At 35.2% G+C, this 56,563-nt stretch carries 67 protein-coding genes, 1 pseudogene and 2 riboswitches (2 of these 70 only partly in view); of the genes and pseudogenes, 48 read left to right on the forward strand and 20 right to left on the reverse strand.

Annotated features, from left to right (window positions below; genetic code table 11):
• The 12 genes from sigF to LMD38_RS06760 all read left to right on the forward strand — a co-directional run.
• A protein-coding gene (gene sigF, locus LMD38_RS06705) for an RNA polymerase sporulation sigma factor SigF (RefSeq protein WP_000350729.1) crosses the window boundary here: on the forward strand, window positions 1-404 show its 3' portion. It extends 355 nt beyond the left edge of the window; the window shows 404 of its 759 coding nt (coding positions 356-759); its start codon lies beyond the left edge, outside the window; the stop codon is at window positions 402-404.
• Between the two features lie 136 nt (window positions 405-540).
• Entirely contained in the window at window positions 541-2,067 is a 1,527-nt protein-coding gene (locus LMD38_RS06710; RefSeq protein ID WP_000450064.1) for a sodium-dependent transporter, read from the forward strand.
• Complete coding sequence (locus LMD38_RS06715; protein WP_000016826.1) at window positions 2,067-2,165, forward strand: methionine/alanine import family NSS transporter small subunit; 99 nt, start codon at window positions 2,067-2,069, stop codon at window positions 2,163-2,165. Before LMD38_RS06710 ends, LMD38_RS06715 begins: the two co-directional genes overlap by 1 nt.
• Before the next feature lie 140 nt (window positions 2,166-2,305).
• Window positions 2,306-2,902 (forward strand): stage V sporulation protein SpoVAA, encoded by a 597-nt coding sequence (gene spoVAA, locus LMD38_RS06720; RefSeq protein ID WP_011040640.1) that lies wholly within the window; start codon window positions 2,306-2,308, stop codon window positions 2,900-2,902.
• Window positions 2,895-3,311, forward strand: a complete 417-nt coding sequence (gene spoVAB, locus LMD38_RS06725) for a stage V sporulation protein SpoVAB (protein ID WP_000572932.1) — start codon at window positions 2,895-2,897, stop codon at window positions 3,309-3,311. Before spoVAA ends, spoVAB begins: the two co-directional genes overlap by 8 nt.
• Before the next feature lie 14 nt (window positions 3,312-3,325).
• Window positions 3,326-3,784, forward strand: a complete 459-nt coding sequence (spoVAC, locus tag LMD38_RS06730) for a stage V sporulation protein AC (RefSeq protein WP_000147736.1) — start codon at window positions 3,326-3,328, stop codon at window positions 3,782-3,784.
• A gap of 13 nt (window positions 3,785-3,797) precedes the next feature.
• On the forward strand, window positions 3,798-4,814 hold the full coding sequence (gene spoVAD / locus LMD38_RS06735; protein ID WP_001241152.1) for a stage V sporulation protein AD: 1,017 nt from the start codon (window positions 3,798-3,800) through the stop codon (window positions 4,812-4,814).
• Window positions 4,815-4,817: 3 nt separating this feature from the next.
• Window positions 4,818-5,168: a stage V sporulation protein AE gene (gene spoVAE / locus LMD38_RS06740; protein ID WP_000345905.1), complete on the forward strand. Its 351-nt coding sequence runs from the start codon at window positions 4,818-4,820 to the stop codon at window positions 5,166-5,168.
• A 5-nt stretch (window positions 5,169-5,173) separates the two neighbouring features.
• Window positions 5,174-5,743, forward strand: a complete 570-nt coding sequence (locus LMD38_RS06745; protein ID WP_001254414.1) for a stage V sporulation protein SpoVABEA — start codon at window positions 5,174-5,176, stop codon at window positions 5,741-5,743.
• Window positions 5,730-7,202, forward strand: a complete 1,473-nt coding sequence (gene spoVAF / locus LMD38_RS06750; protein ID WP_000165588.1) for a spore germination protein SpoVAF — start codon at window positions 5,730-5,732, stop codon at window positions 7,200-7,202. The genes LMD38_RS06745 and spoVAF overlap by 14 nt, the downstream gene beginning before the upstream one ends.
• A gap of 96 nt (window positions 7,203-7,298) precedes the next feature.
• Window positions 7,299-8,102, forward strand: coding sequence for a Cof-type HAD-IIB family hydrolase (locus LMD38_RS06755; protein WP_061183918.1), 804 nt, complete (start codon window positions 7,299-7,301; stop codon window positions 8,100-8,102).
• Window positions 8,103-8,217: 115 nt separating this feature from the next.
• A protein-coding gene (locus LMD38_RS06760) for an IS3 family transposase (RefSeq protein WP_228920043.1) occupies window positions 8,218-9,551 on the forward strand; the annotation gives its coding sequence in 2 pieces (ribosomal slippage) (window positions 8,218-8,605 and window positions 8,605-9,551; 1,335 coding nt in all).
• A 53-nt stretch (window positions 9,552-9,604) separates the two neighbouring features.
• Here the strand turns inward: LMD38_RS06760 and LMD38_RS06765 are convergent.
• Window positions 9,605-10,471, reverse strand: coding sequence for a DUF1002 domain-containing protein (locus LMD38_RS06765; RefSeq protein WP_000850502.1), 867 nt, complete (start codon window positions 10,469-10,471; stop codon window positions 9,605-9,607).
• A 187-nt stretch (window positions 10,472-10,658) separates the two neighbouring features.
• Between LMD38_RS06765 and LMD38_RS06770 the strand changes: the two genes are divergently transcribed.
• The 3 genes from LMD38_RS06770 (at window position 10,659) to ribT (ending at window position 11,933) form a co-directional block, all read left to right on the forward strand.
• Window positions 10,659-11,096: a peptidylprolyl isomerase gene (locus LMD38_RS06770; RefSeq protein WP_000853792.1), complete on the forward strand. Its 438-nt coding sequence runs from the start codon at window positions 10,659-10,661 to the stop codon at window positions 11,094-11,096.
• Window positions 11,097-11,313: 217 nt separating this feature from the next.
• Window positions 11,314-11,496, forward strand: coding sequence for a hypothetical protein (locus LMD38_RS06775; RefSeq protein ID WP_033677996.1), 183 nt, complete (start codon window positions 11,314-11,316; stop codon window positions 11,494-11,496).
• 68 nt (window positions 11,497-11,564) lie between these two features.
• Window positions 11,565-11,933 carry a GNAT family N-acetyltransferase RibT gene (gene ribT, locus LMD38_RS06780; protein ID WP_016718416.1) on the forward strand — a complete coding sequence of 123 codons (369 nt, stop codon included), beginning with the start codon at window positions 11,565-11,567 and terminating at the stop codon, window positions 11,931-11,933.
• 20 nt (window positions 11,934-11,953) lie between these two features.
• On the opposite strand, the gene LMD38_RS06785 is transcribed toward ribT, so the two are convergent.
• Window positions 11,954-12,472: a DUF309 domain-containing protein gene (locus LMD38_RS06785; RefSeq protein WP_000283585.1), complete on the reverse strand. Its 519-nt coding sequence runs from the start codon at window positions 12,470-12,472 to the stop codon at window positions 11,954-11,956.
• Window positions 12,473-12,571: 99 nt separating this feature from the next.
• Window positions 12,572-12,667: a YjcZ family sporulation protein gene (locus LMD38_RS06790; RefSeq protein WP_000510194.1), complete on the reverse strand. Its 96-nt coding sequence runs from the start codon at window positions 12,665-12,667 to the stop codon at window positions 12,572-12,574.
• Window positions 12,668-12,836: 169 nt separating this feature from the next.
• Between LMD38_RS06790 and scpA the strand changes: the two genes are divergently transcribed.
• The 6 genes from scpA (at window position 12,837) to phnF (ending at window position 18,096) form a co-directional block, all read left to right on the forward strand.
• A complete protein-coding gene (scpA, locus tag LMD38_RS06795; protein WP_001199762.1) occupies window positions 12,837-13,580 on the forward strand; it encodes a segregation/condensation protein A in 744 nt (247 codons plus the stop codon).
• Between the two features lie 158 nt (window positions 13,581-13,738).
• Entirely contained in the window at window positions 13,739-14,311 is a 573-nt protein-coding gene (scpB, locus tag LMD38_RS06800; RefSeq protein WP_000376222.1) for a segregation/condensation protein ScpB, read from the forward strand.
• A gap of 77 nt (window positions 14,312-14,388) precedes the next feature.
• The gene (locus LMD38_RS06805; protein WP_001214101.1) at window positions 14,389-15,291 is read left to right on the forward strand and encodes a ComEC/Rec2 family competence protein; all 903 of its coding nucleotides are present in this window, start codon (window positions 14,389-14,391) and stop codon (window positions 15,289-15,291) included.
• A 208-nt stretch (window positions 15,292-15,499) separates the two neighbouring features.
• Window positions 15,500-16,642 carry an N-acetylglucosamine-6-phosphate deacetylase gene (gene nagA, locus LMD38_RS06810; RefSeq protein WP_014893528.1) on the forward strand — a complete coding sequence of 381 codons (1,143 nt, stop codon included), beginning with the start codon at window positions 15,500-15,502 and terminating at the stop codon, window positions 16,640-16,642.
• Between the two features lie 4 nt (window positions 16,643-16,646).
• Complete coding sequence (gene nagB, locus LMD38_RS06815; protein ID WP_001024206.1) at window positions 16,647-17,435, forward strand: glucosamine-6-phosphate deaminase; 789 nt, start codon at window positions 16,647-16,649, stop codon at window positions 17,433-17,435.
• Complete coding sequence (gene phnF / locus LMD38_RS06820; protein WP_002194085.1) at window positions 17,365-18,096, forward strand: phosphonate metabolism transcriptional regulator PhnF; 732 nt, start codon at window positions 17,365-17,367, stop codon at window positions 18,094-18,096. The genes nagB and phnF overlap by 71 nt, the downstream gene beginning before the upstream one ends.
• Window positions 18,097-18,166: 70 nt before the next feature.
• Here the strand turns inward: phnF and LMD38_RS06825 are convergent, their stop codons facing one another.
• Window positions 18,167-18,973 carry a Cof-type HAD-IIB family hydrolase gene (locus LMD38_RS06825; RefSeq protein WP_062821075.1) on the reverse strand — a complete coding sequence of 269 codons (807 nt, stop codon included), beginning with the start codon at window positions 18,971-18,973 and terminating at the stop codon, window positions 18,167-18,169.
• Window positions 18,974-19,138: 165 nt separating this feature from the next.
• Between LMD38_RS06825 and glcT the strand changes: the two genes are divergently transcribed.
• The 4 genes from glcT to ptsP all read left to right on the forward strand — a co-directional run bounded on the left by glcT (window position 19,139) and on the right by ptsP (window position 24,501).
• Window positions 19,139-19,987: a glucose PTS transporter transcription antiterminator GlcT gene (glcT, locus tag LMD38_RS06830; RefSeq protein ID WP_000073863.1), complete on the forward strand. Its 849-nt coding sequence runs from the start codon at window positions 19,139-19,141 to the stop codon at window positions 19,985-19,987.
• Window positions 19,988-20,326: 339 nt separating this feature from the next.
• Entirely contained in the window at window positions 20,327-22,390 is a 2,064-nt protein-coding gene (gene ptsG / locus LMD38_RS06835) for a PTS glucose transporter subunit IIABC (RefSeq protein ID WP_000473182.1), read from the forward strand.
• A 135-nt stretch (window positions 22,391-22,525) separates the two neighbouring features.
• Window positions 22,526-22,789: a phosphocarrier protein HPr gene (ptsH, locus tag LMD38_RS06840; RefSeq protein ID WP_000411079.1), complete on the forward strand. Its 264-nt coding sequence runs from the start codon at window positions 22,526-22,528 to the stop codon at window positions 22,787-22,789.
• Window positions 22,789-24,501 carry a phosphoenolpyruvate--protein phosphotransferase gene (ptsP, locus tag LMD38_RS06845; RefSeq protein WP_000174221.1) on the forward strand — a complete coding sequence of 571 codons (1,713 nt, stop codon included), beginning with the start codon at window positions 22,789-22,791 and terminating at the stop codon, window positions 24,499-24,501. Before ptsH ends, ptsP begins: the two co-directional genes overlap by 1 nt.
• A gap of 97 nt (window positions 24,502-24,598) precedes the next feature.
• Here the strand turns inward: ptsP and LMD38_RS06850 are convergent, their stop codons facing one another.
• The 3 genes from LMD38_RS06850 to LMD38_RS06860 form a co-directional block, all read right to left on the reverse strand.
• Window positions 24,599-24,964, reverse strand: a complete 366-nt coding sequence (locus LMD38_RS06850) for a DUF3915 domain-containing protein (RefSeq protein WP_000468015.1) — start codon at window positions 24,962-24,964, stop codon at window positions 24,599-24,601.
• 196 nt (window positions 24,965-25,160) lie between these two features.
• Window positions 25,161-25,379: a hypothetical protein gene (locus LMD38_RS06855; protein ID WP_000100486.1), complete on the reverse strand. Its 219-nt coding sequence runs from the start codon at window positions 25,377-25,379 to the stop codon at window positions 25,161-25,163.
• Window positions 25,380-25,667: 288 nt separating this feature from the next.
• Window positions 25,668-26,285 carry a nitroreductase family protein gene (locus LMD38_RS06860; protein ID WP_000180605.1) on the reverse strand — a complete coding sequence of 206 codons (618 nt, stop codon included), beginning with the start codon at window positions 26,283-26,285 and terminating at the stop codon, window positions 25,668-25,670.
• A 331-nt stretch (window positions 26,286-26,616) separates the two neighbouring features.
• On the opposite strand from LMD38_RS06860, the gene LMD38_RS06865 reads away from it, so the two are divergent.
• From LMD38_RS06865 to LMD38_RS06880, 4 genes are all read left to right on the forward strand, one after another.
• Window positions 26,617-27,909 carry a GGDEF domain-containing protein gene (locus tag LMD38_RS06865; RefSeq protein ID WP_001023204.1) on the forward strand — a complete coding sequence of 431 codons (1,293 nt, stop codon included), beginning with the start codon at window positions 26,617-26,619 and terminating at the stop codon, window positions 27,907-27,909.
• Window positions 27,910-27,999: 90 nt separating this feature from the next.
• Window positions 28,000-29,139, forward strand: a complete 1,140-nt coding sequence (locus LMD38_RS06870) for a serine hydrolase domain-containing protein (protein ID WP_000976136.1) — start codon at window positions 28,000-28,002, stop codon at window positions 29,137-29,139.
• A 4-nt stretch (window positions 29,140-29,143) separates the two neighbouring features.
• Window positions 29,144-30,022: an NAD(P)-dependent oxidoreductase gene (locus LMD38_RS06875; protein WP_000681096.1), complete on the forward strand. Its 879-nt coding sequence runs from the start codon at window positions 29,144-29,146 to the stop codon at window positions 30,020-30,022.
• Window positions 30,023-30,027: 5 nt separating this feature from the next.
• Window positions 30,028-30,360 carry a DUF3909 family protein gene (locus tag LMD38_RS06880; protein WP_000365614.1) on the forward strand — a complete coding sequence of 111 codons (333 nt, stop codon included), beginning with the start codon at window positions 30,028-30,030 and terminating at the stop codon, window positions 30,358-30,360.
• A 38-nt stretch (window positions 30,361-30,398) separates the two neighbouring features.
• Here the strand turns inward: LMD38_RS06880 and LMD38_RS06885 are convergent, their stop codons facing one another.
• From LMD38_RS06885 to LMD38_RS06910, 6 genes are all read right to left on the reverse strand, one after another.
• Complete coding sequence (locus tag LMD38_RS06885; protein ID WP_000054670.1) at window positions 30,399-30,674, reverse strand: hypothetical protein; 276 nt, start codon at window positions 30,672-30,674, stop codon at window positions 30,399-30,401.
• A 304-nt stretch (window positions 30,675-30,978) separates the two neighbouring features.
• A complete protein-coding gene (locus tag LMD38_RS06890) occupies window positions 30,979-31,491 on the reverse strand; it encodes a 1,2-dihydroxy-3-keto-5-methylthiopentene dioxygenase (protein WP_000057307.1) in 513 nt (170 codons plus the stop codon).
• A complete protein-coding gene (locus tag LMD38_RS06895) occupies window positions 31,469-32,107 on the reverse strand; it encodes a methylthioribulose 1-phosphate dehydratase (RefSeq protein WP_000811331.1) in 639 nt (212 codons plus the stop codon). Before LMD38_RS06895 ends, LMD38_RS06890 begins: the two co-directional genes overlap by 23 nt.
• Entirely contained in the window at window positions 32,104-32,763 is a 660-nt protein-coding gene (gene mtnX, locus LMD38_RS06900; RefSeq protein ID WP_062821077.1) for a 2-hydroxy-3-keto-5-methylthiopentenyl-1-phosphate phosphatase, read from the reverse strand. Before mtnX ends, LMD38_RS06895 begins: the two co-directional genes overlap by 4 nt.
• A complete protein-coding gene (mtnW, locus tag LMD38_RS06905) occupies window positions 32,760-34,004 on the reverse strand; it encodes a 2,3-diketo-5-methylthiopentyl-1-phosphate enolase (protein ID WP_000014177.1) in 1,245 nt (414 codons plus the stop codon). The genes mtnX and mtnW overlap by 4 nt, the downstream gene beginning before the upstream one ends.
• Window positions 34,005-34,068: 64 nt before the next feature.
• A riboswitch (SAM riboswitch) is annotated at window positions 34,069-34,174 on the reverse strand.
• Between the two features lie 64 nt (window positions 34,175-34,238).
• Complete coding sequence (locus LMD38_RS06910) at window positions 34,239-35,417, reverse strand: pyridoxal phosphate-dependent aminotransferase (RefSeq protein WP_016718413.1); 1,179 nt, start codon at window positions 35,415-35,417, stop codon at window positions 34,239-34,241.
• Window positions 35,418-35,431: 14 nt separating this feature from the next.
• On the opposite strand from LMD38_RS06910, the gene LMD38_RS06915 reads away from it, so the two are divergent.
• The 5 genes from LMD38_RS06915 (at window position 35,432) to LMD38_RS06935 (ending at window position 40,517) form a co-directional block, all read left to right on the forward strand.
• Window positions 35,432-36,295 (forward strand): carbon-nitrogen family hydrolase, encoded by an 864-nt coding sequence (locus LMD38_RS06915; RefSeq protein ID WP_228920358.1) that lies wholly within the window; start codon window positions 35,432-35,434, stop codon window positions 36,293-36,295.
• A gap of 72 nt (window positions 36,296-36,367) precedes the next feature.
• Window positions 36,368-36,510: riboswitch (SAM riboswitch) on the forward strand.
• 91 nt (window positions 36,511-36,601) lie between these two features.
• Window positions 36,602-37,783, forward strand: a complete 1,182-nt coding sequence (gene mtnK, locus LMD38_RS06920; RefSeq protein ID WP_062821091.1) for an S-methyl-5-thioribose kinase — start codon at window positions 36,602-36,604, stop codon at window positions 37,781-37,783.
• Window positions 37,780-38,856 (forward strand): S-methyl-5-thioribose-1-phosphate isomerase, encoded by a 1,077-nt coding sequence (mtnA, locus tag LMD38_RS06925; RefSeq protein ID WP_228920233.1) that lies wholly within the window; start codon window positions 37,780-37,782, stop codon window positions 38,854-38,856. The genes mtnK and mtnA overlap by 4 nt, the downstream gene beginning before the upstream one ends.
• A gap of 80 nt (window positions 38,857-38,936) precedes the next feature.
• Window positions 38,937-40,270 (forward strand): IS3 family transposase gene (locus LMD38_RS06930; RefSeq protein ID WP_085966774.1). Its coding sequence is split into 2 segments (ribosomal slippage): window positions 38,937-39,324 and window positions 39,324-40,270, totalling 1,335 coding nucleotides; the frame shifts between segments, so codons are not numbered across the junction.
• A 109-nt stretch (window positions 40,271-40,379) separates the two neighbouring features.
• A complete protein-coding gene (locus LMD38_RS06935; protein WP_000393326.1) occupies window positions 40,380-40,517 on the forward strand; it encodes a YvrJ family protein in 138 nt (45 codons plus the stop codon).
• A 54-nt stretch (window positions 40,518-40,571) separates the two neighbouring features.
• Here LMD38_RS06935 and LMD38_RS06940 read toward each other — a convergent pair whose 3' ends face one another.
• Complete coding sequence (locus LMD38_RS06940) at window positions 40,572-41,348, reverse strand: 3-hydroxybutyrate dehydrogenase (RefSeq protein ID WP_061183914.1); 777 nt, start codon at window positions 41,346-41,348, stop codon at window positions 40,572-40,574.
• A gap of 195 nt (window positions 41,349-41,543) precedes the next feature.
• Between LMD38_RS06940 and LMD38_RS06945 the strand changes: the two genes are divergently transcribed.
• The 5 genes and pseudogenes from LMD38_RS06945 to LMD38_RS28690 form a co-directional block, all read left to right on the forward strand.
• Window positions 41,544-41,876, forward strand: coding sequence for a PadR family transcriptional regulator (locus LMD38_RS06945; protein ID WP_061183913.1), 333 nt, complete (start codon window positions 41,544-41,546; stop codon window positions 41,874-41,876).
• Window positions 41,876-42,640, forward strand: coding sequence for a DUF1129 domain-containing protein (locus tag LMD38_RS06950; RefSeq protein WP_016718409.1), 765 nt, complete (start codon window positions 41,876-41,878; stop codon window positions 42,638-42,640). Before LMD38_RS06945 ends, LMD38_RS06950 begins: the two co-directional genes overlap by 1 nt.
• 16 nt (window positions 42,641-42,656) lie before the next feature.
• Window positions 42,657-43,418 (forward strand): DUF1129 domain-containing protein, encoded by a 762-nt coding sequence (locus LMD38_RS06955; RefSeq protein ID WP_016718408.1) that lies wholly within the window; start codon window positions 42,657-42,659, stop codon window positions 43,416-43,418.
• Window positions 43,419-43,440: 22 nt separating this feature from the next.
• Window positions 43,441-44,106, forward strand: a complete 666-nt coding sequence (locus tag LMD38_RS06960) for a DUF1129 domain-containing protein (RefSeq protein ID WP_016718407.1) — start codon at window positions 43,441-43,443, stop codon at window positions 44,104-44,106.
• A gap of 74 nt (window positions 44,107-44,180) precedes the next feature.
• Window positions 44,181-44,351: pseudogene (locus LMD38_RS28690) on the forward strand (DNA-binding protein); the annotation flags it as partial.
• 15 nt (window positions 44,352-44,366) lie between these two features.
• On the opposite strand, the gene LMD38_RS06965 reads toward LMD38_RS28690, so the two are convergent.
• Window positions 44,367-44,984, reverse strand: coding sequence for an ImmA/IrrE family metallo-endopeptidase (locus tag LMD38_RS06965; RefSeq protein ID WP_000371624.1), 618 nt, complete (start codon window positions 44,982-44,984; stop codon window positions 44,367-44,369).
• Window positions 44,985-45,143: 159 nt separating this feature from the next.
• Here LMD38_RS06965 and LMD38_RS06970 point away from each other — a divergent pair, with 159 nt between their 5' ends.
• The 3 genes from LMD38_RS06970 (at window position 45,144) to LMD38_RS06980 (ending at window position 47,310) form a co-directional block, all read left to right on the forward strand.
• Window positions 45,144-45,437, forward strand: coding sequence for a DUF3928 family protein (locus LMD38_RS06970; protein ID WP_000288328.1), 294 nt, complete (start codon window positions 45,144-45,146; stop codon window positions 45,435-45,437).
• Between the two features lie 108 nt (window positions 45,438-45,545).
• A complete protein-coding gene (locus tag LMD38_RS06975; protein ID WP_000540524.1) occupies window positions 45,546-45,995 on the forward strand; it encodes an NUDIX hydrolase in 450 nt (149 codons plus the stop codon).
• 139 nt (window positions 45,996-46,134) lie between these two features.
• Complete coding sequence (locus LMD38_RS06980; protein ID WP_062821090.1) at window positions 46,135-47,310, forward strand: acetyl-CoA C-acetyltransferase; 1,176 nt, start codon at window positions 46,135-46,137, stop codon at window positions 47,308-47,310.
• 28 nt (window positions 47,311-47,338) lie between these two features.
• Here the strand turns inward: LMD38_RS06980 and LMD38_RS06985 are convergent, their stop codons facing one another.
• Complete coding sequence (locus LMD38_RS06985; RefSeq protein ID WP_062821089.1) at window positions 47,339-48,091, reverse strand: AAA family ATPase; 753 nt, start codon at window positions 48,089-48,091, stop codon at window positions 47,339-47,341.
• 10 nt (window positions 48,092-48,101) lie between these two features.
• Window positions 48,102-48,371 (reverse strand): hypothetical protein, encoded by a 270-nt coding sequence (locus LMD38_RS06990; RefSeq protein ID WP_016718404.1) that lies wholly within the window; start codon window positions 48,369-48,371, stop codon window positions 48,102-48,104.
• A 148-nt stretch (window positions 48,372-48,519) separates the two neighbouring features.
• Between LMD38_RS06990 and LMD38_RS06995 the strand changes: the two genes are divergently transcribed.
• Window positions 48,520-49,248, forward strand: coding sequence for a DUF4184 family protein (locus tag LMD38_RS06995; protein ID WP_016718403.1), 729 nt, complete (start codon window positions 48,520-48,522; stop codon window positions 49,246-49,248).
• A gap of 36 nt (window positions 49,249-49,284) precedes the next feature.
• Window positions 49,285-50,049, forward strand: a complete 765-nt coding sequence (locus tag LMD38_RS07000) for a hypothetical protein (RefSeq protein WP_000973891.1) — start codon at window positions 49,285-49,287, stop codon at window positions 50,047-50,049.
• A gap of 46 nt (window positions 50,050-50,095) precedes the next feature.
• Here the strand turns inward: LMD38_RS07000 and LMD38_RS07005 are convergent, their stop codons facing one another.
• Window positions 50,096-50,527, reverse strand: coding sequence for a DUF3997 domain-containing protein (locus tag LMD38_RS07005; RefSeq protein ID WP_014893531.1), 432 nt, complete (start codon window positions 50,525-50,527; stop codon window positions 50,096-50,098).
• A 132-nt stretch (window positions 50,528-50,659) separates the two neighbouring features.
• On the opposite strand from LMD38_RS07005, the gene LMD38_RS07010 reads away from it, so the two are divergent.
• The 3 genes from LMD38_RS07010 (at window position 50,660) to LMD38_RS07020 (ending at window position 51,962) form a co-directional block, all read left to right on the forward strand.
• Window positions 50,660-51,115: an RDD family protein gene (locus LMD38_RS07010; protein ID WP_000769088.1), complete on the forward strand. Its 456-nt coding sequence runs from the start codon at window positions 50,660-50,662 to the stop codon at window positions 51,113-51,115.
• Between the two features lie 174 nt (window positions 51,116-51,289).
• A complete protein-coding gene (locus tag LMD38_RS07015) occupies window positions 51,290-51,388 on the forward strand; it encodes a hypothetical protein (RefSeq protein WP_000145657.1) in 99 nt (32 codons plus the stop codon).
• Between the two features lie 64 nt (window positions 51,389-51,452).
• Window positions 51,453-51,962: an SDR family NAD(P)-dependent oxidoreductase gene (locus LMD38_RS07020; RefSeq protein WP_228920236.1), complete on the forward strand. Its 510-nt coding sequence runs from the start codon at window positions 51,453-51,455 to the stop codon at window positions 51,960-51,962.
• A 55-nt stretch (window positions 51,963-52,017) separates the two neighbouring features.
• Here the strand turns inward: LMD38_RS07020 and LMD38_RS07025 are convergent, their stop codons facing one another.
• Entirely contained in the window at window positions 52,018-53,118 is a 1,101-nt protein-coding gene (locus LMD38_RS07025; protein WP_000818924.1) for an ABC transporter ATP-binding protein, read from the reverse strand.
• Window positions 53,119-53,379: 261 nt separating this feature from the next.
• On the opposite strand from LMD38_RS07025, the gene malL reads away from it, so the two are divergent.
• Window positions 53,380-55,056: an oligo-1,6-glucosidase gene (gene malL, locus LMD38_RS07030; protein ID WP_000415190.1), complete on the forward strand. Its 1,677-nt coding sequence runs from the start codon at window positions 53,380-53,382 to the stop codon at window positions 55,054-55,056.
• A 40-nt stretch (window positions 55,057-55,096) separates the two neighbouring features.
• On the opposite strand, the gene LMD38_RS07035 is transcribed toward malL, so the two are convergent.
• Window positions 55,097-56,563: the 3' portion of an alpha-glycosidase gene (locus tag LMD38_RS07035; protein ID WP_062821087.1), read on the reverse strand. Its footprint extends 294 nt past the window's final position; 1,467 of the gene's 1,761 nt are visible here — the last part of the coding sequence; the start codon falls outside the window, past its right edge — the gene reads right to left on this strand; the stop codon is at window positions 55,097-55,099.

Here is a 56,563-nt window from a genome sequence, read left to right on the forward strand (position 1 = left end):
AAATTCGAAAGATGAGAGACGAGCTTTCGAAAGAATTCGGAAGGGCTCCAACGATTAATGAAGTAGCTGAAGCGTTAGAACTAACGCCAGAGGAAGTGGTTCTGGCGCAAGAAGCGAGTCGTGCCCCTTCATCCATACATGAAACGGTTTATGAAAACGACGGAGATCCAATTACTATTTTAGATCAAATTGCAGATCAATCTGAAACGAAATGGTTTGATAAAATTGCTTTAAAAGAAGCAATTAGAGAATTAGATGAGAGAGAGCGTTTAATTGTATATTTACGCTATTATAAAGACCAAACTCAATCAGAAGTAGCAGAGCGAATAGGTATTTCGCAAGTGCAAGTTTCAAGACTTGAAAAGAAAATATTAAAACAGATGAAAGATCGAATAGATGAATAGCTATCTATTCGATCTTTTTTATGACTTTAATAGGAGGAGATTGTAAACTTTCTTAAAAATTAACAGAATTTATTGATAATTTAGTAAATTTAAAATATAATCCAATTATGAACTTGTCACAAAGGGGGAAGGAAATATGGAAACGAGGCAACAATGGGGAACGAGGGCTGGATTCATTTTTGCAGCGGTCGGCTCTGCCGTTGGATTAGGAAACATATGGCGTTTTCCTTATACGGCGTATGAAAATGGAGGAGGCGCATTCTTTTTACCGTACTTATTCGCGTTATTAACGACTGGGATTTCATTATTGGCGTTTGAATTTGCTCTTGGGCATCGTCACCGTGGTTCAGCGCCACTTACGTTCTTTCGTATTCATCCGCGTGCTGAATTCATCGGATGGTGGCAAATGTGTGTAACGTTTATCGTTTCAACATATTATGCAGTAATTATTGCTTGGTCTATTTCTTATACGTATTTTGCAATTACTGGCGCATGGGGGAAAGACACGGAATCATTTTTATTTAAAGAGTATTTACATGTTGCAGATAAACCTGGACAGTTTGGAGGGCTCGTACCGGAAGTATTAATTCCACTAGCTCTCGTTTGGATTATTGTGCTTGGTGTTGCTTTTAAAGGAGTTAAAAAAGGAATCGAAGTTGTGAACCGTATTTTCATCCCTTTACTAGTTGTTATGTTCCTTATTATCGTAGTTCGTGCAGTGACGATGGAAGGTGCGATGCAAGGATTAGATGCATTCTTTAAACCAGATTGGAGTCGTATTTTTGACGGAAAAGTATGGCTTGCTGCTTACGGTCAAATCTTCTTTAGCTTATCTTTAGCATTTGGAATTATGATTACGTATTCTAGTTATTTACCGAAAAACTCAGATACAACAAATAATGCTTTTATTACTGGATTTGCAAACTCAGGATTTGAATTATTAGCAGGGATTGGGGTCTTTGCGGCTCTTGGATTTATGGCAAACAATATGGGAGTACCAGTTGATAAAGTAGCAAGTGCTGGTGTAGGGCTTGCTTTCGTAGTATTCCCGCAAATTATTAATGAATTACCGATGTCACCTTTATTTGGCGTATTATTTTTCTTATCATTAACGGTTGCTGGAATTACATCCCTCATCTCGCTTGCGGAAGTATGTTTTGCTGCCGTATCTGAAAAGTTTAGCTTAAGCCGCCAGAAAACAATTGGAATTATGGGGACGCTTCTCGTACTCGTTTCTCTCGTTTTTGCGACACGTGGCGGGCTTATGTTCCTAGATGTTGTGGATTACTTCGCTAATAACTTCGGATTAATTACAATTGCTCTAGCGGAAGTAGTTACGATAGGACTCATTTTACGTCGTTTACCGGTTTATCAAAACCACGCAAACTTCGTATCTGATATTAAGTTAGGGACGTTTTGGAGAGTGAGTTTACTCGTTATTACTCCGCTTATGTTAGGGTACATGTTAATTGATGGTACAATCCAAAATATTAAAAAGAACTATGGAGGGTACCCAACGGAGTTTGTCGTAACATATGGTTGGTCAATTGCAGCAGCGTTCCTTATCATTGCGCTAATCATTAGTTTAAAGAAATGGAATGCACAAATACATTCAGATTCTGCTAAGCTTGAAAAAGAATGGAAAGATCGAGGTGTTTCATAATGAGTGGATCGGCGATTATGATGATGGTTATTGGAATAGTAGTCATTTGGGGAGGGCTCGCATTAAGTATTGCAAATTTATTTAAGAAAAAAGCATAAACTAAAAAACATCTGTACCGAAATGGTACAGATGTTTTTTTATGAAAAAATTGTATTAGAAAAAAATTGAATAACCATACTACAACTACGAGGAAGAGTGAAGAGGTGAATGGAAATTGGAACAAACAATTTATATTAAAATGCGTAATCGATTAAAAGTTTCTCCTACGTATGAAGTAAAGCTGGGAGATGTTGCTCAACTTGCCGGAGATGCTGCAGTAGTTCAGTCGTTACAGGATGAGGTAATTTATAAAATTACAGCGCGTGATAAAACGCATGTTGTAATTGATGTTATGAAAATAATCGAGATTATTAGGCGAAAAGCTGCTCATATACAAATTAATTTACTCGGTTCTGGACAAACTCTTGTTGAAATTATATATGAAAAAAAGAAAGTACATCCGATTTTTTTCGGACTTGTATGGTTGTTACTTTTCATTGGAGCAGCTCTTGCCATCATATATTTTCATGAAGATGTAAGCATGCAACAAGTGCACCAACGGTTATATTACATGATTACGGGAGAATTTAAGGCGCAACCACTTTTATTTCAAATTCCTTATTCATTAGGTCTTGGGTTAGGTATGGTTTTATTTTTTAATCATGTATTTCAAAAGCGTATTAATGAAGAGCCGAGTCCGTTAGAAGTGGAGATGTTCCAATACCAGCAGTCACTTGACCAATATGTAATTGTTCATGAAAACAAGGATAATATGAAACAACTTACCGATGATTGAGTCTGGATTCGTTATTTTAATTGCTTTAGCAGGAGGAATTGCTGTAGGTAGCGGATATGTTGCATTTTTAGCTGTGCTTGGTATAATCCCTCGTCTAGCTCAATTAACGAGAAGTGGAAAGCACATTCAATATTTTGAGTGGGCAGTTATTGCAGGTACATTAACAGGAGCTTGGTGTAGTTTGAAAAACATTACATTTCAAACGTCGCAATATTGGCTTGTTATATTAGGAATATTTTGTGGCACATTCATTGGAATGCTCGCTGCCGCATTAACAGAAGTGTTAAATGTTTTACCTATTTTAGCGAAGCGAGTAGGGGTAGAGGGGAAGATTGTTGTTTTACTCGTTGCTCTTGTACTTGGAAAAGTAATAGGCTCGTTGTTTCACTGGATTTATTTCGTAAAGTAGGAGGCAATATATAAATGACAGGGCGAAAACTAAAGGACGATTACGTAAATAAAGTGAAGGAATACCATCCGAAGCCAAATTATTTTATAAATTGTGTTAAGGCATTTTTTGTAGGTGGACTCATTTGTACAATCGGAGAAGTATTGATGAAATTTTATATACATTATTTTCATTTTAGTGAACAAGAGGCAGGGAATCCAACCGTCGCAACTCTTGTACTATTATCGGCGATTTTAACAGGTTGTGGTGTATATGATAAAATCGGTCAATTTGCTGGAGCAGGGTCGGCCGTACCTGTTACGGGATTTGCGAATTCTATGGCAAGTGCTGCGCTAGAGCATAAGAGTGAAGGAATTGTGCTTGGGGTTGCTACAAACATGTTTAAGCTAGCGGGAAGTGTAATCGTTTTTGGTGTTGTCGGGGCATACATTATTGGGTTAATAAGATATACTTTTAAAATTTTTATGTCTTAAAGGAGGGGCTAGTATGAGGTTGACAGGAAAACAAACGTGGGTATTTCAAAATGATATTTATGTGAATGCAACCGGTACTGCCGTCGGTCCAAAAGAAGCTGAAGGCCCTCTTGGAAAGGAATTTGATATTTCATATGATGATTTACATTGCGGAGAGGAAAACTGGGAGCTTGCTGAACGAAGATTAATGTCAGATTCTATTCAACAAGTCATGCAAAAAGCAAATGTAGAAACATCACAAATTGATTTCTTTTTAGCGGGTGATTTATTAAATCAAACAGTAACAGCAAATTACGTTGCGCGTAAGTGGGGAATTCCCTTTTTAGGCATGTTTAGTGCTTGTGCGACCTCGATGGAGACTTTAGCGGTCGGATCAGCCTTTATAGACGGTGGATTCGCAAATCGTGTTTTAGCGACGGTAAGTAGTCATAATGCAACAGCTGAAAGACAGTTTCGTTATCCAACAGAGTATGGGGGACAAAAACCAGGAACAGCAAATTCCACTGTTACAGGTGCGGGATCCATATTAATTAGTAAAGAAAAAAGTGCCATTAAAATTACGTCGGCTACGATTGGAAAAGTGCAAGATTTAGGAATTGCGAACCCTTTAGATATGGGATCGGCGATGGCACCGGCTGCGGCTCATACAATTCAGCAGCATTTTGAAGATTTGAAGAGAAGTGCCAATGATTATGATGTGATTGTTACCGGTGATTTATCAGCTATTGGGACACCAATTGCGAAACAACTGTTACTGGAAGAAGGTTATGATATTGGGCATATATATAATGATTGCGGATTAATGATTTATGATTCGGGTCAAGAAGAAGTATTTGCAGGTGGTAGTGGTTGTGCTTGTTCAGCTGTTGTCACATATGGTCATTTATTAAGCGAGATGCAAAAAGGGAATTTACAACGAATTTTTGTCGTTGCTACTGGCGCGTTATTAAGCCCGATGATGATGCAGCAGAAAGAAACAATTCCAACAATTGCACATGGTGTCGTATTTGAGAGAGTGAAGGGAGAGTGAATTGTGGATTTTATATATGCATTTCTTGTAGGAGGCGCTATTTGTCTAGTTGGACAAGTATTGTTAGATTTTGCAAAGTTAACACCAGCTCATTTAATGGCTACCTTTGTAGTGATAGGAGCAGTTTTAGATGGATTTGGATTGTACGATAAGCTTATAAAGTTTGCTGGTGCTGGGGCAACAGTTCCTATTACAAGTTTTGGACATTCCTTATTACACGGGGCAATGCATGCTGCAGAGAAACACGGATATATAGGGATTGGTATGGGTATGTTTAGTTTAACGTCTGCAGGCATTTCTGCAGCGATATTATTTTCATTTTTTATAGCACTTATATGTAAACCGAAAGGATAAATCAAATGAGACGAAGGGTTGTTTTGGTCACAGATGGAGATGAATATGCAAAGCGAACAATTGAGCTTTTAACGAAGGAATTTGGGGGAAGGTGTATTTCAGCATCACAAAGCAATCCAACCAAATTGACAGGGAAGAAAGTTGTTGAGCTTATTATGCAAACGCCATATGACCCTGTATTTGTCATGTTTGATGACAGTGGATTTATTGGAGAAGGATCTGGTGAAAAAGCTTTAAAATATGTAGCCACGCATAAACAAATTGATGTACTTGGGATTTTGGCGGTAGCGTCTAATACACATCATTGGGAATGGGCACGTGTAGATGTAAGCGTGGATCGAAACGGGAATTTAACGGAATATGGCGTTGATAAGTTTGGACTCCCAGATGGTGAAATTGGCAGAATTAGCGGAGATACAATTTATTGTCTAGATGATCTGAATGTTCCTGTCATTGTTGGAATTGGTGATATTGGTAAGATGTGTGGAAATGATGAATGGGAGAGAGGCTCACCAATTACTAAAAAAGCAATTCAGTTAATTTTGGAAAGGAGTGGGTTTTATGACGAAGCCTAAAAAAATAGATATCCCTATTTCAACTTTCATAAGTGACAATGAAAATTATTTAAAACAAACGGTTGGATTAGGCGTTACATTTGATGTTGGTATTCGTAAATTTCAAATTTTGAATAAAGAAATTGCTGTGTTATTCGTAAATGGACTTTGTGATACGAATTATATTATTCCTATTTTAGAAGAAGCTGTGGATACGAATGAAATAAGGGATGTTGAAGAAGATACAGTAAAGCTTTTAGAGAATCGTTTAATTCATCAGCAAGTGAGTAAAGTGAAAACGATGGATGAAGTAATGGTTCAAGCGTTATCAGGGCTTATTATTATATTTGTGGAAGGCGAAACAGAAGCGTTCGCGATAGATGTTCGAAGCTATCCAGGAAGAACACCGACAGAGCCGGATACCGAAAAAGTAGTACGCGGTGCGAGAGATGGATTTGTTGAAAATATCGTTGTAAATACAGCGTTAATTCGTAGGAGAATTCGAGATCCGCGTCTTCGAAACGAAATTATTCGAGTAGGGGATAGATCGCAAACGGATATTTGTATTACATATGTACAAGATGTTGCAAATCAAGATTTAGTAAAGATTATAAAACAAGAATTAAATAACATTGATGTTGATGGCATTACGATGGCGGATAAAACAGTGGAAGAATTTGTTGTAAAGCAAAGCTATAACCCATTCCCGCTTATTCGATATACAGAAAGACCGGATGTAGCAGCCAATCATTTATTAGAAGGACATGTTCTAGTACTTGTTGATACATCACCGAGTGCTATGATTACGCCAACAACATATTTCCATCATTTACAGCATGCAGAAGAGTTTAGACAAAACCCAGCTGTCGGTACATTTTTACGTTGGGTACGTTTTTTAGGTGTTTTATTCTCCTTGTTTTTACTACCATTTTGGTTAGTGTTTGTATTTGATCCAACTCTTTTACCAGAAAATCTTGCTTTTATTGGACCGACTAAGATGACACATTTACCAATTTTATTACAAGTATTAATGGCAGAGGTCGGGCTTGAGTTTTTAAGGATGGCTGCCATTCATACTCCAACGCCGTTATCGTCTGCAGCAGGATTAATTTCCGCTATATTAATTGGTCAAATAGCAATCGATGTAGGTTTGTTTGTACCAGAAGTTATTTTGTATGTAGCAGTTTCTATGATCGGTGCTTATGCAACACCGAGTTATGAATTAGGGCTAGGGAATAAGGTTGGAAAATTATTTGTTATTATTTTAACAGGTCTCTTCCATGAGATGGGCTTTGTAATTGGTATGACGATATTGATTTTATTTTTAACGTCTATAAAAAGTTTGCAAACACCTTATTTATGGCCGTTTTTACCATTTGATTGGGGCGCATTAACAAAAATTCTACTCCGTCCGACGATGTCTAGTTTAAAAGTACGACCAAGTATTGTAAGACCTCAAAATGTAAAAAGACAAAAATAAACGGGATTATACACCCGTTTATTTTTTTAGCAAAAATTTATTGTTTTTTAACAAAAATCAAACATTTTTTGTGTACACTTAGAGTAGATATTGTGTATGGAAGGGGAAGAGGACATGATTAAATTATTTGTAAGTGATTTAGATGACACGCTCGTTTACAATGTGAATGATATGCAAAAAGAAGATGAACGTGCAATTTGTTGGTTAGCTGAAAAAGGGACAAATATTTGTTTTGCCTCAGGCCGCTTTACTCATCGAATTGATGAAGTTGTAAATAGGTTTGCATTCCCGTATTACACAACGAGTTTAAATGGAGCGACGATGTTACTACCGGATGGGAAAATATTTCATGAATCAAGTTTTGAAGATGGGATTGCCCAGGAAATATATCGATATATCCATAAAAAGGGACTAGCAGATATTGTTTGTGCAAATGAGCAACGGTATACAAAAAGAAAAAATGAACATCATCATAATTTTGAAACGTATATGGGCGTGCATATTGCTGAAATAGAAGCATTAGAAGAGGAGTTTGGTAAAACTGTACATCCTGCGAAATTGTTTGTTTTTGGGGAAGAAGAGACAATTGAAGCATTAGATCAAGAATTACGAGATACCTTTCAGAACGAAGCGGAAGTTTTTATGTCTGGTAAACGCTATGTTGACATTATGCCAAGGGGAGTAAGTAAAGGGAGTGCTTTAAGACGACTAATGGAACATTTGCAAATTGAAGCAAATGAAGTTGCATGCATTGGAGATTCTTTCAATGATATTTCTATGTTTGAAGTAACCCCGCATTCATTCACTCTGCATCATGCTCATCCATATGTGAAGGAGAAGGCAAATCATATAGTTCGTTCGGTTGAAGAAGCTATTATGAAATTGCCGTTACTTGTATAAAAAAAGAAGCTCGCTACTTAAACTGTACCCTATAGAATAGACACTTAAAAAAAGTCTATTCTATAGGGTATTTCTTGTATAATGAGAGAAAAATGAGAATCGGAGAAATTTCAAAATGACGAAAAAATTGCTTACAGAAAAGGAAATTCAAATATTATCAAAAAATCGATACGTAAAATCGGTAAGCCAAAAAGGAATTACCTATACCGATGAATTCAAGCGTATTTTTATTAAGGAAAATGAACAGGGTAAACCACCTCGTATTATTTTTGAAGAATGTGGTTTTGATATAGATATCATCGGTCTACAACGTATTGTGTCATCAGGAAATAGATGGCGTACGTCCTATAAGCAAAACGGTGTATGGGGCTTAAGAGACACACGTAAGGAAAACTCAGGAAGAAAGTCAGAAAGAGAACTTACATTAGAGGAGAAATATGCACGTTTGGAAGCGGAACGAAACTTATTAAAAGCTGAAAATGAACTGTTAAAAAAGATCAAATTTATGGAAGGGAGGATGGGAAAGAAATAACGTTACACGCTAGTCAAAAGTACCTATTAATTCGTTCTATCATTGAAAAATACCGCCTGAAAAATATGGTGAGATATTTGTGTCAGGTCGCAGGCGTTTCACGTTCTGGATACTATAATTATTTTTTAGCCATTTCTCAAAGTCGGCGAGAGAAAAGAATACATCAAGATGAAATAGGGAAAGAGATTATATTAAAGGCATTTCGATTTAAAAACCGAAAAAAGGGGGCTCGTCAGATCAAAATGACATTGGCGGGTCAATTTCAAGTTGTCTACAATTTGAAACGCATCCGTAGAATCATGAAAAAATATGGGATAATCTGTCCTATTCGTAGAGAAAATCCCTATAAAAAAATGTTGAAAGCGACGAAAGAACACTTCGTGGTACCCAATCGATTAAAACGCGAATTTAGGCAAGGTGTACCGGGAAAGGTACTTCTTACAGATATCACATACCTGTTTTATGGTAAGAATCAAAAAGGATATTTATCTACTATTCTAGACGGGTCTACGAATGAAGTTTTGGCGTATCATGTTTCAGAACGACTTACCTTAGATATCGCAACGACGACGCTGCACAAACTAAAGAAGAATAAGAAGGTACGATTAACGCAAGATGCCTATATTCATTCTGATCAAGGTGCTCATTACACAAGTCCTACCTATCAAAAATTAGTCAAAAAATTAAAGCTGGGACAATCTATGTCAAGGCGAGGAAACTGTTGGGATAATGCCCCACAAGAATCTTTTTTCGGGCACTTTAAAGATGAAGCACACATCAAAACTTGTACATCTTTCACACAGTTAAAACAAGAAATTAAAGACTATATGAAATACTATAATCAGCACAGATATCAGTGGAATTTAAAGAAGATGACTCCTGTCGAATACAGAAACCATCTTCTTGATGCCGCCTAACTTTTTTTAAAATGTCCTTTACAAAGGGTACAGATTAACTAGCGAGCTTCTTTTTACTTGAATAAAGATTTAACAAAATCAATGATACTTGAGAAGAAATCTTTCACTTTATCTAGGAAACTTTGCCCTTCTTCAGATCCTAAAAAGGCAGAAACATGTTCTTTTGCTTTATTTAACTGACTGCCAACTTGATTCCAATCGATGTTAAGATTTTTCATTTTATCAAATAGCGCAACTAAGTTATCTAACTGTTCATCCGTTAATGTAATACCAAGTTGATCCGCAATTTTTTTAATTAATGAACGTAAATCTTCAGTTGTTTTTGGCTGCTCTTTGGCAATTTCTTCTTTAATTTTCGCAACAAGTTGAACCGCTTTTTCTTCACCAATTTTATCGCCGAGCTGGGATGTTTGCACCATTTCTTCATTGGCTACTTTTTTTACTTCCTCAGGAATTGCTTTGTTTGATGTCGTTTCATAGGCTTTCATTAAGCCAGTTAAAGCAGCAGTTCCAGAAACTTTAAATGGTGCAGTAATTTGAATTTCAGCATCTTTCACACCTGCTGTAATAAGTGCGTTTGTGTACATTGCATCTGTTATTGAATTAATGTTTTTTGAACGTACAATGAGACCAGAACCTGGCTTTGTGTATGTGATCATAGAAGAGGAAATTGCTCTCGTACCAATTTGAGCTTTTGGAACAATCCCTTCTAGAAATTTATGTTCTTCCGCATTAGACACAGTAATAATTGTAGCATCTTTTGGTGCTTTCATTTCTTTTAACAGATCTTGTTTTTGTTGTTCAGACAAGTTTTCTCCTAGTGTAACAATTGATTCTCCTTCGATGATGTCTGCAAACGAAGCTGTTGGCATAATAAATACTGCTACAGCTAATAGCAGAGCTAGTAATTTCGTTTTCACGAAAAATCGCTCCCTTTCTCTTTCTAAAATTTTCGGGCAACACAGTTATTATAGTATATATTTCTTATTTGTCACCTAGCTTTTTCCACATTTCAAAAAAGAAGTATGTAGATTGTCGGATTCTTTTTGTTTCTAGTGATGAATGTGGTAATATAGTGCTGAGATAGTTGAAAGGAGACATATACGTATGAAAACTTTAGGATACATAGTAATGGAAAATGGTGAAAAAATCGATTTGGAATTTTTCCCAGAAGAGGCGCCAAAAACAGTAGAAAACTTTAAAAAACTAGCAGAGCAAGGATTTTATGATGGTGTGACATTCCACCGCGTTATTCCTGGCTTCGTAAGCCAAGGTGGAGATCCAACAGGAACAGGTGCGGGTGGCCCAGGTTACTCTATCCCATGTGAAACTGATGGAAATCCTCATAGACACCTTGTAGGATCACTTTCTATGGCTCATGCTGGCCGTAACACAGGCGGTAGCCAATTCTTTATCGTTCATGAGCCACAGCCACACTTAGATGGTGTACATACTGTATTCGGTAAAGTAACAAGCGGTATTGAAACAGTATTAAACATGCGTCAAGGTGATGTAATGAAAGAAGTTAAAGTTTGGGAAGAATAAGTGAATGAGAAAAGAGAGCTATTGCTCTCTTTTTTTTAATAGGAATGGGTATTTCGTTTACGGTACATGATACAAGTAGTAATGTGATTGTAGTGAGAATATGTCGCTTATGAGAACAAAATTTTAACAAATCACATAGAATACATTATTAGATTACACATTTCAATAAAAGTTGTTTATTACATTCATTTTGCTAGAATTCATCTGCTCTAAGGTGATGAATAGTGAAGTGATAATGAGCGGTGGATGTTTCTTTTCACTTTCATATAACAGCGTTTCTTCTTTTATCTACTTAGAAAAAATAGTAATGAAACGTATATTTGACTTTCTTCTTTTCGCTTTGTATGATTATCAAGTTGTTTTAAGCTCTTCTCACTCTGTTGAAAATATTGTAAAATGAATGTGATATGAAAAGAGTGATTGAGGGGATTTAATAGTTTGTAACTTTTGTAAGAAGGGATAAGGGTTATGTTAATTCGTTTTAAAAAAAGTTATGAAAAGATTGCAATGGGGCTTCTTTCATTTATGCCAACTGAAAAAGATGTGAAAACATTACAATTGACTATGAAAGATTATGAAGCAAAGGATGATTGGCAATTGTATTTGTGGAAACAAAACGAAGATTTTGTTGGGATAATGGGGATTGTAAAAAAAGAGAATCAAGTTTTGGAAATTCAGCATTTGAGTGTGAACCCATCTCACCGTCATATGGGTATTGGGACGAAGATGGTTCAAGAGTTAAAGAGTAAATTTCTTGAATTTACAATTTGCGGAAATGAGCAAACAGCAAGTTTTTGCGAAAAGTGTAAAGGGCTTGAACAAAATATACATTCGTGAAAGCAGAGATAAGTAGTTTATTATCTCTGCTTTCTTTTTTGTAATTGTTCGTTTCGTTCAGCGATGACTTCTGTTCGATCACGTAATGTGTGCTTATGTATTATAAATTCATTAGAAGTAGCATTCACGTCTTTCCAAGGAAGGTTTTGTTTCTGACATAATTCTATGCAGTACTTTTCTAATGTTGTATCCGACAATGGTAAAAATAACGGTGTAAAACTTTCTTCTTTCTGGATAGATTGCAATTTATCTTTGAGTAAGAACAGGAGTTGTGCCTCATTTATTCCTAAACGAAGTAAATGTGCACTGTTTTTTTCTAAAATCGTTATGGCGCTTTTCATCATCTTCTCTGCGCCATTCCAGTTAGAGCGTCTGTGATGGTATAAAGAAACTGCAATTTGAATGAGGCCGACTAAATAATGATCCCGATTTCCTCTCGGTTTTGTTTTCCAATACTCTTCCAGTATTTCGTGGCATTCAAAATAATCATAATCTCCGTGAAAATGAATTAAAAACTGTATGTATTCGGTAGGATACATTTTCTTCGCCCCTATCTAACGGTTATAAGTATAAGTTTATCATAGAAATATGAACAATAAACGACTAGGGAATTTCTCCCTAGTCGTTTATTGTTCATATTAGCAGAAGCAAGCTGCCCCTACAATAATTAGTAAAATAAACAATACAACAAGTAATGCGAACCCACCGCTAAAACCACAATCAACGTGACCCATAGTTTTTTGACCTCCTACATTGTTCTTACTACACTGTTATCATATGAAGTGGTGGGCATGATGCCATAGGCATAGGTCTATTTTTAATTAAATTTCTTAAAAAGGTTGGATAGAACATGAGTATGCTCTATACTTATGTTGTTATAGAAAAAATGTGGTGGGATGCTTTGTGCAGTATAATTTTAAAGTAGAGGCTTTTGAAGGGCCTTTAGATTTATTGTTACATTTAATACATCGTTATGAAATTGATATATATAATATTCCTGTAGCGGAAATTACAGAGCAATATTTATCTTATGTTCATACGATGAAAGAACTACAATTAGATGTTGCAAGTGAGTATTTAGTAATGGCTGCAACGTTATTACAAATTAAAAGTAAAATGTTGTTGCCGAAACATGAAGAAGATGTACTTGATAACGGTGATGACTTTATAGATGATCCTCGTCAAGAATTGATGGAGAGGTTAATTGAATATAAGAAATATAAGCAAGTTGCTACTGAACTAAAAGAAAGAGAACAAGAAAGAGCACAGCTATATACACGTCCGCCAATTGATTTTACATCATTGCAACAAGAAGAGGAGACAAGCTTGCCTCTTGATGTTACGTTATATGATATGCTAGCGGCATTTCAAAAATTAATGCGCCGTAAAAAAGCAAAGAAACCTGTGACAACACGTATTACTCGTCAAGAAATACCAATTGAACAGCGTATGACGGATATTTTAAAGCAGTTAGAAATACAAGGTGGCCGTCAAAGTTTTTATGATTTGTTTGTTGATGATGAACGGGAAATAATGGTTGTAACATTTTTAGCGGTTCTTGAGCTTATGAAAAATCAACAAATCGTAATTGAACAAGAACATAATTTTGATGAAATTTTCGTATCAAGCTATACTAAATCTGCATAGAGTTAGTATGGAAAATGGGATAGAAATAGTATATCTCATGCTAGGTTTGAATGTATCGTTTGGAACAAGAGAAAAAATATTGAACCGAACGCATTGATTGTGATTCGGTTTTTTGATGTGTATTTTTATGGAGAAAATAGGAGGAAGGAGCTCGTAAGATGGATAGAACAGAACAGAAATCAATCATTGAAGGGCTTTTATTTGTTTCTGGTGATGAAGGGATTTCTCCTGAACAAATAGCAAAAGTCCTTGAAATTGAAGGAAACGAAGTAATCGATATTTTAGAAGAAATGCAAAAAGAATGTGAAGGTGCACACCGAGGTTTGCAAATTGTACAGTATGCAAAAGTATATCGTTTTGCTACAAAGAAAGAACATGCGTCGTACTATCAAAAACTAATAGATATCCCAACAGCTGCTTCACTCTCTCAGGCTGCGCTAGAAACGTTAGCAATTGTTGCATATCGTCAACCCATTACAAGAACTGAAATGGAAGAGATTAGAGGGGTAAAAACCGATAAGGCGTTACAAACGTTAGTATCACACTTACTTATAAAAGAAATGGGAAGAGCAGAAGGACCTGGGCGTCCGATTTTATATGGAACGACGAAAGAATTTTTAGACACATTTGGATTAAAAACATTAGATGATTTACCTCCGCTTTCTGAAGAAAACGAACAAATGAATGAAGCGGATTTATTCTTCGGTTCTTTACAAGAGATATCGAAATAAAAGCTTAGCATTTTGCTAAGCTTTTTTGTATATCAATTATATACCGTGCCATACTAATTGAAAAAAGGAGACGAGTTATGAGAGGTATACGAAGTGTTTTATTATTAGTTTCTGTTTTGTTATGCTTTTCTTTAAATAGTGCATCTGCCAAAAGGTATATGATGTCTATTCATACCGCGTCTCCTTTACATATGCAGCGGCAACATTTTGGTAAAATGAAAGTGAGTTTCTTAAAAGTTGGACAAGGTGATGCAACACTTATTATATTGCCAAATGGACAAACGATGTTAATTGATGGAGGACCTTATGAAGCTGGTGAGGTTGTTATCCAAAAACTAATTGAAAAAGGAATTAACCATTTAGATGCTATCGTCAGTACTCATCCAGATATGGATCACATTGGAGGACTCATTCCGATTGTAGAGCAGATGCCGGTATCACTTATATTAGATAGTGGAAAAACATATAGTTCTCTTACTTATCATACGTATCGAAATCATATAAAGAAAAGGGGAATCCCTTTCATTTCAGTAAAAGAGGGACAATACATACCGTTAGATCCGCATGTTTCCATACAAGTATTAAACAACGGGAAGTCCAAAGATGAAAATAATGAATCTTCAATTGTATTAAAGATTCGGTATGGTAAGGCAGATTTTTTACTAATGGGTGATGCTGATGTGCGAACGGAAACTGAAATATTAAAGCAATTTGATGTACATGCAGATGTGTTAAAGGTGGGACATCATGGCTCATATACTTCAACAAGTGAAAGGTTTATAAAGAAGGTAGAACCACAGTTCGCGATTCTTTCTTATGGTAGCAGAAATCCGTATGGACATCCGCATCAAAGTGTAGTGAGACGATTAAAACAGCGTGGTATAATGATGTATGGAACAAATAAGCGTACAGTAGAAATGGAAACAGACGGCGAACATATTACAATTGGGTCTAGCGGATTAATGCCATTACTTAAGTGATTCATACGATAGATGATATTGTTCCTTTTTGGAAAAAATGAATAACATATATTATAATTGCGAGAGACGTACTAAGCTTCCTTTTTGTTAAACAAAGAGGAAATTTCATTAGAATGTATAGACAACTACTCGTGCATATATTAAGATGGAATTAGGCGAATAAGGTAATAATAACAAGTAGGTATTTCATGGGAAAGGATCGATGAAAATGAAAACGCAAGTTGTCATCAATGCCAAAATTTATACAGGTCAAGAAGTAGTGGAAAACGGATTTATTCGTTACACAGAAACAATTAAAGAAATTGGTTTGATGGCTCAATATGTATCACAAGAAAATGAAGCGGTTTTAGATGCGGCAGGGAAAATTGTGATTCCAGGTATGATTGATGTTCATATTCATGGTGGATACGATATTGATGCGATGGATGCAAATAGCGATGGGTTAGTAACTCTAGGTAAAGAAATGTTAAAAGAAGGAGTTACAACTTACTTTCCAACAACAATGACACAAGCTCCAGAAGCAATCGAAGCAGCACTACATGCTGCGAAGGAAGCGAAAGAAAAAGGAGCACATTTCGAATATATTCACTTAGAAGGACCGTATGTTTCAAAGAAACGTGCAGGTGCACAACCACTTGAACATATTGTTCCTGCGAATATTGAACAATTTAAACAATGGCAGGAAGCAAGCGGAAATTTAATTAAATTAGTAACATATGCACCTGAAGAAGAAGGTGCGTTAGAGTTCGAGCAATATCTTGCTGAAACTGGTGTTGTTGGCACAATGGGACATACCGATGCAATTGATGCGCAACTAAAAAATAGAAACATTACACATGCAACGCATTTATACAATCAAATGCGTGGATTACATCACCGTGAACCAGGAGTTGTTGGTCATGTGTTATTAAATCCAGATGTAATGGTTGAAGTAATTACAGATGGTATTCACATTCACCCGGATATGGTGAAATTAGCATATAAATTAAAAGGACCGAAAAAAGTAAGTGTTATTACTGATGCAATGCGTGCAAAAGGTCTTGAAGATGGATTATATGAGCTTGGCGGACAGCCAGTACATGTAAAAGATGGTAGTGCTCGATTAGAAGATGGAACGTTAGCTGGTAGTATTCTAAAAATGGATCAAGCTTTCCGAAATGTAATTGAATTTACAGGTTGTTCAATCGAAGATGCAGTACTAATGACATCAGTGAACCAAGCAGAAGAGTTTGGATTAAATAATAAAGGTGCATTAGCGGTAGGAAAAGATGCAGACTTTGTTGTGATGAATGAAGATTTACATGTATATGATACGGTTCGTTTAGGAATTCATATGAAGGAAGGGAAGTAATGAAATGAATATTCTTGTTGTAAAAACTCCAGAAGAACTAGCAGAAGCAGGTTATAAATTAATTGAAGAAGTTGTAAAAACAAAAGAAAATCCAACATTAGGAATGGCTACAGGAAGCTCTCCATTAGGTATTTATGCAGAAATGCGAAAAAATAAACTTGATACAAGCCGTGTAACCACTGTAAACTTAGATGAGTACGTAAATTTACCACATGAAGATAAAAACAGCTATCACTATTTCATGCAAGAACAGTTGTTTGATCATCTTCCATTTAAACAAACTTATGTACCAAACGGGATGGCAAGTGATTTAGAGGAAGAGTGCAAACGTTACGAGGGCATTCTAGCTGCTAACCCAGTTGACCTACAGATTCTTGGAATCGGTGAAAACGGTCACATCGGATTTAACGAACCAGGAACACCGTTTAATTCTCCAACAAATATTGTTGAATTAACAGAATCTACACGCCAAGCAAACCTTCGCTTCTTCGAAAAAGAAGAAGATGTGCCAACTCATGCAATTACAATGGGAATTGGAAGCATTATGAAAGCGAAACAAATTCTACTTGTTGCTATGGGTTCTAAAAAGGCAGAAGCTGTTAAAGAATTATTGCAAGGTGCATATAGTGAAGCGTGTCCTGCTACAGTTTTACAACGTCATCCGAATGTAACCGTAATCGCTGATCAAGAAGCTCTATCTTTATGCAGTGAGGCGATTGCTGATGAACATCGACAAGTATTCACCATTTCCGATCTATTATCAGATTCAAGAGTGGGTGAAACAGCTAATTGAGGACGGCGAATGGAAGCCGGGAGATAAAATCCCATCTGAGAATGAACTTTGCGATAAGTTCGAAGTGAGTCGTATGACAATCAGACAGGCGATTAATAATTTAGTGGAACAAGGTTATTTATATCGGAAACGTGGAATCGGTACGTTTGTCCAACTTCCGAAAGTGGAACAAAAATTGCAAGGAATGACAGGATTCACAGAAGATATGATTTCTCGTGGGATGAATCCAAGTAGTCAATTATTAAGTTTCCGCCTCGTTCCAGCTACTGCGAAAATAGCAGACCGGCTGAGAATACAGGAGGGAGAGTCGGTTTATGAAGTGAGGCGTATTCGCTTAGCTGACGATGAACCGATTGCTTTTGAGACGACATATTTGTCGCCAGCTCTTGTAAAAGATATTAACGAAGAAATATTGCAACAATCTTTATATGAACATTTAGAGAAAAAACTGGGCTTCAAACTTGTTAGCGCTACTCAATCAATTGAAGCTTCAATTGCAACGGATAATGAAGCGGAACATCTGCATATTCCTAAAAAGGCGCCAGTGCTTGTCATGCGTCAATGGTCATATTCAGAAGGTGAAGTACCGTTAGAGTATGTGAAATGTATTTATCGTGGAGATCGTTATAAGTTTATTACAAACATCGCACGTAACAAATAATATATTTCAGTTTGTGAAGTACAGTAAATGTCAAATTGTTTAACATGTAAAGAAAAAATACGACTCATCCTTACAAGGAGTGAGTCGTATTTTTATTATGAACAATTACGTGGTTAACAGCATCTTTAACTGTATTTACTACATAGTGAGCGTGTTCTTTTACTGCGTCATCTGCTTGAGCCATAGCAAAACTGTGAGGAGTTAAAGCAAACATTGGAATATCATTATAAGAATCTCCTATGCAAGCAACTTCCTCTGGTTGTAATTGAAACTCCTTTAATAAAACAGAAATAGCAGAACCTTTACTAATATTAGGTGGCATTACATCTAAGCATTGTTCTGCTGAAATGAACGTACTAACTTTTCCATGAAATTTTTCATCAATTTTTTTCTGAAGAAGTTGTAAGCTCTCCTTTGTTCCACCGACAGAAATTTTATTCGGGAAAATTGTATCATCTATTTTCTGTAATAAATTTGGTTCTTCGACAGAAGTCATCGTTACTTGTTGCTCAAGTTCATGAATAAACGGTGTTTTTTCTTCAATGTAGTAATTATGTTCATCACTAACATAACGGAAATAAGGATCTTCATTCGTCATGTGTAACAACTCAGGAAGAATGCTGGAATCAAAAGTTGCAGATAATAGCTGCTTATTTTCATTTGTATATACAAAAACACCATTAACACTAATGCGGTGGAAATTTGTATTTACAGCTTTCATTAAGTCTGCAATTTCATTATCAAGTCGGCCAGAAGCGAAACAAAGAATCACATTTTGTTCAGCAAGACTACGAAGTGCTACAATATCCTGTTCGTCAATTAAACCTCCGTGTTGCATCATTGTACCGTCGATATCACTTACAAACATTTTAATCATGTTGCTATCTCCTTTCTATGTACAGTTGCTCTTACATTATACGCATCATATATAAACATGTCTAAAAAATGAATTTTTATGAAATGGTAGATGTTTTACATTGACGACAAAGAAGAATGTTCTGTAACATAAAAGCAGGCTATTTAAGTACGAGGGTGGTGTTATATGAGTAATTATCTAGAAATTAAAAAAGTTTTAAATAATAATGTCATCATTGCTAGCCATCCTGAACATGAGGAAGTAGTAGTGATTGGTAAAGGAATTGGATTTGGGAAAAAAGCGAAAGATGTATTGGAGCAAGAACAAATTGAAAAAATGTTTGTTCTAAAAAATGAACGTGATCGTGAACAATACAAACTGCTAGTTCCACATGTGAGTGAAAAATTAATTGAATTAATGAATGATATTATGTTCTATATTCAAGAAAAAGCAAAATCGCCATTGAATGAACATATTCATATCGCTTTAACAGATCATATTTCTTTTGCGATTAAGCGTTTAAAACAAGGGTTTACAATTGATAATCCTTTTTTAGTTGAAACGAAAATGCTCTATCCAGAGGAATATAAAATTGCTGAAGGCGTTGTAAACCTTTTAAATTCTCGTTTGCAAATTACATTGCCAGAAGGAGAAATTGGGTTTATTGCACTCCATATTTACAGTTCACTTACAAATTCAGATTTATCTTCAGTTAATCAAAACTCCCGTCTCATTGCACAGCTTGTATCTTTAATTGAGACGAACTTACAAATTACATTAGACCAAGAAAGTATTCACTATTTACGCCTTATTCGTCATCTTCAATATGCTATTGAGAGGGTGAAAAAAGGAGAAAAAGTAGAGGAATCGCAAAGTTTTGCTGATTTATTAAAGGCGGAATATCCTGTTTGTTATAATTTAGCTTGGAAGCTAGTTAAGGTTATGCAAAAAGAATTGCAACTTCCTGTTTATGAAGCAGAGAGTATATATTTAACGATGCACTTGCAGCGCTTAGTGAAGGCAGAGCATGTGTAAAAAGACATATATTTTTGTCGAAAATGAAAACGTTAAAAAAAATCATTGAATCGCTTACAATAGTTATGTATAATAACTATTGCAAAGTTATACAAATTTCGACAAACACATTAAGGTATAAAACGAAAACGTTTGCCTTAATTATAGTGAACTTATACGTAAACCTATTTTTGACACGTGTTACTGATTCGATCAGGCATGAGTGGAGAAAAGTAAGGAATGTAAGCTAGAGAAAGGGATATACTACCCTTTGTATAGCTATCGTTCTATCTTTTTTTCCTCATGCCTTTTTGGCGTTTGTCGGAAGGTATCAATATAGATAAGAGAGGAAGGGTTTCCATGTTTAAGAAGATCTTTGGTGTTCTTCAAAAAGTCGGAAAAGCGCTTATGCTTCCAGTAGCGATTTTACCGGCAGCAGGTATTTTACTTGGATTTGGTAATGCATTTCAAAATCCACAGTTAACAAATGTTATTCCTGCTTTAAAAGCAGATTGGTTCGTAATGGTAGCAAAAATTATGGAACAATCTGGTGATATTATTTTCGCTAACCTTGCATTACTATTCGCAGTTGGGGTAGCAATTGGCTTAGCTGGTGGAGACGGAGTAGCTGGTTTAGCAGCATTCGTTGGCTACTTAATTATGAACAAAACGATGAGTGTGTTCTTAGAAGTAGATAAGCTAGTGAAAGTAACAAGTTCTGGAGCAGACCCAGTAAAAATTGGATTTGCAGATCCAGCGTATGCAAACGTATTAGGAATTCCAACGCTACAAACTGGAGTGTTTGGTGGTATTATCGTCGGGATAGTAGCGGCATATTGCTATAATAAATACTTCAACATTGAATTACCATCATACTTAGGTTTCTTTGCAGGTAAGCGTTTCGTACCGATCGCAACTGCAACATTCTCTTTAATAGTAGGTATTATCATGTGCTTCGTTTGGCCATACATTCAAGGTGGCTTAAACACGTTCTCACATCAAATGATTGATGCAAATAGAACGTTAGCAGCATTTATTTTCGGTTTAATTGAACGTTCATTAATTCCATTTGGATTACATCACATTTTCTATTCACCGTTCTGGTTCGAATTCGGTCAGTATACAAATGCGGCTGGCGAATTAATTCGTGGTGACCAAAAAATCTTTATGGCACAGTTAAAAGACGGTGTAGAATTAACAGCAGGTACATTTACAACTGGTAAGTATCCGTTCATGATGTTCGGTCTTCCAGCAGCAGCTTTAGCAATGTACCATGAAGCACGTCCAGAAAACAAAAAATTAGCAGCTGGTATTTTAGGTTCTGCTGCATTAACATCTTTCTTAACAGGTATTACAGAGCCACTTGAATTTTCATTCTTATTCGTAGCACCAGTATTATTTGGAATTCACGCAGTATTCGCTGGTCTATCATTTATGACAATGCAAATTTTAGGTGTTAAAATTGGTATGACATTCTCTGGTGGTTTAATCGACTTCCTATTATTCGGTGTACTACCAGGCCGTACGGCATGGTGGTGGGTAATTATTGTTGGTCTTGTACTAGCGGTTATTTACTACTTCGGATTCCGATTTGCAATCCGTAAATGGGATTTAAAAACACCTGGTCGTGAAGTTGCAAATGCGAATGAAGGTGCAGGAAAAGCAGAAGCTGGTGAACTTCCTCGTGAAGTATTAGTAGCACTTGGTGGTAAAGAAAACATTGCTTCTTTAGACGCTTGTATTACTCGTTTACGTGTACAGGTTAACGAACAAAAGAATGTAAATAAAGATCGCTTGAAAGAACTTGGAGCAGCTGGTGTACTTGAAGTTGGAAATAACATTCAAGCTATTTTTGGACCGAAATCTGACACATTAAAATCACAAATTCATGATATTATGTCAGGTCGTACACCTCATGTTGAAAAAGAAGAGCCTGTAAAAGTAGAAGAAGCTCCTCAAAAAGTTGATGAAAACGAAACAATCGTTTCACCAATTGAAGGGAAAATCCTACCAATTACAGAAGTGCCGGATCAAGTATTTTCAGGAAAAATGATGGGAGATGGATTTGCAATTGAGCCAACAGAAGGAACAGTAGTTTCTCCAGTTAACGGTGAAATTGTCAACGTATTCCCTACAAAGCATGCAATTGGTATTCAATCTGAAGGTGGAAAAGAAATTTTAATCCACTTCGGTATTGATACTGTAAAATTAAATGGTGAAGGTTTTGAAGCACTTGTAGCACAAGGTGACAAAGTGAAACAAGGACAACCATTATTAAAAGTAGATCTTGCATTTGTAAAAGAAAATGCACCATCTATCATTACACCAATTGTATTTACGAATTTACAACAAGGGCAACAAGTCGAATTGAAAAAAGATGGAAATGTTAAGAAGGGCGAAAACGCTATTATTGACATTCAGTAGGAATTTGACGCAAAATGTTTATAATTATAATAGGCGATGTGGTTGACCGAACATCGCCTATTATATACAATAGATGATGTAGTACTCACGTCTATACAACTAAAAAATACTGTAATTTAAAGGAGATAAATTATCATGGAAAAAATCTTTAAAGTAACTAGCGACTCAGGAATTCATGCTCGTCCAGCAACTCTACTTGTAAACACTGCAAGCAAATTTGGTTCTGACATTAACTTAGAGTATAACGGAAAGAACGTTAACTTAAAATCAATCATGGGCGTTATGTCTTTAGGTATTCAACAAGGCGCGGAAATTAAAATCACTGCAAATGGTGATGATGCAGCTCAAGCACTAGCAGCTATCGAAGAAACTATGAAAAACGAAGGATTAGGAGAATAATGACTCTTAACATTCAAGGGATCGCTGCATCAAGTGGGATTGCTATTGCAAAGGCTTTCAGACTTGAAAATCCTGAATTTAACATCGAAAAGAAATCAATTACAAACGAAGCTGCAGAAATTGCACGCTTAGAAGCTGCGCTTGAGAAAGCAAAAACTGAATTAGAAGCTATTAAGGACCACGCTTTTGCTGAGCTAGGTGCTGACAAAGCTGCGATCTTTGAAGCACATTTATTAGTGTTAAATGATCCAGAACTAGTAAACCCAGTAAAAGATAAAGTAAATAGTGAAAAAGTAAATGCTGAATTTGCAATGGATGAAGTTGCATCAATGTTTATTTCTATGTTTGAAAACATGGATAACGAATATATGAAAGAACGTGCTGCGGACATTCGTGACGTAACAAAACGTGTTCTTGCACATTTACTAGGCATTAACTTCTCAAATCCTGGTACAATTTCTGAAGAAGTAATCATTATTGCTGAAGATTTAACACCATCTGATACGGCTCAGTTAAACCGTAAGTATGCAAAAGGTTTTACAACTGATATCGGTGGACGTACATCTCACTCTGCGATTATGGCTCGCTCTATGGAAATTCCAGCTGTTGTTGGTACGAAAGTTGTTATGGAGAAAATCCAAAATGGCGATATCGTAATCATCGATGGTTTAGATGGAGAAGTAATTGTTAATCCATCAGAAGAAACTCTTCGCTCGTTTGAAGAAAAGAAAGCGAAATTTGAAGAGCAAAAAGCTGAATGGGCAAAATTAAAAGACCAAGCTACTGTAACAAGTGATGGACATCACGTTGAGCTTGTTGCAAATATCGGAACACCAAATGATGTACAAGGTATTATCGATAATGGCGGAGAAGGCGTTGGTTTATACCGTACAGAATTCTTATACATGGGCCGTGACAATCTTCCAACAGAAGAAGAGCAGTTCGAAGCATATAAAGCAGTTCTTGAAGGTGTAAAAGAAGGTCAACCTGTTGTTGTTCGTACACTTGACATCGGTGGAGATAAAGAGCTTCCATACTTACATTTACCAAAAGAAATGAACCCATTCTTAGGATACCGTGCAATTCGCTTATGTCTTGATGAGCAAGATGTGTTCCGTACACAACTTCGTGCATTACTTCGTGCTAGCGTATATGGTAACTTAAAAATTATGTTCCCAATGATTGCAACTCTTGATGAGTTCCGTCAAGCGAAAGCAATCTTATTAGAAGAAAAAGCAAAACTTGTAGAAGCGGGTACAACTGTTTCTGATTCTATTGAAGTTGGTATGATGGTTGAAATTCCAGCTTCAGCAGTATTAGCAGATCAATTCGCAAAAGAAGTTGATTTCTTCTCTATCGGAACAAACGACTTAATTCAATACACAATGGCTGCAGACCGTATGAACGAACAAGTATCTTACTTATACCAACCATATAACCCATCTATTTTACGTCTTGTAAAAATGGTTATCGATGCTGCTCATAAAGAAGGCAAATGGGCTGGTATGTGTGGTGAGATGGCGGGCGATTCACTTGCTATCCCATTATTATTAGGATTAGGTTTAGATGAGTTCAGTATGAGTGCAACATCTATTCTTCCTGCAAGAACACAACTAAGCAAGTTGTCAAAAGCAGAAATGGAAACATTAGCAGAAAAAGCATTAATGATGTCAACTGCTGAAGAAGTTGTTGAACTCGTTAAAAGCATATAATCAATAAAAAAACCTGAGTCGATTTGAAATCGGTCTCAGGTTTTTTCTATGAGAAAAGTAAATCTTATTTTTTTACTATAGAGGATAAGGAACAGAATTAGATAGCGATAGCAACGATATCAGTTGGGCATACACGTAAAATACCAGTAAAAGTATTACGGTTTTGATTGTTCTTATCGTCTTTATTGTTATCTTTGTTGTCTTTGTTATTACGAGCTAAAGCAGAGAAAAGAGCAACACCGTTAGCGAAACCTTCAAAAATTACATTGTTGAAAGTGCCATTACCTCTAATGCTTAAAAGAGAAAGCTCTGTTCCAACTGAAATATTAGCAAGTACGTTACATACAGCTGGTTGTTGTGGTCTAACTACTTCTCTCTCTTTCTCTTTCTCATGATGTCTGCACTCTCTTTCATGATGATGACAGTCTCTAAAGTTATCACAGCATCCAAATGATCCAAACATAATCCTCATCACCCCCTTCACACTTATAATCTATGTAAGTTCGGTAGTGAGTGACTGGACAGAGAGTGGAATTTTTTCTAGGGGAATTTCTCATTTTAAAAGACTAGCTGGGTGTTTATTACGGAATGATGTTTAAAATAGGATAGATATCACAAAAAAGTGCAAAGACCACCGAAATGAATGAAATAGGTAGCCTTTACACTTTTTTGCTTTTATATAAAACGATGATATATACAGGAAGAGCTAACAGTAGCGGTACAATGGATCGTGCAGTATGTTTTTCTGATTCTAAGTGGAATGCTTCTTCTTTTGGGAATTGTAAAACTGAAATGTTTGCAGCATCGCCAATAAAATATAGAAGCAGTACAGTTACTATGTAACATAAAAGTGCAATAAAGCTTCCGTATGAACTCAATGAAAATCCCTCTCTTGTTATCTATTTGTTATCATTGTATCATAATTGTAACAAAAACACACGGTTATATTTCGATACTTTAACAAAATTCGACACAAAACGTCATTTATGTGTATGCGAATAGCATGAAATTTACTGTTTTTATGTGCGGATGTCGAATCATACATTTTAGTATTACGGATGTGTGACAGAATAAAAAAGAAACGAAGGTAATGAAATTACCTTCGTTTCTTTTTTATTCGTATGAAAGGGCAGTAAGACCCTCACATTGATTCAAGTTTCACTTTATTATTTTGCCCATTCACTCACTTGTTCTACGCTCATTCGTGGTGCAGGGTGGCCTTTTAAAGTTGATTCACCAATTGTAATAAGCATAATTGGTACGTAGCGAGATGAAACATTGAATTCTTCTGTAAGTGCTTGTGGGTTGAAACCACCAATCGCACAAGTATCCCAGCCAGTTGCTTTAGCTGCAAGCATAAGTTGCATTGCTGCTAAAGATGCATTTGAAAAGGCTGCATCTCTTGGGAATTGCTCACGTGCATATGCAGACTCAATATTTTTAGCTAAGCGCTCTTTTGCTTCTTCTTTCATAAATCCTTGTTCTACAATTGGACCATAAACTTGTTCAACATTTTTATAAGCTTCTAAATCACCTAAAATAGCGACTACAGCAGAAGCATCAAGAATTTGTTGTTGGTTATAAGCAATTGGATGTAATCGTTTCTGTACATCTTCACCTTGGAATACGAGGAATTTCCAGTGCTGTAAGTTCCAAGCAGAAGGTGCTTGAGCAGCTCCCTTTAAAATCTCGTGTAACTCTGTAGATGAAATTTCTTTCTCTGGGTTGAATGCACGTGTAGATGTGCGTTCATATAGAACATTAAAAAAGTTTTCGTTTGTCATTATATATCCTCCAAATTACATATCAAATTATGAAAAAAACAAATGTAATATATTCTACTTACATTTTGTAAGTTATCGAATTTAAGAATATAATATCTTTATTTTAATTGTCAAGTTTTAAAGCGGAAGCTAGGGCATTCATACAAACGATACAATTCCTATAATCATACACTAAAAAAGGAATTTATAGAGTGAAAAATGAAGAGAACATTCTCAATTAGCTTGTTAACATGTATCCCTCACTCATTAAAGTTTTTAGAGAACAGTTTTTTATAAAATGTTTGTGAGGAATTCTGTAGAACAAGATATATGAAGTGAGTGAAGACTAGTGATGAACATACTACATTTTTTATTAGAAAATACGGTTTTCCAAAATGTATTACAAGATCTTCAGTTAAATGTCCTTTATATAGAAAATGGATGCACGCATCAACAAACGATAGAAAATATCCATCCAAAATGTATGTTTATAGCAAATAGTTTTGAAGAAGGCGAAGTATTATTTCAGAGGACTAAACCACATATTGTAATTATGTATGTAACAGATTTTTCTCAAATAAAATATATAAAGAATATGTATAATCCACAGAGTACATTTATTGTCATTTGGGATCAACAAATAACAAGCGAGTTTGCAGAGGTGCTTACGTTAGGAATACGTAATATTGTGATAGCCCCTGTGACTCCACAAATGGTGTTAGAGGAAGTAAATAAAAGTTTATATCAGCTTTCTTTAGTGCGGCAAGTAAGTTTGCAACAAGAACTACTTCAAACGATGTTTGATTTTCGAAATGATCTATTATTTATAGTAGAAGACGATGAGATTGTTGATTGTAATACAAATTTTTTAGAGTTTTTCGGATATGAAAATTTGTTTGCGTATCGTGAGCAACATTTAGTATTTGCTGAACATCTTATTAGAGAAAATGGATACTATTCAACAACTCATGATATAACATGGTTAGATGATACATTATCATATGATAGAAGAATTAAGATGTCCAACTATGAAGGGGAAGTATCAACTTTTTTATTGCGTGCGACACCATTGCCAGAAGATTTATCAAGATTTATTGTGAAGTGTACAGAGATTACCGAATTAGATGAAATCTATCAAGAACAAGAAAGACTTGCTATGATAGATTCGTTAACAGAGATTTATAATCGTTTGAAATTCCAACAAATACTCGAGGCAGAATGGGATAATGCGATGCGTAATAATGAAAACATAGCACTTATTTTATTTGATATAGATAATTTTAAAGCAGTAAATGACACGTATGGCCATGATTTTGGTGACTTAGCATTAATTGAGCTTGCAGAGCTCATGAAATCTAAAGTGGAGCAGCAACATGTATTTGCTAGGTGGGGAGGAGAAGAATTTATTATTTTAGTAACGAATACGGTAGAAAAAGAAGCATTTCAAGTTGCGGAATCATTACGATTTTTCATTGAAACAAAGCAATTCTCAGGAATTTCGAAATTAACAGCGAGCTTTGGAGTTGCATTATATGAAAAAGGGATTACAAGAGAAGAATTAATGCAACGAGCGGATATTGCATTATATGAAGCGAAAAAAAATGGGAAAAATCAAGTGTGTGTATATAGAAAAGAAAAAAAGTGATTTTTCGCAACAAATTGTTGCGATTTTTTTTTATTACTTGATAATAGAGTGTAGGGGGGATTTTGAACGAAGGAATTATGGAGGAACAATATGATGAAAAAAATAATGATGATAGTTTCAATATGTGCTGTAGTTTGTGGAGGAGTATACTATTTTCTCTATAATCCTAATATAAAGGAAAGTAAAGAATTAACAACTAAGGTGAATCCTGCTGTTGAATCAGAAGTACAAGAGAATATAGAAGAAGAAAAAAAAGAAAAGCAAATTGATTATGCTAGCATATCTCAAAAATTAGATCAATATTTAGTCGGAAAGCAATTCAATGGAACAGTTTTGGTAACAGATAAAGAGCATGTTATATTGAATAAAGGATATGGGTATGCTGATGTTCAAAATAAAATAGAAAATACGCCTCACACAAAATATCGTATCGGTTCTATTACGAAAACAGTTGTGGCTACATCTATTTTACAACTGCAGGATCAAGGGAAGCTAAATATTCAAGATAATGTAAATAAATATATTCCTTCATTTCCGGAGAATAAAAATATTACGTTATATCATTTATTAACGCATACCTCTGGTTTACCTGAACACGCAAAAGGCAATGTTAATGCTGCCTCCCGTTTACAGTTAATGAATTGGATTGGACGTCAAAATTTAGAATTTCCTGCAGGAACAGGTTGGAGATATACAGATTATAATTATATGGTGCTTGCCTATATAATAGAACATATATCGAAAAAACCTTTAGGAGATTACATAAAAGAAAATATATTTATAAAAGCAGATATGCATGAATCTGGTATGGGAAATATGGTACCTGGAGATAAAAATTTCACAAAGGGTTATGTGAAAAAAAATCAAGAGCTTGTACCAGCGCAGAAGGTAGGCATGGATTGGCTATATGGTTGTGGTGAGATGTATACGACAGTTGGAGATATGAAGAAATTAGACGAAGCAATTATAAATGGGAAACTTCTTTCTGAACAAAGTATACAAGCGATGTTTTCACCTTCAACAGAACGAAAATATGCATTTAGTTTTTACATATATCCGGATTATTTTCATAACCATGGTGTACTATCTGGGTGGAATACTTTCAATAATTTTAATAAAGAAAAAGGGACTTTTGTTATTTTATTTTCAAACGTGAAAAATAGTATGGATGATGACTTTAATAAAGATTTCCGAAAGATGGTAAGTGATTTATTAGAACAAAGGGGATGAGAAAATGAAACATAAAAATGTATCAATTGGTTTCATTGGTATTGGTGTAATGGGAAAAAGTATGGTGCGTCATTTAATGCAAGACGGTCATACAGTATATGTATATAATAGAACAAAATCGAAAACAGACTCTTTAGTGCAAGATGGTGCAAATTGGTGTGATACACCGAAAGAGTTAGTAAAGCAAGTTGATGTTGTAATGACTATGGTTGGGTATCCACATGATGTAGAAGAAGTGTACTTTGGGATAGATGGAATTTTGGAGAATGCAAATGAAGGCACAATCGCAATTGATTTCACGACATCTACACCAACATTGGCAAAACGTATTAATGAAACTGGAAAAAGTAAGAATGTATATACGTTAGATGCACCTGTATCTGGAGGAGACGTTGGTGCGAAAGAAGCAAGACTCGCAATTATGGTCGGTGGAGAGAAAGAAATATATGATAGATGTTTACCGTTATTTGAAAAACTAGGAACAAATATTCAGTTGCAAGGGCCTGCTGGAAGTGGACAACATACAAAAATGTGCAATCAAATTGCGATTGCTTCCAACATGATTGGAGTATGTGAAGCTGTTGCTTATGCGAAAAAGGCTGGATTAGATCCTGATAAAGTATTGGAGAGTATTTCAACGGGAGCAGCAGGTAGCTGGTCATTAAGTAATTTAGCTCCTCGAATGTTAAAGGGAGATTTTGAACCAGGTTTTTATGTAAAGCATTTTATGAAAGATATGAAGATCGCGTTAGATGAGGCTGAAAGATTACAATTACAAGTACCAGGTTTAAGTTTGGCGAAGGAATTGTATGAAGAGCTAATAAAAGATGGGGAAGAAAATAGCGGAACACAAGTGTTATACAAAAAATACGTAAGGGGGTAAATGAGATGGATCTTCAAAAATTTGATGAGATGATTGATACTGTACAAAGAGCAACATGTATACAAATTAATGAAAAACAAAAAGAAGCTTTTAAACAAAAATATGATTTTGAACCGAATTTCGAATATGGAAGAGATGAGAAAGGGCATTACGTTATTCGAACTTCAAAAAAGATGCTAGAAGAAATGGAATTTTATTTGGCATTGAAATATGATCGAGATGGAGTTGACCTTTACATGGAAGCGGAGATTGATGGTATATATCATGTATCTGTTAGCTATAGTGAAGACGCTTTGCATCTACAAGAATTGTTTCAATTTCTAGAAGAAAATAAATAAAAGTCCTCATTTGAGGACTTTTATTTTTAATTTTGTAATTATAAGCTAGAAGCCCGGCGGCATCGTTCGATTGGGAATGGAATCACTTGCGCGATGTGATTAGGACCAAATTGTTTTGTACGAGCATGGCGTACTATATAAAATGCACAGAGAATTGAAACAGGAATAGCACCGAATAAACCAAAAAGTAAAGCGCTTACACAAGATGCAACAAAACCTAAAACACCAACTTCTAACTCTTCCATAATAGCTCCTAGAATAATAGGAAGTGCTCCACACGTAACCCCTAGTATAAGTGCGATAAGTAAACTCATGATTCTCCCCCTCTGTTTGCGATTTTCTTTTCCTTCTTAGTTAATTGTAGTATATCATATATAAAACAGAATTTTCAGAAAAAGTTCAAAAAAAGTTCAATAAATGTTCAAAAAGTATTAATAAATATACTTGAAAAATTGAAGGGAGAGATTGTACTGAAAAGAAGGAATAATACGGTTAGAACCATAAAAAATCAGGCTTATTTCAAAATGAAATAAGCCTGTTCCATAGGAGGATGTATATATGTAGAGTGAATAAAAGGTTGGAAAAGGGGGTCCAAGGCCTTTTATTCAACTAACTACCTTAATAGATTGGAACCCAGCCTTCAGTTGTAACAAAAATACGAATAGCTACAACTTGACGATCATCTTGCAAGGTAAAATAATGTCTTGCATTTTCAGGAACAGATATGAGATCGCCTGGCTCAAGTTCAACGTCAAAGAATGTCCCATCTTTTCCTTCAATGGCAAAGATGCCATGACCACTAACAATAAAGCGAACTTCATCATCAGTATGATGGTGTTCTTTTTGGAAATTAATTAATAGTTCGTCAAGGTTAGGTGTGCTATTTGAAAGTGAAATTACATCATGTGCTTTATAACCTCGGCGTGATGAAACATCAGCAATTTCTTTTGAAAACACAGCTAATATTTCAGCTTTGTTTTCATCTGTTAATGAGTAATTTTCTTTTAAATGAGTAGGAAGTTTGGAAATATTCCATTTCTCATATAAAACGCCTTCCTCTTGTAGAAATTTTGATACTTCCACTTCATTTTCAATGCGAGTATTTATTTCATGAATACGAATTTGCGCCATTAGAAACGCCTCCTTGAATTGATAATAGTTTTATATGAAATTGGAATAAAAACTCATAAGCTTCTAATCTTTTCTTTGCATCAAAGCTATCTCGGCCCCATACGGTAATACCATGGTTACGGATTAATACTGCCCCCGAATCTCCTTGTATATGCTTGCGGAAGTTTTCTCCAAGCGTTGGGATATGGGCATGGTTTTCGATAATAGGAATGTTTATTGTTGCACCTTCTTCCCAAATATCGAGAGCTTTAATAATTTCTTGATTTTGAAGTGTGACTGCATCACTATATAAATTTGTGATAACATTGTTATCGGTTGTATGAACATGAAGGACGCATCCAGCATTCGTATTATTATAAATATGTGTATGCAAGATTGTTTCTGCTGAAGGACGTAATTCAGTTTCTAATACGGGAACCCCTAGATGATCTACTAATAGAAAATCATCTGGAGTCGTTTTTGTTTTATCTTTACCACTTGCTGTAATGAGAAAAGTGAGTGGTTCATGACTAACCTTTATAGAAATATTACCACTCGTTGCTGGAAACCAATTTCGTGTTGTTAATTCTTTTTTTATCTCGCTTAAGTCATACCATTGACGAAAAAGTTGTTTCATAATTTCACCTCCAACAAATGTTTTAATTCGTTTTGAATATCGTGAAACGATTCAAATGGTGTATAAGAAATATGATTTTCTTCACATTTTGTAATAAGGAAGTCACGAGCGAACACTTTATCCGCTTGTTTCGCAGCTTGTAAATCAGTAATTGAATCTCCGATTACAATATGGAAGTCATTTGTATTACTTAATTTACGGATGAGTGATGATTTACATAATCCGCAATGATTTTGACAATTATGATCACAAGGATGAGGCCAATTCACCGTAATGTATTCATTTGAAAAATCTGTTTCATTACAGTAAATTTGCTCTTTCGGAATGAGTCCTTGTAAGAGTGGATAGACGAAGAAATCCATTCCACCTGATATAACATAAAAGGAAATATTATTTTTATTTACAAATTGTATAAATTCATGAAAACCATTACGGATTTCAGCAGTCTCTATTAAAAATTGAATAATTTCATCGTGCAGATTAGTAGGTATGAATTGAAATAATTGAGAAACACCTTCTTGAATAGATAGCTCTTGTGATAAAATTCTATTCTTTACTTCTTCAGCTTCTGGTGGTGCAAATTTTTCCATAATGGACATAATGTTATCATTATTTGTAATCGTGCCATCGAAATCACAAAATACTTGAATACTCATAATTTCACCTCATGAGAGGGATTTCCCCATATTTGTAGTGCGCTATGCAAATTTATGTCATCTACTTCATGGAGTGGTTTATTTTGCAAAGTAGCATCAATTGCAGCACGGAAAGCTTTACCGCCGCCCTGCGCCCCATTTGGATGTCCATGTATTCCGCCACCAGCATTAATAACAACATCTTTACCGAAATCTCGTACAATAAAGGGAACGAAACCAGGGTGAATACCAGCAGACGGAACAGAAAAGCTCTTCTTGAAAAATGAATCGCCTTCAGTTAAATATTTTGAGATAGCAAGAGCTTCCTCTTTTTCTAGCGCAACACTTCCGTATGGAGATGGGAATAATGAAAAGTCAGCCCCAGCATAACGGAGTAGCTTTCCGAGTAATAATGGAGATGAAACTCCATATAACTTGGATGCGGAATAAGCACCACTTACAGCAGGGTGTGCCATAATAGGAAGCGGGATTTCATCATCTTCTGCAAGTGATTGTAGTACATCTAGTCCGTAAGAGAATACGTTAAATAATAGAATATCAGCTCCAGCTTGCACTGCACGTTTCGCATTTTCTTTTAAATCAAAAGTTCGTCCTGTTAAATTTACGGCATATAACGTTTTATGTCCGTACGTTTCATATACGGATTGTAAAACTTCTTTTCCAGATACGATGCGTTTCGTAAGTGGTGTTAATGCATTTTCGAATAATATCTCATCATCTTTTACGATATCTACACCACCAATTGCTTGATCGCGTAATTGCGTTTTTAAATACCCAATATTTCGTCCAATCATTCCTTTAAAAATACTCATTAAAAGGGGACGATCATGTACTTGTAAAAGATTTCGAATACCATCTATCCCGAATTTTGGACCAGGAAACTGTTTTTTTAATTCGTCTGAAAAAGTTAAGTCAATTAATTTTACTTCGCCATCAAGTGATAGCTTTCCAAATGTAGTCGTTAAAATTGCTGGTAAATCTGGACTGAAATTTAATAACGGATATTCGATTTTAATAATTCCGCGTTTCACTTTTTTACGTAAATACGAATTGGTATGTTCATGTGCAGCTAATTCCTCAACATGAATGACGTTGCCTTTATGCTGCTTTAATTGTTCTTGCAATAAATGTGGCAAATGAGTCCAAGAGCCAATTGTTAAACCGAGTGCAATTTGCTCAGCTTTTTTTTCTAAGTTATGTGAATCATCATGGATTAAATATGTCGCTATAATTCCGCTCATTGTTATAACCTCCTAGTTAAATAAAAAAACCTCTCAGCTAAGGAGAGGTTTTTTTACAACCAGCTCCTTATCTGTCAGCGTAATGCTGCGAGAATTAGCACCGTGTCTACAATTGTAGATCGGTTGCCGGGTTTCGTCGGGCTCGTCCCTCCACCTGCTCTTGATAAGAAGTATTTAGAAATGTTTAAATTTTTAAGATAACTGAATTTTGTCAGATATTTTTCATGTTGTCAATTACTTTTTGAAAAAATTTAATTTATCAATTCGATGAATGGCTTCTCTTAACCTATCTTCTGTATGTAAGAGACCAACACGGACATACCCTTCGCCATGCTCACCAAATCCAACACCAGGAGCAACTGCGACATGTGCTTTTTCTAGTAAAATATTAGAAAATTGCTCAGAAGTATATCCTTTTGGAACAGGAAGCCATGCAAAGAATGATCCTGTTGGAATGTTTACATTCCAACCAATTGAGTGACAAGCTGAAATAAGAGCGTTTCGTCGAGATTCGTAACTATTTACAAGGTCTATTACGCAAGACTGTGAACTTAATAGTGCTTCGCGGGCGGCATCTTGAACTGCACCGAAGATGCTAACATACATATGATCTTGTAATAGGTTGATTGTTTCAATCACACTTTCATTCCCTACAGCAAAAGCGATGCGCCAGCCAGCCATATTAAAAGTTTTCGATAATGTGTAAATTTCGATTCCTGTATCTTTGGCACCGTCTGCTTGTAAGAAACTAACTGGCTTTTGACCGTCGAATCCTATAGCACCATAAGCAAAATCATGAACAACTAATATATTGTGTTTATTGGCAAAATGAATCGTTTCATCAAAAAAATCTTTTGATGCAGTAGCACCTGTAGGATTATTTGGATAGTTTAAAAACATTAATTTTGCACGCTCGGCAATAGAATCATCAATTTTCGCATAATCTGGTAAAAAGTTATTTTCTGCAATAAGTGGCATTGTTTCAAATTTTGCTTTTGCTAAAGCGACACCTGATAAATAATCTGGATAACCTGGATCGGGAACGAGAATCGTATCACCAGGGTTTGTAAAGCAAACTGGTAATTCTACTAATCCAGCCTTTCCACCAAACAAAATAGCAACTTCAGTTTTCGAATTTAATTCTACGCCGTATTCACGTTGATAGAATGTTGCTACAGCTTCTTTTAAGCTTTCGTGTCCGCGAAATGGCGGATATTTATGATGAATGGTCTTTTCAGCAGCATCTTGCAAAGCTTTTACGATATGCTGCGGTGTTGGTTGATCTGGATTACCTTGACCTAGATTAATAACATCGTGACCAGCTGCAACGACTTTGTTAACTTTTGCAACAAGTGAAGCGAAAAATTGTGTTGGCAATGATGTTACTATCTCAGAAGGTTGAAATGATTTCATACTTTCCACCTCTTTTGAAAGTTGTTACAATTCTAGTGACAAATGATATAATCTTTCCAGTATTTTGTAAAGAAAAAAATGAGAATGGGGCTGAAAAAATGAAAGTCGCATGTATTCAGATGGATATTGTCTTTGGAGATGTAGAAAAAAATATTGAGAATGCTAAAAATAAAATAAGCGAAGCGATGAAGGAAAGACCAGATGTTATCGTCTTACCAGAACTATGGACAACAGGTTATGATTTAACGAGACTCTCTGAAATTGCAGATAGGGATGGATTGGAAACGAAAGAAAAGTTGATAGAATGGTCGAAACAATATGGTGTACATATTGTTGGTGGTTCTATAGCAAAGCAAACGGAGCGAGGTGTTACAAATACAATGTATGTTGTAACGAATAAAGGAGAACTAGTCCATGAATATAGTAAAGTGCATTTATTTCAGCTTATGGATGAACATAAATATTTAATCGCTGGAAATCGTACTGGTGAATTTAAGTTAGATGATGTAGAGTGCGCTGGCACAATTTGCTATGATATTCGTTTTCCGGAGTGGATGCGCGTTCATACTGCTAAAGGTGCAAAAGTTTTATTTGTTGTAGCTGAATGGCCATTAGTTCGTTTAGCACATTGGCGTTTGCTATTACAAGCAAGAGCAGTTGAAAACCAGTGTTATGTTGTAGCATGTAATAGGGCAGGGAAGGATCCAAATAATGAGTTTGCTGGCCATTCTTTAATTGTCGATCCTTGGGGCGAAGTTGTTGTAGAAGCAAATGAAGAAGAAGCAATTCTATTTGGAGAGCTTACATTCGAGAAAATTAAAGAAGTACGCAAAGGAATTCCAGTTTTTGCGGATCGACGTCCAGAATTATACAAATAAAATGTTGACAAGTGATTTTTATTCTTGGTATAGTCTTCAACATAAAGTTAAAAATTCTAAAAAATTATACAACTCTTATCAAGAGCAGGTGGAGGGATTTGGCCCGATGAAGCCCAGCAACCGACCGTAATACCATTGTGAAATGGGGCGTTTATTTACGCCAAAAGGCACGGTGCTAATTCCAGCAGAAAGTAAAACTTTCTGGCAGATAAGAGGGGAGAAGATAAACTTCAAACCTCTTTCTTAGTGGAAAGAGGTTTTTCTACGTCAGAAAAACCTCTGAATATAAAAAAGGGGGAGAAGACGATGGGATATTATGCATTAACTGAAACAGCAGCTATACAATATGCGAAAGAACACGGTTATTTTGAAAAGAAAGCAAATGTAGTTTGTCATGAAATTGGAGATGGAAATTTAAATTACGTGTTCAAATTAGATGATGGAGAGAAGTCTATTATAATAAAACAGGCACTGCCATATGCGAAAGTAGTTGGTGAAAGCTGGCCGTTATCTATAAAAAGAGCGACAATTGAAAGCAAGGCACTGAAAATTTTTGCGAAGTATGTACCGGATTATGTTCCGGTAGTGTACAGTCATGATGAAGAGTTAGCAGTAACAGTAATAGAAGACTTATCAAGACTAACAATTACAAGAAAAGGATTAATAGATGGAGAAGAATATCCACTTTTATCCCAACATATCGGTCGTTTTCTAGCAAATGTTTTATTTTATACTTCAGATTTCGGTTTACAGTCAGAAGAGAAAAGGGGACTAGAAGGTACATTTGTAAACCCAGATCTCTGCAAGATTACAGAAGAGTTAGTGTTTACAGATCCGTTTGGCCATTACGATACGAATGATTATGAGCCGGAATTACAACTAGCGGTTGATGAATTGTGGAGTGATAAAACTTTAAAATTAAAAGTAGCACAATATAAATATAAGTTTTTAACGAGAAAAGAAGCACTTATTCATGGTGATTTACATACTGGTAGTATTTTTTCATCACCTTCTGAAACGAAAGTGATTGATCCGGAGTTTGCAACTTATGGCCCATTTGGATTTGATCTTGGTCAATTTATTGCAAATCTATTATTAAATGCTCTATCTAGAGAGGAAGAACAGAGAAGTGTGCTATTTTTCCATATTGAGAAAACATGGAGCTATTTCGTAGACACTTTTACAAAGTTATGGATTGGAGAAGGTGTAGAAGCATATACGAAAGAGAAACAATGGTTGCCGATTATTTTGCAAAATATTTTTACGGATGTGGTCGGATTTGCTGGATGTGAGCTTATCCGAAGAACAATTGGCTTAGCACATGTAGCTGATTTAGATGAAATAGCAAATAAAGAAAAGAGAATTCAAGCTAAGAAACAAGCTTTATACTTAGGTAAAGAACTAATAAAATATGAATCTAAAAACGCTGATATTCAACTGTTCCGAACATTATTTCAACAGACAGTTTCTGGAGGGGTAAAAGCATGAGTACAATTGTTACGATTCCGAGGTCTGTCAGTTGGAAAGGGGATGCTATTGCAGTATTAAATCAAACAAAGTTGCCGCATAGCACAGAATATAAAACATTAACGACGATTGAAGAGGTATGGAAAAGTATTGTCATGCTAGAAGTACGAGGAGCACCGGCAATTGGAATTGTAGCTGCATTTGGCTTGGCGCTTGCAGCAAAAAAATATACTACTTTACATATTGAAGAATTTCAAAAGAAGTTTAATAGAGATTGTAATTATTTAGGAACGTCACGCCCGACAGCAGTCAATTTATTTTGGGCAATCGATCGTATGAGAGAATCTATTCAAGAAATTACTACAATAAAAGAAGCACAAAAAATATTAGAAGAAGAAGCGCTTCTCATTCAGCAAGAAGATGAAGCAGTATGCAGGAGTATTGGAGAACATGCATTATCATGTTTTCAAGATGGTGATAACATTTTAACGATTTGTAACGCTGGCAGTATTGCAACTGCTAAATATGGTACTGCACTAGCACCGTTTTATATTGGGAAAGAAAAAGGTGTACATTTACATGCATATGCATGTGAAACGAGACCAGTTTTACAAGGCGGGCGTTTAACGACTTGGGAATTAAAACAGGCAGGTATTGATGTAACGCTTATTACAGATAATACGGCAGCTCATGCTATTCAAACGAAAGAAATCAACGCAATTATTGTAGGAGCGGACCGGATTGTCGCAAATGGAGATACAGCAAATAAAATCGGAACAATGAATTTAGCTATACTAGCAAAGTACTTCGGTATCCCATTCTACGTTGCAGCTCCGTTATCGACATTTGATATTACGAAACAAACAGGAGCTGAAATTGTTATTGAAGAAAGAGATGAAACAGAAGTTACGAAAATTTTTGGGAAACAAGTAACGCCAGTTGGAACTACTGTTTATAATCCTGCATTTGACGTAACACCGAGTGAATTAATTACAGGTATTATTACTGAGAAAGGTATTATACGTGGAGATTATAAGCGAGAAATTGCATCATTATTTGAAAAACAAGCTAATACATTAAACTGTACCCTATAGAATAGACACTTAAAAAAAGTCTATTCTATAGGGTATTTCTTGTATAATGAGAGAAAAATGAGAATCGGAGAAATTTCAAAATGACGAAAAAATTGCTTACAGAAAAGGAAATTCAAATATTATCAAAAAATCGATACGTAAAATCGGTAAGCCAAAAAGGAATTACCTATACCGATGAATTCAAGCGTATTTTTATTAAGGAAAATGAACAGGGTAAACCACCTCGTATTATTTTTGAAGAATGTGGTTTTGATATAGATATCATCGGTCTACAACGTATTGTGTCATCAGGAAATAGATGGCGTACGTCCTATAAGCAAAACGGTGTATGGGGCTTAAGAGACACACGTAAGGAAAACTCAGGAAGAAAGTCAGAAAGAGAACTTACATTAGAGGAGAAATATGCACGTTTGGAAGCGGAACGAAACTTATTAAAAGCTGAAAATGAACTGTTAAAAAAGATCAAATTTATGGAAGGGAGGATGGGAAAGAAATAACGTTACACGCTAGTCAAAAGTACCTATTAATTCGTTCTATCATTGAAAAATACCGCCTGAAAAATATGGTGAGATATTTGTGTCAGGTCGCAGGCGTTTCACGTTCTGGATACTATAATTATTTTTTAGCCATTTCTCAAAGTCGGCGAGAGAAAAGAATACATCAAGATGAAATAGTGAAAGAGATTATATTAAAGGCATTTCGATTTAAAAACCGAAAAAAGGGGGCTCGTCAGATCAAAATGACATTGGCGGGTCAATTTCAAGTTGTCTACAATTTGAAACGCATCCGTAGAATCATGAAAAAATATGGGATAATCTGTCCTATTCGTAGAGAAAATCCCTATAAAAAAATGTTGAAAGCGACGAAAGAACACTTCGTGGTACCCAATCGATTAAAACGCGAATTTAGGCAAGGTGTACCGGGAAAGGTACTTCTTACAGATATCACATACCTGTTTTATGGTAAGAATCAAAAAGGATATTTATCTACTATTCTAGACGGGTCTACGAATGAAGTTTTGGCGTATCATGTTTCAGAACGACTTACCTTAGATATCGCAACGACGACGCTGCACAAACTAAAGAAGAATAAGAAGGTACGATTAACGCAAGATGCCTATATTCATTCTGATCAAGGTGCTCATTACACAAGTCCTACCTATCAAAAATTAGTCAAAAAATTAAAGCTGGGACAATCTATGTCAAGGCGAGGAAACTGTTGGGATAATGCCCCACAAGAATCTTTTTTCGGGCACTTTAAAGATGAAGCACACATCAAAACTTGTACATCTTTCACACAGTTAAAACAAGAAATTAAAGACTATATGAAATACTATAATCAGCACAGATATCAGTGGAATTTAAAGAAGATGACTCCTGTCGAATACAGAAACCATCTTCTTGATGCCGCCTAACTTTTTTTAAAATGTCCTTTACAAAGGGTACAGATTACATAATAGCTTGTTTTTTTATGCCTAAATGTGTTATTTTCTCTTATTTATATAATGAAAGGGGGCGAAAAGAATGGAAGAGTGGATCAAGATGATAGGTAATGTAGGGTTTCCCATTGTTGTAACATTATATTTACTCCATCGAATTGAAAGCAAATTAGATGGGGTAATTGTTGCAATCGAGAAACTCCCTAAACAATTACTAAAGTAGGAAGATCCTCGCGATAAAAAATAAAGTTTGCTCTTCGTGAGCAAACTTTATTTTTTATTGAGCAGTATAACCACCATCGATAACGACAGCTTGCCCGGTTATACCTTTCGCTTTTTCGCTCGCTAAAAAGATTGCATAATCAGCGATTTCTTGTACTTGTAATAAGCGTTTTTGCGGTACAAGTGGATAAATGACTTCCTCCAAAACATTTTCAAGTGGTACATTTCGTGTAGTAGCTAAGTCTTGTAGTTGATTACGTACAAGAGGGGTATCGACATAACCAGGACACAGTGCATTTACAGTAATACCATGCGTAGCGCCTTCTAAAGCAGCAACTTTTGTTAATCCAATTACACCATGTTTCGCGCTATTGTAGGCGGATTTCCCTGCAAATCCAACGAGACCATTAATGGAAGCGACATTAATAATTCGGCCATACTTTTGCTTTTTCATAATCGGAAAGGCATGTTTAATGGCGATAAATGGAGCGATTTGCATGATTTTAATGAGGAGCTCGAATTTTTCGGTTGGAAACTCTTCAATTGGTGAAACGTGTTGCATGCCTGCGTTATTAATTAATATGTCTAATGAACCGAAATGATTAACAGTTTGGGAAATGGATGCTTCTATTTCTTCTTCGGATGTAACATCACATTTTAAGCCGATAGCTTGAAAGCCCTCTTTTTGTAGTTGTTCAGCAGCTTCTTTTGCACGTTCTTCAAGACGATCGGTAATAACAACTTTTGCACCTTCTTTTGCAAAAGCGTTTCCCATTTCATAACCAATACCACTTGCAGCACCTGTTAAAAAAACAACTCGATTTGTAACCATGATGAAAAACATCCCTTCGTAATAAAGTTCTCCTATTGCTCTATTTAGAGAGTGGATAATAAAAATCCTGCAAAGATTTGGAAAAATATCGTTAGCTATCTTGTTTTGCAAAATAGTCTCTGCTATACTATTTTGTAAAGCAAGATACTTACGCTTGTCTATCTTGTAAAACAAGATAGTGGGAGGATTTGAATTATGTCGACAAGTCAAATGCTGAAAGGGATTTTAGAAGGATGCTTACTTGCTATTATTTCTGAAGGTGAAATATATGGTTATGAAATGAGTGAGAAGCTAGCAAAGTATGGCTTTACAATGGCAAGTGAAGGCAGTATTTATCCGTTATTAATACGAATGCAAAAGGAAGGACTTATAACAAGTGTAATGAAGGAATCCCCATCTGGTCCAAAACGGAAGTATTACACGTTAACAGAAAATGGCGAAGATGCACTAGATGAATTTATGGATCGCTGGGAAGTGATGCAAAGTAGTGTGGAACGTCTACTTGAAGGGAAGGGGAGAAGAAAATAATGCTATCAAATGAAGCACGAAAGTTTTTATTAGATATGAGATTGTTTTTGACTGCAAAGAGTGTGAAAGAAAGCGATATTGAAAGCTTTATCGAAGACGCAGAACTTCATTTAATAGAAGGTGAGAGTGATGGGAAAAGCGTAGAAGAAATTTTCGGAAGCTCACCGAAAGAATACGCAAATGAACTTGTAAAAGTGATGGAAAGAGATAGACAGGAAACGTGGAAGCAAATTGGTTTTACAGTAATGAATATCGTATCGTTTTGGATTATTGCTTCTATCCTAATAGTGAATAACGGATTATTACAGATGTCACTGATTCAGTGCGTGGGGTATAGTTTGTCATTGATTTTAGTTGTTATAGGTCCTAATTTTCTACTTCGCAAAATGACCTTCGTAACAAGTTTTACAAAAACGTGGTTTTCTATGTGGTTTTTAGTTATGATCGCGCCAATGTTTTTAATGGGGGTTGTCACGGTATTAGATGTGGTCTATCCAACAAAACTGTTTATATTCACTCAAATGCAAAGTTATATATTAGCTGGTGGTATTTTCATCATTACAGTAGCAATCAATATATATTTTGATGGATGGTTTAAAAACTTATATTTAATCATTCCACTTTCGATTATGTTACTGTTTAAAACATTTACATCAGAAGACCTTGTTCCAATGTTATTTCAAATTATATGTTTATACGGAAGTTTGTTTATTTTAATTTTCCTTGAAATTATGATGAAGACGAATAGAAGAGAGACGGTTTAATAAGGGAGGGATTATCATGAAGATTTCTAAAGAAGGAGAAAAGTTTTTAATTGATACGAAAGTATATTTAATAACAAAAGGGATTAAAGAAGAAGATGTGGATGCTTTTCTAGAAGATGCAGAACTTCATTTAATAGAAGGTGAGAAGGAGGGAAAGACAGTAAGTGATATATTTGGTGATTCGCCAAAAGAGTATGCAGAAGAATTAGCGAAAGAGATGGAGAGGGATAAAGGCGGGAGTATAAAGACTATTTTAGGAATGATAATTGGAATAGGGGGATATTGGTTACTTACAAATATTTTATTTGAAAGCCCAAATCATGAATTTACATTAACGAATGTACAATTAATTGGATACCCAATTGTTTTAATGATTACGATTGTAGGAATTATATTTGCTTTTAAAATGTCATCATTTAAGAGTAAAATAAAAGAATTTAGCATTATTTATGTAGCAGCATTGCTACCGATTTTATTACTAATATTATTGATGTTTATGAATAAATGGTATGGGACACCTGTATTACAATTAACGACTATACAAAGTTATATACTAGCTGGAGTTATCTTGTTAGTACTGTTAATTGGGGAAGCATACATACTTGGCTGGATTGGGATATTAACTGTTATTGTCCCGCTATTCATTATGTTTGTATTTAAAGGATTGGGAGAGAAAAATCCATACTGGGGAATCTTAGAGTCGTTACTTCTGTACGGAAGTTTATATGTATTAATGCGATGGTCTTTCAAAAATGAGGAGAGAAAAAGTGTGCACTAGTAATTTGGAAGGAGGGAATATGATGCTTTCTCAAGAGTCACGAGATTTCCTTGCAAATACAGGTACTTATTTAACTGCAAAGGGAATAAGCGAAAAAGATATTGAATCCTTTTTAGAAGATGCAAAATTACATTTAACTGAAGGGGAAAAAAGGGGTAAGAGTGTAAAGGATATATTTGGTGATTCACCAAAGGAATATGCAAATCAACTTGTAAAAGAAATGCAAGTTGATTATAAACGGAATTTAGGATGGCTAGCTACAGCTGTTATGAGTATATTATGTTATTGGACTATTCCAGATCTTTTATTTCGAAACTTAAATGAACCTTATACCATTTCTTTAATAGGATTAATCGGATATCCGGTTATCTTACTGTTAATGATTATGGGAGGGGTTTTATTTTTAAGAGGTGCTAGTTTTCAAAGGAGTATGTTGAAAAAAGGCTTACTGCTATTTGGAGCAGTAATACTCACTTATTTACCAATATTAATAATGTTCTTAAAGGGTTGGTACAGTTTTCCTTTATATGAACTCCCTCAATTAGGAAGATATTTAATTGGAGGAGTTATGCTATTGATAACAACGATTGTGAATGTTCGGTCTCTTGGTTGGATTGGTTTACTTGTTTTAGGAATCCCAATTTTTATGATATTTATGGTTGAACAAATAGTAAGAGTGTATTTCTAAGGAGAAGCTCTAGAAATAAAAAGGATAAGCATATATGTAAATTATATTTATACTGCATATTGTAAATATTATGATATATGTTGTTCTTCGGTTTAATAGGAAAGTGGCTGCTCTGGATATGCAAAAAAATATTTCCAAAGAAATATTATATAGAGATTTTTAGAGTAATTGTATTTATGTTTAGTTGTATATTTGCATCCGTTGCAGCCGGAATTTGGTTTGTTGATTGGAATATATTGTTTTAAACAGTAACAAGAGCGTTACTGTTTTTTTCTTTGCAATAAAGCACTTTGTAAAGAGAGTGCTTTTTGTTCGTTCGTTAATAGGGATTGAATATGGACATTTTCAGGACGAGGTACGATAGGGTACATAAGATTTGTTGGAGAAGGATGGTGCTCCGAGCCAGTTGGGGAATGAGGATCAGCGTGAGTAAGTTTTCCGTGAACACGTCTTGTAAATAAAATATGACCGATTTCGTGAGCGAGCGTATATATATTTTTCATGGGGGCAGCTGAATTTGTTAAAACGATATAACCAGTAAGTTGCTGTTGTTTCGCTAAAGAGTAAGCACAGGCAATGACTGCTGTTTCTTTGAAATAATCACTGCCAATATAACAAATATAAAGGTCGCATTCAGGAGCTTCATTCACACATGTTTGGAAAAAGGATGCTAATTTTTCCTGACTTTGAATAGAATTTTTATAACTAATTTCGCGGTCAGAAAAACGAAAAAGTTCATTTAAAATAATTACTTCTTTAATTTGAAATGTAATCGGGTGCCAAATTGACTCTGCAACTGCTAAATCTTTTGCGATACGATCATTAGAAATATCGGCGCCTGGCGTAATGCAAATACATATATTGACGTATGGATCCATAAGGAACACCTCAACTGAAAAATTCTTCCTATAATATATGTTGGGAAAAGACTCTATGTATGGATAACCGCCTTGTTTATTACAAGTCGAAAAAATTTCATAGTTCTATAACGTAGTGTGATCATCTTTTTGATATAGTAAAGAAAAGGGGGAGAATATATGTATACATTAAAAATCGTTTCAGACAGAGAGGCTCTTTATCAATTTGCAAGTTATGTAAGAGTTGTGCAAGGGGTAGAAGATGTATATGTAGAGGTGGGAGAACCTTTATATGAACATCCATTAATGAAATTTTATGTACATATTAAGCTGGAAGAAACATATGAGCAACAGAAAGCGTTACAAGAAATAGCAAGATTAGTAGAATTAGGACGTTTTACATATGTCCATTATCGTAATGATGAAATTGAAGAAGCTTTTGAAGCTGTAAAATATGAAAGTTTTAAGAAATAAAGGTGAAAAAAGGAGGCGAAAGCTTCCTTTTTTTCTTTAAAATTACATCAACAAAAGGAGAAAAATTTTGTTATGATAAGGAAGGGTGAGGAAAGGAGAGTTTACATATTGGGGTATATTGAAGAGTTACGCAAAGTCGTTGGTACAAGGCCGCTTATTCTAGTAGGGTCAGCAATTATTATCTTAAATGATAATCAAGAAGTATTGCTTCAATATCGTTCAGATACATATGATTGGGGTGTACCTGGCGGGGCGATGGAGCTAGGAGAAACGACAGAAGAAACTGCTCGCAGAGAACTGTTTGAAGAGACGGGACTAAATGCAAAAATTATGCAATTTATCGGGGTTCTTTCGGGAAAAGAAGTGTACTTCCAATATCCAAATGGAGATGAAATTTTTAATGTCATACATCTGTATCAGGGGCATCATGTGAGCGGAGAATTAAGGCTTGACCATGAAGGATTACAGCTTCAATATTTTCCGGTAGATAAGTTACCGAATTTGAATAAAACAACAGAGAAGATTTTACAGAAATTTCTATATGCATTAACAGAATAGAAGGTTAATTCCTTCTATTTTTATTATATTAAATATTTTGATTTTTTAGTATGTTTATAGTATGATAGGTGTAGACATACATCTTATGGAATTTCACCTAAAAACTGACTAGGGTACATAAGAGAGGGGCAAGTGCAAAATGCATAATGTTGTTATTACAGCTGCAGTTCGTTCGCCAATTGGAACTTTTGGGGGAGCGCTAAAAAATGTAACGCCAGTAGAATTAGCTGTTCCTGTACTTCAGGAAGCTGTAAAACGAGGCGGGGTAGAACCACACGAAGTTGATGAAGTGATTTTAGGTCATTGTATTCAAAGAACTGATGAAGCAAATACGGCGAGAACGGCTGTATTAGCGGCAGGATTTCCTGACACAGTTACGGGCTATACAATCCAACGCCAATGTTCTTCAGGTATGCAAGCAATTATGTCGGCTGCAATGCAAATTCAATTAGGTGTAAGTGAAGTTGTCGTTGCAGGTGGAGTAGAAGCAATGAGTTCAAGCCCTTATGCATTGAAACAACACCGCTGGGGACAACGTCTACAACACGGAGAAATTCGTGATACGGTGTGGGAAGTGTTAGAAGATCCGATTCACCATATTATGATGGGGGAAACAGCGGAAAATTTAGTTGAACAATATGAAATTACAAGAGAGGAACAAGATGAAGTTGCGCTTCGCAGTCATACATTGGCGCTAAAGGCAATTGAGTCTGGATACTTTGACGATCAAATTGTTCCTATTACGATAAAAGAACGTAGAAAAGAAGTAGTATTTTCAAAAGATGAACATCCACGTGCTGATATTACAGCAGAAAAATTAGCTGGATTAAAACCAGCTTTCCGTAAAGACGGTTCAGTAACTGCAGGGAATGCATCTGGCCTGAATGACGGAAGCGCGGTTTTAGTATTAATGAGCGAAGAAAAAGCGAAAGAAAAAGGCTTACAACCGTTAGCTAGAATTGTTGGGTATTCAGTAGCTGGAGTAGATCCGAAAATTATGGGTATTGGACCAGCACCAGCAATTCGTAAAGGATTAGAAAAAGTAGATTGGTCATTAGAAGATGCAGATTTACTGGAAATTAATGAAGCTTTCGCTGCGCAATACTTAGCTGTAGAGAAAGAATTAGGTTTGGATCGTGAAAAAGTGAATGTAAACGGTAGTGGTGTAGGACTTGGACATCCAATCGGTTGTACAGGAGCTCGTATTACAGTAAGTTTAATTCATGAATTAAAGAGACGCGGATTAGAGAAAGGAATTGCCTCTCTATGCGTCGGCGGCGGTATTGGAGTAGCATTATTTATAGAAGCACTATAAAAAGAAGCAGCAATCGCTGCTTCTTTTTTTACGACTCAAATAGATGATGGAATAATCGATCGCGATTTTCAAAGAAAAGTTTCGTCGTTTGGTAATGCTCCGTGTCTTCTAAGGCGGATTCGTGAATTCCTTCTTGTGTTAAAGAGTATATAGTGGATTCAGGATAAGCCATTAAAATAGGAGAATGCGTCGCAATAACAAATTGTGAACCTTGTTCCGCTAGTTCGTGCATTCGAATGAGCATAGAAAGTTGTCTCATTGGTGATAGGGCGGCCTCGGGCTCATCTAAAATATATAAACCTTGTCCTGAAAAACGATTCATAAATAAGGAGAAGAATGACTCACCATGTGATTGTTCGTGTAGTGAGGTGCCACCATATGAGTCAATAATTGGATTTCCACGTGCGTATGAATCGGCATCCATTTCATCAATATAAGAAGCAACGTTATAAAACGATTCAGCGCGAAGAAAGAAACCGTCGTTTGGTGTATTGAAACTTTTGGAAATTCGAAGATATTCATGTAAAGATGAATGTGAATCGTTTGTGCTAAAGCGGAAGTTTTTTGTTCCACCTTCTGCATTAAATCCTAAAGCAATTGCAATCGCTTCGAGTAATGTTGATTTACCCGTTCCGTTTTCTCCAATAATGAATGTTACATTTGGGTGGAAAGCTAGTGATTGTAATGTTCGGATAGCGGGTAAACAGTAAGGATATACGGAAAAACTAGGGATATTTTCTTTTTTTAATGTGACATTTTTTAAAAAAGGTACGTCAATCAATATAGAAACCTCAATTCATAACGGATTTTGATTCTAAAAAAGCAGCAAATACAAGTGTAAGACAGCTTGTGGCGAAAATTGTATACTGAAGTGCGCCAAAACCGAGACCTTCCCAATCGAAAGTCATCCTCTTCCATATAAAAATGAAAAGAACGCTCATAAAGCCAACGAAAGCGGGCGTGTATTTTATAATTTTTAAATGATTCCATAGAAAAAATCCAATGTATGTACTTAAAAACAAGATAAAGAGAACAAGAAAAAAGACAAGTGTTAATGACACATGAACCCCTCCTTATTTTCTGAATATTTCATGTGGATTATATCATTTAAACTATCATATTCCAATGTGAAAATAAATATTGCATGGAGATTATTCATGTCGTTATGATAGTATGTAATCTATTGTAATTCTGAAAAGGAGCTAAAACATGCCGTTTACATTTGCACATCCAGCAGCAGTTCTTCCTTTTGTGAAAAAGCATTCTAAACATATTTCAGTAACGGCTCTTATATTAGGGAGTATGGCGCCTGATTTTGAATATTTTTTACACTTTAGACCGTATGGTATTATTGGCCATACATGGCTTGGGTTCTTATATTTAAATTTACCACTTGTCTTTTTATTAGCATACATATATCATTACATTTTAAAAAAGCCGTTTATAACGCATTTACCTAAACCATTTGCTGGCTACTATACATATGCAGTAGATGAGAGGTGGGGGCTTTACACAAGGAAAGATTTCTTTGTATTTTGTTATTCAGCATTATTCGGTATGTTAACGCATGTTGTTTGGGATGCATTCACTCATAAGACAGGCTATTTTGTTATGAAAATACCATTATTGCAAAGAGGATGGTACGGTAGTTCTATTTATAAATATATGCAACATGGGAGTACATGTATTGGTTTTCTGTTATTAGTATATGTTTTATGGACGTGTAGAAATGAAATGGGTAAAGACCTTATTTTAGCTTCGGAAAAAATAAAATATTGGATTTCGGTACTTGTTGTGGCAGCTATTATATTTATCGTGCATGCGTTCGTAGATCCCTATTTTCATATTTTCCAAATAGGGGGTATAATAGTATCTGGACTGACAAGTTCGTTTTGTGGACTTCTCATTGTTTCTATAGTTTACAAAGCAAAGGACTAATTAATATTAATGAATGATAGTGTTAGGAGAAATTATATGATGAAAGCATGGAAAAGTATTTTTGTTTTATGTAGTTTTCTTCTTATGTTAAGTGGTTGCTTCCATCAAGAAGAAAAGAAAGCTGAACCGAAGAAGAAAGAATCTATTCCTGAAACAAAAGAATATGGTGGGCGTGAGCTGAAAAAAGTAGGACAAAAAGTGAAAGAAACAGGATGGGGTACTTTTAAATTAGAACAAATTCATTCTGTGAATCAAACATTTGAAGTAGCACCAATGAAAATTCACGTACAAGATGTGAAAGTAATCTCTTTATCGCAGATGAGTAAAGATGCAAAAAATACATTAAAAGTATATACGGCATTAACTCCTGAAGAAGTAAAGCGTAGATTAGGAGATAAAGTCAGTCAAGAAGATGCGGAGTTATATGCATCGCTAAGTGGTACAGAGATTAGTGATACGATTCGTTACGTTGAAATTACATATAAGGTGGAAAATAGCGGGAATAAAAATATACAATTTTTCTCTATGAATGATGTTGCGATTAATGATAAACAACATTTTAAAGTAGCAACGCAAAACTTTTTATATGATGAAGATACGCTCGTTGGTACAAAAAATGTATCAAGGGAAGACTATAAGCCTGGTGAAACAAGAGATGGTATTATCGGCCTAATACTTGATGATGGAAAAGAAAAGGTAAAGGATATTAAATTTACAACAGATAATGTAATTGCAGCAGATACAGAAACGCAAGATGTTGTAAAAGAGCCACAAACTTTTAACATCTCACTTTCTGAGTAAGTTGTTTTTAAATATATGCAAGAAAAAACAGTCAGCGCTCAAACTATTATGCTGACTGTTTTTTCTGTTCTTTTATGTATGAATCTACACTTTGAAAAGGCACCTTAATTTTAAACGCATCTTTTTGTTCATGAAATTGTTTTTCATTATAGGGGCCAAAACGTTTATTATGCTTTACGTCAATAATCCAATAATGCTCGCTTTTTTTATTTGCAATTGCTGCGTCAGGATTATTCGGATCTGACTTTTCCTCAGTTTGTTTTGCAATAATGTATTTATCATCCCAGGCTATGTCTGTAATTTTTGCAGGAATGTATTGTGTGGCGTATACAGCATCTTGCGTGGGGAAAAGTTCAAATGCATTTCCAGAAGTACGTATGAGTTCGTATTCATCGTTAATCGTATATGTTATATGATTTGTATTTCCAGCACAACCGGCTAATAGGAATGCGACGAATAGGATTATCCATTTTTTCAATATGGGAACCTCCTTTACAATGCTGTTGTAACACATTGTACAAGAAAAGTAAGAGAAACGCTAGTTTACAATGTTTTTTAGAAGTGGTACGATGAGACGGGTAAAGAAGGATATGAAGGAGTCGACATAAAAATGAAGTTAAAGATGCATCGTCCAGCGCTTGTAATGAATCGCATAGGTGCTTCCCTAATTGACATGTTTTTAATCTCGGTTATGTATGGTGCAGTAGTAGCTGTTATGACTGGAAATTATAGTGCTATTTTTAATCGCTTTAATATTAGTTTTGGCGATTATAGATATGATCTTGCAGTAGTTTTTATATTAATGGCGATATATTTTATTTTGCTACCCTTTATTTGGAACGGTGTAACACTTGGTAAAAAGGTAACGAGAATAAAATTAATTTCATTGAAGAGTGAAAAGTTAACATTACAAACATTAACAATTCGATTTTTTGTATTGTTATTACCGAACATATTACTACTTGGAATTCCGATATTATGTAACGTATATATGATGTTATTCCGCAAAGATAATTGTGGTTTTCAGGATTTAATTACAAAAACGAAAGTGATAAGTCTTGTATAACAAAAAGAGACCTTTTTATATAAAAAGGTCTCTTTTTGTTATACAAATATATTTTAATGGATATATAATAGGGAAAAAGTTAATCTATATCATTTTTGAATTTAATAGATTGAAAATTAAGAAAATGATATAATGATTAAAATAATATGTTTATATAATAAGGGGGAAATTGAAATGACTGGAGGTAGCGTAATCTTTTGGGGGATTTTAATTTTCATCGGTTTAGTTTTCGATCAGCGTAATAGTAAGAAAAAAGAAGGAGTAAAAAAGTAACCGCTTACAAATGGATAAGCAACTTTTCTTGCTTGCAGACTAATCTCATAAAGGAGTATACTGAATGACGGTAAGACTTATAGAAGGGGTAATGAAAATGAAGCTTGCAGGAAAAGTTGCTATCGTAACTGGCGGTGGCATCGGTATTGGACGTAATACAGCTCTTTTGTTGGCTAAACAAGGCGCAAAAGTAATTGTGACGGACATCGATCAAGAAAGTGGACAAGCAACAGTGGAGGAAATTACGAATCTAGGCGGAGAAGCACTTTTTGTATCCTATGATATGGAAAAACAAGGAGATTGGCAACGCGTAATCAGCATTACTTTGAATGCATTCAGTCGCATTGATATGCTTTTTCAAAATGCTGGTTTATATAAAATAGATTCTATATTTTCACGCCAACAAGAGAACGATTCCAATGTACTTTGTATTAATGACGTATGGATAGAGATAAAACAATTAACGTCATCTTTTATGAAACAGCAAGAAGAAGTGGTGCTAAGTGACTTAACGATTTTCGGTATTATTAGCACGAAAGGACAATCATTTCATACAGTAGAAGCCCTCGTATAATAGTGAAAACCGCCCTCAATATATGTGGACGGTTTTTTTGTATGAAAATTATTTTTTAACGAATGCGTTGTTCGGTTTGACTATCAAAGAAATGCGCTTTATTCATATCAAATGCTAGTTTAATTTGGTCACCAGGTGAAAATGTATGTCTTGCATCAACACGTGCTGCAAAATCTTGATTTCCAAGTTTCATATATAAAATAGATTCAGCACCTAATAACTCAGCAACTTCAATTTTTGTTGTGAAGGCAGTAGATTGTGAAGCTTCTAAAAATAATAGTTCATCATGAATGTCCTCAGGACGAATACCTAAAACAATGTCTTTATTTACATAGCCTTGTTCACGTAATATCTTCATTTTTCCTTCAGTTACTTTAATTTTTGCAGCATTGTCTATAACGAAATCGGTTTCAGTTAATTTACCACGGAAGAAATTCATCGCTGGAGAGCCGATAAATCCACCAACAAAAATGTTTTCAGGTGTTTCATATACTTCTTTTGGAGTACCGATTTGTTGAATTTTTCCGTCTTTCATAACAACAAGACGAGAAGCCATTGTCATCGCTTCAGTTTGATCATGCGTTACATAAATTGTTGTTGTTCCAAGGCGGTGGTGTAACTTAGAAATTTCTGAGCGCATTGCAACACGTAATTTAGCGTCTAAGTTAGATAATGGCTCATCCATTAAGAACACTTTCGCGTCTCGAACGATTGCTCTCCCTAACGCAACACGTTGACGTTGTCCACCAGATAATGCTTTCGGTTTTCTATCTAAATATTGTTCCAGTCCTAAAATTTTTGCTGCATCTTTCACACGACGATCAATTTCATCTTTTGGTATTTTTCTAAGTTTTAATCCAAATGCCATATTATCATATACACTCATATGTGGATATAGAGCATAGTTTTGGAAGACCATTGCGATATCGCGATCTTTTGGAGGGACATCATTCATTAGCTTACCATCAATTGAAAACTCTCCTTTTGAAATGTCTTCAAGTCCAGCCACCATTCGCAATGTTGTAGATTTTCCGCATCCAGAAGGACCGACAAATACGATAAATTCTTTATCTTGAATGTGTAAATTGAAGTCTGTTACAGCTGTTACGTTATTATCATATATTTTATAAATGTTTTCTAATTTCAGTTCTGCCATGGTATTTCCCCCTAGAAATAATTATGCAAACGTTTTCTTTGAGTTCATTATAAACGAATAGATTCAAAAAATAAACAAAAAAATAAAACGTTTTCATAAATTGGAAGAATATTAGTAAATTTCGTATGTTTTCTTAGAAAAATAAGAATAAAAGTTGTAAGCGCTATTTTAAATTAAGATAGAATCTGTTATCATTCATTAATGAAAACGTTTGCGCCTTAAAAAGAGAAAATCGAATTATGAATGAAATGGGGTAGCATAATGGAAAAACAGTGGTGGAAAGAAAGTGTAGTATATCAAATTTATCCTCGTAGCTTTATGGATAGCAACGGTGATGGTATCGGGGATCTTCGCGGTATTATTTCAAAGTTAGATTACTTAAAAGAATTAGGGATTGATGTAATTTGGTTATCACCAGTCTATGAATCTCCAAATGATGATAATGGTTATGATATAAGTGATTATTGTAAAATTATGAATGAGTTCGGAACAATGGAAGATTGGGATGAGCTATTACATGAAATGCATGAACGTAATATGAAACTTATGATGGACTTAGTTGTGAATCATACTTCTGATGAACATAATTGGTTTATTGAATCACGTAAATCAAAAGATAATAAATATAGAGATTACTATATATGGCGCCCTGGAAAAGAAGGAAAAGAGCCGAATAACTGGGGAGCAGCGTTTAGTGGATCAGCATGGCAGTATGATGAAATGACAGATGAATATTATTTACATCTGTTTTCTAAAAAACAGCCAGATTTAAATTGGGATAATGAAAAGGTAAGGCAAGATGTTTATGAAATGATGAAGTTTTGGTTAGAAAAAGGAATTGATGGCTTCCGTATGGATGTTATTAATTTTATTTCTAAAGAAGAGGGATTACCAGCTGTTGAAACAGAAGAAGAGGGGTATGTTTCAGGTCATAAGCATTTTATGAACGGTCCAAACATTCATAAATATTTACATGAAATGAATGAAGAAGTATTGTCTCATTATGATATTATGACGGTTGGTGAAATGCCTGGTGTAACGACAGAAGAAGCGAAATTGTATACCGGGGAAGAACGAAAAGAACTGCAGATGGTATTCCAATTTGAACATATGGATTTAGACTCAGGAGAAGGCGGAAAATGGGATGTAAAACCATGTTCACTCCTTACTTTAAAAGAGAATTTAACGAAGTGGCAAAAAGCATTAGAACATACAGGCTGGAATAGCCTGTATTGGAATAACCATGATCAGCCTCGCGTTGTATCTCGTTTTGGTAATGATGGAATGTATCGCATTGAATCTGCGAAAATGTTAGCGACGGTGCTTCATATGATGAAAGGAACACCGTATATTTATCAAGGAGAAGAAATTGGAATGACAAACGTCCGATTTGAGTCGATTGATGAATATCGAGATATTGAAACGTTAAATATGTATAAAGAAAAAGTGATAGACCGTGGTGAAGATATAGAAAAAATAATGGAATCTATTTATATAAAGGGTCGTGATAATGCTAGAACTCCGATGCAGTGGGATGACAAAGATCACGCTGGATTTACAACAGGTGAACCTTGGATTACAGTAAACCCTAACTACAAAGAAATTAATGTGAAACAAGCGATCCAAAATAAAGATTCAATTTTTTATTATTATAAAAAATTAATTGAGTTACGCAAAAATAATGAAATAGTTGTGTATGGATCATATGATTTAATATTGGAGAATAATCCATCTATTTTTGCATATGTAAGAACGTATGGGGAAGAAAAACTTCTTGTTATTGCAAACTTTACTGCAGAAGAATGTGTATTTGAATTGCCTGAGGACATTACTTATAGTGAAGCAGAGTTATTTATACACAATTACGACGTAGAGAATGGACCGATAGAAAACATACCATTACGTCCGTATGAAGCAATGGTGTTCAAATTGAAATAAGAAAAATCCTTATACCACTTTGGTATAAGGATTTTTTTGATTACCATTTTAATATGGAGAATCCATATGGAGGAAGTGTAACTTGTAATACACTTGCTTCCGCTGAAAATTCTTCGTTTGTATAAATATTAATGATTTTCTTTCCAGTAACATGGAGAGGCAGTGAAGCTGTAATATCACTATTAGTCGGATTTAAAACGAAAAAGATAGTTTCATCTTTATATGTTTTTGTATAAGAAATATAATTATGTTCATCATTTGCTTCAATGAATTGGAAAGTACCATGTCCTCCAAATGCTTTATATTGCTTTCGTAACGAAATTAATGTTTGTACATGTGTAAATAATAGATGATCTTGTTCTTTCGTATCCCAAACCATACATTTGCGACAATCAGGGTCCATACCGCCATCCATACCAATTTCGTCTCCATAATAAATACAAGGAGAGCCGATGAAAGAAAGGTGGAATACATAAAGTAACTTTAATTTATTTTTATCTCCGTTACATGTTGTCAATATTCTTGGTGTATCATGGCTGTCTAATAAATGAAATGCTGCTTCATTTACATTCATAGAGTAGGAATGTAGAGATTCTATAATTTGTTTCATAAATTCATTTGCCTTAATGGAATTGTTAGCAAAGTAAGACAGTAGAGCGTTTGTAACAGGATAGCTCATTACAGCATCAAATTGATCTCCTTGTAGCCAAGGAAGTGCATCGTGCCAAATTTCTCCTAAAATATATACTTCAGAATTTAATGCTTTTATCTCACTTCGGAATTCTCTCCAAAAGTTATGGTCGACTTCATTTGCTACATCAAGGCGCCACCCGTCTATATTGAATTCTTTTACCCAATAACGCCCTACTTCAAGTAAGTATTCTTTTACATCCGGGTGTGCAGTGTTTAATTTCGGCATATACGGTGTAAACGCGAAAGTATCATAATTCGGAAGTGGCTCAGTTTTAATTGGGAACTCATGAATATGAAACCATTCTTTATATGCTGACTGTTCACCATTTTCTAGTACATCTTGAAATTTATCGAAAAAGTATCCACTGTGATTGAATACGGCATCGAGCATTACTTTTATACCATGTGTATGACATGCTTGAACGAGTTCTTTGAATGTTTCTTTTGTGCCAAATTGCGGATCGATTTCCATGTAGTCAATTGTGTCATATTTATGGTTTGAATGTGCTTTGAAAATAGGTGTGAAATATATTCCCGAAATTCCAAGTTTAACAAGGTAATCGAGGTTTTGCATAATACCAGCAAAATCTCCGCCGAAAAAATTAGTTGGAGTTGGTTCAGCGCTTCCCCAAGGAAGGGTGTTTTCTGGATTCAACGTATGATCTCCATTAGCGAACCGTTCTGGGAAAATTTGATACCAAACAGTATCTTTAATCCAGGAAGGTGCTTTGAATACATCATTTGCATGAATAAATGGAAAACAGAAAAATTTACCAACGTCATCATTTGGAATGCTGGAAAAAAATCCGCGTTC

This window comes from Bacillus pacificus, from assembly GCF_020861345.1.
Lineage (GTDB): Bacteria > Bacillota > Bacilli > Bacillales > Bacillaceae_G > Bacillus_A > Bacillus_A pacificus.

Bases quoted from the DNA above. Each gene is read 5' to 3' on its own strand.
- LMD38_RS06910 (WP_016718413.1), bottom strand. From the start codon at position 35,417: ATGAAATCATTTCAACCTTCTGAGATAGTAACATCATTGCCAACACAA.
- LMD38_RS06880 (WP_000365614.1), top strand. From the start codon at position 30,028: ATGGATCTTCAAAAATTTGATGAGATGATTGATACTGTACAAAGAGCA.
- malL (WP_000415190.1), top strand. From the start codon at position 53,380: ATGGAAAAACAGTGGTGGAAAGAAAGTGTAGTATATCAAATTTATCCT.
- LMD38_RS06965 (WP_000371624.1), bottom strand. From the start codon at position 44,984: ATGGATCCATACGTCAATATATGTATTTGCATTACGCCAGGCGCCGAT.
- LMD38_RS06980 (WP_062821090.1), top strand. From the start codon at position 46,135: ATGCATAATGTTGTTATTACAGCTGCAGTTCGTTCGCCAATTGGAACT.
- LMD38_RS07020 (WP_228920236.1), top strand. From the start codon at position 51,453: ATGACGGTAAGACTTATAGAAGGGGTAATGAAAATGAAGCTTGCAGGA.
- LMD38_RS06860 (WP_000180605.1), bottom strand. From the start codon at position 26,285: ATGACAAACGAAAACTTTTTTAATGTTCTATATGAACGCACATCTACA.
- LMD38_RS06825 (WP_062821075.1), bottom strand. From the start codon at position 18,973: ATGATTAAAATGTTTGTAAGTGATATCGACGGTACAATGATGCAACAC.
- LMD38_RS07000 (WP_000973891.1), top strand. From the start codon at position 49,285: ATGATGAAAGCATGGAAAAGTATTTTTGTTTTATGTAGTTTTCTTCTT.
- LMD38_RS06715 (WP_000016826.1), top strand. From the start codon at position 2,067: ATGAGTGGATCGGCGATTATGATGATGGTTATTGGAATAGTAGTCATT.
- LMD38_RS06870 (WP_000976136.1), top strand. From the start codon at position 28,000: ATGATGAAAAAAATAATGATGATAGTTTCAATATGTGCTGTAGTTTGT.
- spoVAC (WP_000147736.1), top strand. From the start codon at position 3,326: ATGACAGGGCGAAAACTAAAGGACGATTACGTAAATAAAGTGAAGGAA.
- LMD38_RS07025 (WP_000818924.1), bottom strand. From the start codon at position 53,118: ATGGCAGAACTGAAATTAGAAAACATTTATAAAATATATGATAATAAC.
- scpB (WP_000376222.1), top strand. From the start codon at position 13,739: ATGGATAGAACAGAACAGAAATCAATCATTGAAGGGCTTTTATTTGTT.
- LMD38_RS06970 (WP_000288328.1), top strand. From the start codon at position 45,144: ATGTATACATTAAAAATCGTTTCAGACAGAGAGGCTCTTTATCAATTT.
- LMD38_RS06940 (WP_061183914.1), bottom strand. From the start codon at position 41,348: ATGGTTACAAATCGAGTTGTTTTTTTAACAGGTGCTGCAAGTGGTATT.
- glcT (WP_000073863.1), top strand. From the start codon at position 19,139: ATGAGTAATTATCTAGAAATTAAAAAAGTTTTAAATAATAATGTCATC.
- LMD38_RS06850 (WP_000468015.1), bottom strand. From the start codon at position 24,964: ATGTTTGGATCATTTGGATGCTGTGATAACTTTAGAGACTGTCATCAT.
- LMD38_RS06775 (WP_033677996.1), top strand. From the start codon at position 11,314: ATGAATAGTGAAGTGATAATGAGCGGTGGATGTTTCTTTTCACTTTCA.
- spoVAA (WP_011040640.1), top strand. From the start codon at position 2,306: ATGCGTAATCGATTAAAAGTTTCTCCTACGTATGAAGTAAAGCTGGGA.
- LMD38_RS06885 (WP_000054670.1), bottom strand. From the start codon at position 30,674: ATGAGTTTACTTATCGCACTTATACTAGGGGTTACGTGTGGAGCACTT.
- LMD38_RS06785 (WP_000283585.1), bottom strand. From the start codon at position 12,472: ATGTATCCTACCGAATACATACAGTTTTTAATTCATTTTCACGGAGAT.
- LMD38_RS06710 (WP_000450064.1), top strand. From the start codon at position 541: ATGGAAACGAGGCAACAATGGGGAACGAGGGCTGGATTCATTTTTGCA.
- LMD38_RS06805 (WP_001214101.1), top strand. From the start codon at position 14,389: ATGAGAGGTATACGAAGTGTTTTATTATTAGTTTCTGTTTTGTTATGC.
- mtnA (WP_228920233.1), top strand. From the start codon at position 37,780: ATGAGTACAATTGTTACGATTCCGAGGTCTGTCAGTTGGAAAGGGGAT.
- LMD38_RS06960 (WP_016718407.1), top strand. From the start codon at position 43,441: ATGCTTTCTCAAGAGTCACGAGATTTCCTTGCAAATACAGGTACTTAT.
- ribT (WP_016718416.1), top strand. From the start codon at position 11,565: ATGTTAATTCGTTTTAAAAAAAGTTATGAAAAGATTGCAATGGGGCTT.
- LMD38_RS06875 (WP_000681096.1), top strand. From the start codon at position 29,144: ATGAAACATAAAAATGTATCAATTGGTTTCATTGGTATTGGTGTAATG.
- LMD38_RS06935 (WP_000393326.1), top strand. From the start codon at position 40,380: ATGGAAGAGTGGATCAAGATGATAGGTAATGTAGGGTTTCCCATTGTT.
- LMD38_RS06945 (WP_061183913.1), top strand. From the start codon at position 41,544: ATGTCGACAAGTCAAATGCTGAAAGGGATTTTAGAAGGATGCTTACTT.
- ptsH (WP_000411079.1), top strand. From the start codon at position 22,526: ATGGAAAAAATCTTTAAAGTAACTAGCGACTCAGGAATTCATGCTCGT.
- mtnW (WP_000014177.1), bottom strand. From the start codon at position 34,004: ATGAGCGGAATTATAGCGACATATTTAATCCATGATGATTCACATAAC.
- LMD38_RS06865 (WP_001023204.1), top strand. From the start codon at position 26,617: ATGAACATACTACATTTTTTATTAGAAAATACGGTTTTCCAAAATGTA.
- spoVAD (WP_001241152.1), top strand. From the start codon at position 3,798: ATGAGGTTGACAGGAAAACAAACGTGGGTATTTCAAAATGATATTTAT.
- LMD38_RS06895 (WP_000811331.1), bottom strand. From the start codon at position 32,107: ATGAAACAACTTTTTCGTCAATGGTATGACTTAAGCGAGATAAAAAAA.
- LMD38_RS07010 (WP_000769088.1), top strand. From the start codon at position 50,660: ATGAAGTTAAAGATGCATCGTCCAGCGCTTGTAATGAATCGCATAGGT.
- LMD38_RS07015 (WP_000145657.1), top strand. From the start codon at position 51,290: ATGACTGGAGGTAGCGTAATCTTTTGGGGGATTTTAATTTTCATCGGT.
- LMD38_RS06790 (WP_000510194.1), bottom strand. From the start codon at position 12,667: ATGGGTCACGTTGATTGTGGTTTTAGCGGTGGGTTCGCATTACTTGTT.
- LMD38_RS06770 (WP_000853792.1), top strand. From the start codon at position 10,659: ATGAAAACTTTAGGATACATAGTAATGGAAAATGGTGAAAAAATCGAT.
- mtnX (WP_062821077.1), bottom strand. From the start codon at position 32,763: ATGAGTATTCAAGTATTTTGTGATTTCGATGGCACGATTACAAATAAT.
- LMD38_RS06955 (WP_016718408.1), top strand. From the start codon at position 42,657: ATGAAGATTTCTAAAGAAGGAGAAAAGTTTTTAATTGATACGAAAGTA.
- phnF (WP_002194085.1), top strand. From the start codon at position 17,365: ATGAACATCGACAAGTATTCACCATTTCCGATCTATTATCAGATTCAA.
- LMD38_RS06950 (WP_016718409.1), top strand. From the start codon at position 41,876: ATGCTATCAAATGAAGCACGAAAGTTTTTATTAGATATGAGATTGTTT.
- ptsG (WP_000473182.1), top strand. From the start codon at position 20,327: ATGTTTAAGAAGATCTTTGGTGTTCTTCAAAAAGTCGGAAAAGCGCTT.
- LMD38_RS06755 (WP_061183918.1), top strand. From the start codon at position 7,299: ATGGAAGGGGAAGAGGACATGATTAAATTATTTGTAAGTGATTTAGAT.
- nagA (WP_014893528.1), top strand. From the start codon at position 15,500: ATGAAAACGCAAGTTGTCATCAATGCCAAAATTTATACAGGTCAAGAA.
- ptsP (WP_000174221.1), top strand. From the start codon at position 22,789: ATGACTCTTAACATTCAAGGGATCGCTGCATCAAGTGGGATTGCTATT.
- nagB (WP_001024206.1), top strand. From the start codon at position 16,647: ATGAATATTCTTGTTGTAAAAACTCCAGAAGAACTAGCAGAAGCAGGT.
- LMD38_RS06890 (WP_000057307.1), bottom strand. From the start codon at position 31,491: ATGGCGCAAATTCGTATTCATGAAATAAATACTCGCATTGAAAATGAA.
- mtnK (WP_062821091.1), top strand. From the start codon at position 36,602: ATGGGATATTATGCATTAACTGAAACAGCAGCTATACAATATGCGAAA.
- LMD38_RS06745 (WP_001254414.1), top strand. From the start codon at position 5,174: ATGAGACGAAGGGTTGTTTTGGTCACAGATGGAGATGAATATGCAAAG.
- LMD38_RS06995 (WP_016718403.1), top strand. From the start codon at position 48,520: ATGCCGTTTACATTTGCACATCCAGCAGCAGTTCTTCCTTTTGTGAAA.
- spoVAF (WP_000165588.1), top strand. From the start codon at position 5,730: ATGACGAAGCCTAAAAAAATAGATATCCCTATTTCAACTTTCATAAGT.
- spoVAB (WP_000572932.1), top strand. From the start codon at position 2,895: ATGATTGAGTCTGGATTCGTTATTTTAATTGCTTTAGCAGGAGGAATT.